The sequence below is a fragment of the Enterococcus sp. DIV0970a genome (assembly GCF_051711265.1).
Classification (GTDB): Bacteria; Bacillota; Bacilli; order Lactobacillales; family Enterococcaceae; genus Enterococcus_D; species Enterococcus_D casseliflavus.
This window is the reverse complement of the sequence record NZ_JBIOMF010000001.1, coordinates 2063015-2119736: the sequence shown is the minus strand read 5'-3', so window position 1 is coordinate 2119736 and position 56722 is coordinate 2063015. Positions and strand designations below refer to the sequence as shown.

The 56722-nt window shown below is 42.4% G+C and carries 60 protein-coding genes, 1 pseudogene, 1 riboswitch and 2 other annotated features (2 of these 64 cut by a window edge); of the genes and pseudogenes, 39 read left to right on the top strand and 22 right to left on the bottom strand.

The annotated features are described in order from the left end of the window. Window positions 1-494, top strand: the end of a protein-coding gene (recD2, locus tag IGK14_RS10175) for an SF1B family DNA helicase RecD2 (protein ID WP_010749437.1). Its footprint begins 2161 nt before the window's first position; 494 of the gene's 2655 nt are visible here — the last part of the coding sequence; its start codon lies beyond the left edge, outside the window; its stop codon occupies window positions 492-494. Between the two features lie 101 nt (window positions 495-595). Next, window positions 596-823 (top strand): cold-shock protein, encoded by a 228-nt coding sequence (locus IGK14_RS10170; RefSeq protein ID WP_438712172.1) that lies wholly within the window; start codon window positions 596-598, stop codon window positions 821-823. 103 nt (window positions 824-926) lie between these two features. Here the strand turns inward: IGK14_RS10170 and IGK14_RS10165 are convergent, their stop codons facing one another. Both IGK14_RS10165 and IGK14_RS10160 read right to left on the bottom strand, forming a co-directional pair. Continuing rightward, entirely contained in the window at window positions 927-1550 is a 624-nt protein-coding gene (locus IGK14_RS10165; protein WP_010749438.1) for a response regulator transcription factor, read from the bottom strand. Further along, window positions 1547-2656: a sensor histidine kinase gene (locus IGK14_RS10160; RefSeq protein WP_370447897.1), complete on the bottom strand. Its 1110-nt coding sequence runs from the start codon at window positions 2654-2656 to the stop codon at window positions 1547-1549. Before IGK14_RS10160 ends, IGK14_RS10165 begins: the two co-directional genes overlap by 4 nt. An 86-nt stretch (window positions 2657-2742) precedes the next feature. Here IGK14_RS10160 and IGK14_RS10155 point away from each other — a divergent pair, with 86 nt between their 5' ends. Genes IGK14_RS10155 through IGK14_RS10145 form a run of 3 tightly spaced genes read left to right on the top strand, consistent with a single transcriptional unit; the run spans window position 2743 to window position 5994 of the window. After that, window positions 2743-3675 (top strand): ABC transporter ATP-binding protein, encoded by a 933-nt coding sequence (locus IGK14_RS10155; RefSeq protein WP_010749439.1) that lies wholly within the window; start codon window positions 2743-2745, stop codon window positions 3673-3675. A gap of 14 nt (window positions 3676-3689) precedes the next feature. Beyond that, a complete protein-coding gene (locus tag IGK14_RS10150) occupies window positions 3690-4835 on the top strand; it encodes an ABC transporter permease (RefSeq protein WP_010749440.1) in 1146 nt (381 codons plus the stop codon). Further along, complete coding sequence (locus IGK14_RS10145; RefSeq protein ID WP_010749441.1) at window positions 4822-5994, top strand: ABC transporter permease; 1173 nt, start codon at window positions 4822-4824, stop codon at window positions 5992-5994. Before IGK14_RS10150 ends, IGK14_RS10145 begins: the two co-directional genes overlap by 14 nt. 53 nt (window positions 5995-6047) lie before the next feature. On the opposite strand, the gene IGK14_RS10140 is transcribed toward IGK14_RS10145, so the two are convergent. Continuing rightward, window positions 6048-7019, bottom strand: coding sequence for a diacylglycerol/lipid kinase family protein (locus IGK14_RS10140; protein ID WP_154694517.1), 972 nt, complete (start codon window positions 7017-7019; stop codon window positions 6048-6050). Window positions 7020-7663: 644 nt separating this feature from the next. Here IGK14_RS10140 and bsh point away from each other — a divergent pair. Continuing rightward, window positions 7664-8638 carry a choloylglycine hydrolase gene (gene bsh, locus IGK14_RS10135; protein ID WP_010749443.1) on the top strand — a complete coding sequence of 325 codons (975 nt, stop codon included), beginning with the start codon at window positions 7664-7666 and terminating at the stop codon, window positions 8636-8638. A 60-nt stretch (window positions 8639-8698) separates the two neighbouring features. Here the strand turns inward: bsh and IGK14_RS10130 are convergent, their stop codons facing one another. Continuing rightward, complete coding sequence (locus IGK14_RS10130; protein ID WP_010749444.1) at window positions 8699-9226, bottom strand: FUSC family protein; 528 nt, start codon at window positions 9224-9226, stop codon at window positions 8699-8701. Between the two features lie 118 nt (window positions 9227-9344). Here IGK14_RS10130 and IGK14_RS10125 point away from each other — a divergent pair, with 118 nt between their 5' ends. Further along, window positions 9345-9695 (top strand): sunset domain-containing protein, encoded by a 351-nt coding sequence (locus IGK14_RS10125; protein WP_371179805.1) that lies wholly within the window; start codon window positions 9345-9347, stop codon window positions 9693-9695. A gap of 174 nt (window positions 9696-9869) precedes the next feature. On the opposite strand, the gene IGK14_RS10120 is transcribed toward IGK14_RS10125, so the two are convergent. Continuing rightward, the gene (locus tag IGK14_RS10120) at window positions 9870-10322 is read right to left on the bottom strand and encodes a hypothetical protein (protein ID WP_010749446.1); all 453 of its coding nucleotides are present in this window, start codon (window positions 10320-10322) and stop codon (window positions 9870-9872) included. Between the two features lie 505 nt (window positions 10323-10827). On the opposite strand from IGK14_RS10120, the gene IGK14_RS10115 reads away from it, so the two are divergent. Then, window positions 10828-11337, top strand: a complete 510-nt coding sequence (locus tag IGK14_RS10115; RefSeq protein ID WP_438712168.1) for a QueT transporter family protein — start codon at window positions 10828-10830, stop codon at window positions 11335-11337. Window positions 11338-11421: 84 nt separating this feature from the next. Here the strand turns inward: IGK14_RS10115 and cbpA are convergent, their stop codons facing one another. Beyond that, window positions 11422-12060, bottom strand: coding sequence for a cyclic di-AMP binding protein CbpA (cbpA, locus tag IGK14_RS10110; protein WP_005229762.1), 639 nt, complete (start codon window positions 12058-12060; stop codon window positions 11422-11424). A 155-nt stretch (window positions 12061-12215) separates the two neighbouring features. On the opposite strand from cbpA, the gene rpmG reads away from it, so the two are divergent. The 5 genes from rpmG (at window position 12216) to IGK14_RS10085 (ending at window position 15001) form a co-directional block, all read left to right on the top strand. Further along, on the top strand, window positions 12216-12368 hold the full coding sequence (gene rpmG, locus IGK14_RS10105) for a 50S ribosomal protein L33 (protein WP_005229764.1): 153 nt from the start codon (window positions 12216-12218) through the stop codon (window positions 12366-12368). Window positions 12369-12380: 12 nt separating this feature from the next. Further along, entirely contained in the window at window positions 12381-12551 is a 171-nt protein-coding gene (secE, locus tag IGK14_RS10100; RefSeq protein WP_005229766.1) for a preprotein translocase subunit SecE, read from the top strand. A gap of 118 nt (window positions 12552-12669) precedes the next feature. Beyond that, window positions 12670-13212, top strand: coding sequence for a transcription termination/antitermination protein NusG (gene nusG, locus IGK14_RS10095; protein ID WP_005229769.1), 543 nt, complete (start codon window positions 12670-12672; stop codon window positions 13210-13212). Between the two features lie 128 nt (window positions 13213-13340). Further along, window positions 13341-14831, top strand: coding sequence for a DUF1576 domain-containing protein (locus tag IGK14_RS10090; RefSeq protein ID WP_010749447.1), 1491 nt, complete (start codon window positions 13341-13343; stop codon window positions 14829-14831). Beyond that, the gene (locus IGK14_RS10085) at window positions 14822-15001 is read left to right on the top strand and encodes a hypothetical protein (protein WP_153883781.1); all 180 of its coding nucleotides are present in this window, start codon (window positions 14822-14824) and stop codon (window positions 14999-15001) included. The genes IGK14_RS10090 and IGK14_RS10085 overlap by 10 nt, the downstream gene beginning before the upstream one ends. Here IGK14_RS10085 and sdaAA read toward each other — a convergent pair. Both sdaAA and sdaAB read right to left on the bottom strand, forming a co-directional pair. Continuing rightward, window positions 14984-15856, bottom strand: a complete 873-nt coding sequence (gene sdaAA, locus IGK14_RS10080) for an L-serine ammonia-lyase, iron-sulfur-dependent, subunit alpha (RefSeq protein WP_010749448.1) — start codon at window positions 15854-15856, stop codon at window positions 14984-14986. The genes IGK14_RS10085 and sdaAA overlap by 18 nt on opposite strands. A gap of 14 nt (window positions 15857-15870) precedes the next feature. Then, window positions 15871-16536 (bottom strand): L-serine ammonia-lyase, iron-sulfur-dependent subunit beta, encoded by a 666-nt coding sequence (sdaAB, locus tag IGK14_RS10075; protein ID WP_005229781.1) that lies wholly within the window; start codon window positions 16534-16536, stop codon window positions 15871-15873. Between the two features lie 319 nt (window positions 16537-16855). On the opposite strand from sdaAB, the gene rplK reads away from it, so the two are divergent. The 4 genes from rplK to rplL all read left to right on the top strand — a co-directional run bounded on the left by rplK (window position 16856) and on the right by rplL (window position 19257). Continuing rightward, window positions 16856-17278: a 50S ribosomal protein L11 gene (gene rplK, locus IGK14_RS10070; RefSeq protein WP_005229787.1), complete on the top strand. Its 423-nt coding sequence runs from the start codon at window positions 16856-16858 to the stop codon at window positions 17276-17278. A 100-nt stretch (window positions 17279-17378) separates the two neighbouring features. Further along, the gene (gene rplA / locus IGK14_RS10065; RefSeq protein WP_005229790.1) at window positions 17379-18068 is read left to right on the top strand and encodes a 50S ribosomal protein L1; all 690 of its coding nucleotides are present in this window, start codon (window positions 17379-17381) and stop codon (window positions 18066-18068) included. 63 nt (window positions 18069-18131) lie between these two features. Beyond that, window positions 18132-18258: a sequence feature (ribosomal protein L10 leader region), on the top strand. A 65-nt stretch (window positions 18259-18323) separates the two neighbouring features. After that, window positions 18324-18824, top strand: a complete 501-nt coding sequence (gene rplJ, locus IGK14_RS10060) for a 50S ribosomal protein L10 (RefSeq protein ID WP_005236672.1) — start codon at window positions 18324-18326, stop codon at window positions 18822-18824. Window positions 18825-18885: 61 nt separating this feature from the next. Continuing rightward, window positions 18886-19257 (top strand): 50S ribosomal protein L7/L12, encoded by a 372-nt coding sequence (gene rplL, locus IGK14_RS10055; RefSeq protein WP_003127081.1) that lies wholly within the window; start codon window positions 18886-18888, stop codon window positions 19255-19257. A gap of 163 nt (window positions 19258-19420) precedes the next feature. Here rplL and IGK14_RS10050 read toward each other — a convergent pair. The 3 genes and pseudogenes from IGK14_RS10050 to IGK14_RS10040 form a co-directional block, all read right to left on the bottom strand. Further along, window positions 19421-20715: pseudogene (locus IGK14_RS10050) on the bottom strand (ISL3-like element ISEfa11 family transposase). A gap of 181 nt (window positions 20716-20896) precedes the next feature. Further along, window positions 20897-21070, bottom strand: a complete 174-nt coding sequence (locus IGK14_RS10045; protein ID WP_438712163.1) for a hypothetical protein — start codon at window positions 21068-21070, stop codon at window positions 20897-20899. A gap of 148 nt (window positions 21071-21218) precedes the next feature. Next, a complete protein-coding gene (locus IGK14_RS10040; RefSeq protein ID WP_005229799.1) occupies window positions 21219-22238 on the bottom strand; it encodes a branched-chain amino acid aminotransferase in 1020 nt (339 codons plus the stop codon). A gap of 210 nt (window positions 22239-22448) precedes the next feature. Between IGK14_RS10040 and IGK14_RS10035 the strand changes: the two genes are divergently transcribed. Further along, window positions 22449-23417, top strand: a complete 969-nt coding sequence (locus IGK14_RS10035; RefSeq protein WP_010749511.1) for a pyridoxal-phosphate dependent enzyme — start codon at window positions 22449-22451, stop codon at window positions 23415-23417. Between the two features lie 198 nt (window positions 23418-23615). On the opposite strand, the gene IGK14_RS10030 is transcribed toward IGK14_RS10035, so the two are convergent. Genes IGK14_RS10030 through IGK14_RS10020 form a run of 3 tightly spaced genes read right to left on the bottom strand, consistent with a single transcriptional unit; the run spans window position 23616 to window position 26804 of the window. Continuing rightward, window positions 23616-24440: a TPM domain-containing protein gene (locus IGK14_RS10030; RefSeq protein ID WP_438712160.1), complete on the bottom strand. Its 825-nt coding sequence runs from the start codon at window positions 24438-24440 to the stop codon at window positions 23616-23618. Continuing rightward, window positions 24437-25558 (bottom strand): hypothetical protein, encoded by a 1122-nt coding sequence (locus IGK14_RS10025; protein WP_010749513.1) that lies wholly within the window; start codon window positions 25556-25558, stop codon window positions 24437-24439. Before IGK14_RS10025 ends, IGK14_RS10030 begins: the two co-directional genes overlap by 4 nt. 16 nt (window positions 25559-25574) lie before the next feature. Next, window positions 25575-26804 (bottom strand): SPFH domain-containing protein, encoded by a 1230-nt coding sequence (locus IGK14_RS10020; RefSeq protein WP_438712158.1) that lies wholly within the window; start codon window positions 26802-26804, stop codon window positions 25575-25577. Between the two features lie 283 nt (window positions 26805-27087). Between IGK14_RS10020 and dnaX the strand changes: the two genes are divergently transcribed. The 13 genes from dnaX (at window position 27088) to IGK14_RS09955 (ending at window position 37558) form a co-directional block, all read left to right on the top strand. Then, a complete protein-coding gene (gene dnaX / locus IGK14_RS10015) occupies window positions 27088-28809 on the top strand; it encodes a DNA polymerase III subunit gamma/tau (RefSeq protein WP_010749515.1) in 1722 nt (573 codons plus the stop codon). A 20-nt stretch (window positions 28810-28829) separates the two neighbouring features. Next, window positions 28830-29144, top strand: a complete 315-nt coding sequence (locus IGK14_RS10010; RefSeq protein WP_005229811.1) for a YbaB/EbfC family nucleoid-associated protein — start codon at window positions 28830-28832, stop codon at window positions 29142-29144. Between the two features lie 14 nt (window positions 29145-29158). After that, window positions 29159-29755, top strand: coding sequence for a recombination mediator RecR (gene recR, locus IGK14_RS10005; protein ID WP_005229813.1), 597 nt, complete (start codon window positions 29159-29161; stop codon window positions 29753-29755). Window positions 29756-29775: 20 nt separating this feature from the next. Further along, window positions 29776-30423, top strand: a complete 648-nt coding sequence (gene tmk, locus IGK14_RS10000) for a dTMP kinase (RefSeq protein WP_005229815.1) — start codon at window positions 29776-29778, stop codon at window positions 30421-30423. A 32-nt stretch (window positions 30424-30455) separates the two neighbouring features. Next, window positions 30456-30785 carry a cyclic-di-AMP receptor gene (locus IGK14_RS09995; RefSeq protein ID WP_005229817.1) on the top strand — a complete coding sequence of 110 codons (330 nt, stop codon included), beginning with the start codon at window positions 30456-30458 and terminating at the stop codon, window positions 30783-30785. 14 nt (window positions 30786-30799) lie between these two features. Beyond that, window positions 30800-31732 (top strand): DNA polymerase III subunit delta', encoded by a 933-nt coding sequence (holB, locus tag IGK14_RS09990; RefSeq protein WP_005231923.1) that lies wholly within the window; start codon window positions 30800-30802, stop codon window positions 31730-31732. Window positions 31733-31761: 29 nt separating this feature from the next. Beyond that, window positions 31762-32562, top strand: a complete 801-nt coding sequence (locus IGK14_RS09985) for a PSP1 domain-containing protein (RefSeq protein WP_005229821.1) — start codon at window positions 31762-31764, stop codon at window positions 32560-32562. 19 nt (window positions 32563-32581) lie between these two features. Further along, window positions 32582-32929 carry a DNA replication initiation control protein YabA gene (locus IGK14_RS09980; RefSeq protein ID WP_080646990.1) on the top strand — a complete coding sequence of 116 codons (348 nt, stop codon included), beginning with the start codon at window positions 32582-32584 and terminating at the stop codon, window positions 32927-32929. A gap of 70 nt (window positions 32930-32999) precedes the next feature. After that, complete coding sequence (gene rsmI, locus IGK14_RS09975) at window positions 33000-33860, top strand: 16S rRNA (cytidine(1402)-2'-O)-methyltransferase (RefSeq protein WP_154694515.1); 861 nt, start codon at window positions 33000-33002, stop codon at window positions 33858-33860. Window positions 33861-34031: 171 nt separating this feature from the next. Continuing rightward, window positions 34032-35249, top strand: a complete 1218-nt coding sequence (locus IGK14_RS09970) for an ammonium transporter (RefSeq protein ID WP_005229828.1) — start codon at window positions 34032-34034, stop codon at window positions 35247-35249. A gap of 16 nt (window positions 35250-35265) precedes the next feature. Further along, on the top strand, window positions 35266-35607 hold the full coding sequence (locus IGK14_RS09965) for a P-II family nitrogen regulator (RefSeq protein WP_005229830.1): 342 nt from the start codon (window positions 35266-35268) through the stop codon (window positions 35605-35607). Between the two features lie 150 nt (window positions 35608-35757). Continuing rightward, window positions 35758-36882 (top strand): DNA polymerase IV, encoded by a 1125-nt coding sequence (gene dinB, locus IGK14_RS09960; protein WP_010749518.1) that lies wholly within the window; start codon window positions 35758-35760, stop codon window positions 36880-36882. 19 nt (window positions 36883-36901) lie between these two features. After that, a complete protein-coding gene (locus tag IGK14_RS09955) occupies window positions 36902-37558 on the top strand; it encodes a DNA alkylation repair protein (protein WP_010749519.1) in 657 nt (218 codons plus the stop codon). Window positions 37559-37694: 136 nt separating this feature from the next. Here the strand turns inward: IGK14_RS09955 and nrdG are convergent, their stop codons facing one another. Then, window positions 37695-38291 carry an anaerobic ribonucleoside-triphosphate reductase activating protein gene (gene nrdG, locus IGK14_RS09950; RefSeq protein ID WP_005229836.1) on the bottom strand — a complete coding sequence of 199 codons (597 nt, stop codon included), beginning with the start codon at window positions 38289-38291 and terminating at the stop codon, window positions 37695-37697. An 83-nt stretch (window positions 38292-38374) separates the two neighbouring features. Further along, entirely contained in the window at window positions 38375-40570 is a 2196-nt protein-coding gene (gene nrdD / locus IGK14_RS09945) for an anaerobic ribonucleoside-triphosphate reductase (protein WP_010749520.1), read from the bottom strand. 287 nt (window positions 40571-40857) lie between these two features. On the opposite strand from nrdD, the gene IGK14_RS09940 reads away from it, so the two are divergent. The 6 genes from IGK14_RS09940 to IGK14_RS09915 all read left to right on the top strand — a co-directional run bounded on the left by IGK14_RS09940 (window position 40858) and on the right by IGK14_RS09915 (window position 47702). Further along, window positions 40858-41622, top strand: coding sequence for an ABC transporter ATP-binding protein (locus IGK14_RS09940; RefSeq protein WP_010749521.1), 765 nt, complete (start codon window positions 40858-40860; stop codon window positions 41620-41622). Further along, window positions 41612-43666: an FtsX-like permease family protein gene (locus IGK14_RS09935; RefSeq protein WP_438712150.1), complete on the top strand. Its 2055-nt coding sequence runs from the start codon at window positions 41612-41614 to the stop codon at window positions 43664-43666. Before IGK14_RS09940 ends, IGK14_RS09935 begins: the two co-directional genes overlap by 11 nt. A 188-nt stretch (window positions 43667-43854) precedes the next feature. Further along, window positions 43855-44937 (top strand): M42 family metallopeptidase, encoded by a 1083-nt coding sequence (locus IGK14_RS09930; RefSeq protein WP_010749523.1) that lies wholly within the window; start codon window positions 43855-43857, stop codon window positions 44935-44937. A 9-nt stretch (window positions 44938-44946) separates the two neighbouring features. After that, on the top strand, window positions 44947-45732 hold the full coding sequence (locus IGK14_RS09925; protein WP_228074108.1) for a DUF975 family protein: 786 nt from the start codon (window positions 44947-44949) through the stop codon (window positions 45730-45732). 206 nt (window positions 45733-45938) lie between these two features. After that, a complete protein-coding gene (locus IGK14_RS09920) occupies window positions 45939-46679 on the top strand; it encodes an MBL fold metallo-hydrolase (RefSeq protein ID WP_005229857.1) in 741 nt (246 codons plus the stop codon). An 18-nt stretch (window positions 46680-46697) separates the two neighbouring features. Continuing rightward, the gene (locus IGK14_RS09915; RefSeq protein WP_010749525.1) at window positions 46698-47702 is read left to right on the top strand and encodes a lipoate--protein ligase; all 1005 of its coding nucleotides are present in this window, start codon (window positions 46698-46700) and stop codon (window positions 47700-47702) included. Between the two features lie 45 nt (window positions 47703-47747). Here the strand turns inward: IGK14_RS09915 and proS are convergent, their stop codons facing one another. Together proS and IGK14_RS09905 are read right to left on the bottom strand one after the other, a co-directional pair. Beyond that, entirely contained in the window at window positions 47748-49181 is a 1434-nt protein-coding gene (proS, locus tag IGK14_RS09910) for a proline--tRNA ligase (protein WP_010749526.1), read from the bottom strand. A 41-nt stretch (window positions 49182-49222) separates the two neighbouring features. Continuing rightward, window positions 49223-49427 (bottom strand) — a binding site (T-box leader). A gap of 96 nt (window positions 49428-49523) precedes the next feature. Continuing rightward, window positions 49524-51236 (bottom strand): SNG1 family protein, encoded by a 1713-nt coding sequence (locus tag IGK14_RS09905; RefSeq protein ID WP_230209398.1) that lies wholly within the window; start codon window positions 51234-51236, stop codon window positions 49524-49526. Between the two features lie 308 nt (window positions 51237-51544). On the opposite strand from IGK14_RS09905, the gene IGK14_RS09900 reads away from it, so the two are divergent. Beyond that, a complete protein-coding gene (locus IGK14_RS09900; RefSeq protein WP_010749528.1) occupies window positions 51545-52063 on the top strand; it encodes a S24/S26 family peptidase in 519 nt (172 codons plus the stop codon). A 62-nt stretch (window positions 52064-52125) separates the two neighbouring features. Here IGK14_RS09900 and IGK14_RS09895 read toward each other — a convergent pair whose 3' ends face one another. Genes IGK14_RS09895 through IGK14_RS09880 form a run of 4 tightly spaced genes read right to left on the bottom strand, consistent with a single transcriptional unit; the run spans window position 52126 to window position 55360 of the window. Then, window positions 52126-52806: an energy-coupling factor transporter transmembrane component T gene (locus IGK14_RS09895; protein ID WP_051095383.1), complete on the bottom strand. Its 681-nt coding sequence runs from the start codon at window positions 52804-52806 to the stop codon at window positions 52126-52128. Beyond that, window positions 52733-54145, bottom strand: a complete 1413-nt coding sequence (locus IGK14_RS09890) for an ABC transporter ATP-binding protein (protein WP_010749529.1) — start codon at window positions 54143-54145, stop codon at window positions 52733-52735. The genes IGK14_RS09895 and IGK14_RS09890 overlap by 74 nt, the downstream gene beginning before the upstream one ends. Next, entirely contained in the window at window positions 54142-54744 is a 603-nt protein-coding gene (locus IGK14_RS09885; RefSeq protein WP_010749530.1) for an ECF transporter S component, read from the bottom strand. The genes IGK14_RS09890 and IGK14_RS09885 overlap by 4 nt, the downstream gene beginning before the upstream one ends. Further along, window positions 54737-55360 carry a YkoF family thiamine/hydroxymethylpyrimidine-binding protein gene (locus IGK14_RS09880; protein ID WP_010749531.1) on the bottom strand — a complete coding sequence of 208 codons (624 nt, stop codon included), beginning with the start codon at window positions 55358-55360 and terminating at the stop codon, window positions 54737-54739. Before IGK14_RS09880 ends, IGK14_RS09885 begins: the two co-directional genes overlap by 8 nt. A gap of 93 nt (window positions 55361-55453) precedes the next feature. Beyond that, window positions 55454-55553: riboswitch (TPP riboswitch) on the bottom strand. A 322-nt stretch (window positions 55554-55875) separates the two neighbouring features. On the opposite strand from IGK14_RS09880, the gene IGK14_RS09875 reads away from it, so the two are divergent. Next, window positions 55876-56722 carry the 5' portion of a zinc ABC transporter substrate-binding protein AdcA gene (locus IGK14_RS09875; protein WP_010749533.1) on the top strand. Its footprint extends 692 nt past the window's final position, so 847 of the gene's 1539 nt are visible here — the first part of the coding sequence; its start codon is at window positions 55876-55878; its stop codon lies beyond the right edge, outside the window.

Here is a 56722-nt window from a genome sequence, read left to right as displayed (position 1 = left end):
AAGCGTACCAAACTTGTGTCAACCACGAATCTGCGACTCGTTTAACGACGCTGAAAGAACGCATCAATGGCACAGAAAAAATGACGCCGTTGCAACGAGCAAAATTGGCCCAATTTGAAGAAGCGGATGATCCATTTTATGATGATTCCTCTGTTGACACGAAAGTAAAAACGTCTTCGACGAAGATAAAGGAGCAATCCAGCACTGAAGTTACTGCTAACAAGCAAGCGGTAGAAAAGACCTCAGATAGTGGGCTTGATTTGTTTGCTTTTGCCGAGACGGAGCCGTCAGCATCAAATCAGACAGAAACGGCAAAACCTCTGTCAGGGGATAAGGTTCTAAGTGAAGGGACCACGGGGGAAGAAGCACTCATCGAAGAAACACCAAACGATGGTGTATTGACTTTAACGATGGTCAAAAAGCATTTAGTGGATCCAATGATTGGCATGAAGGATTGTTCTCCATACGACTTTATGCCCACAAAAAATGGATGATTCAAAGATGAGAAAATACTAAAAAAGGGTCGTTAGTGAGCGCTTTCTTTTGGTTTTTTAGCTTCTTATGCTAAGCTAAAATCAAAAGGAGGCGTTACGTTATGGCGAAAGAAACCGAAGATAAATTAGCAAAATTAGCAAAAGAATCTGGCAACGACTTTAAAAAGTTAGATGAGATGGAAAAAGAATTCAAATTGGATGAAAGTCCTGAGTCAGAACGAGGCGATCGGGAAGAATCTGGCTTAGAAAAAACGTTAGATAAGGCACCGATTTTTCCGCCTAACACACCGAATAATCCAACGAATCTTGGCAGTCCTGGAAATCCATAGCTTGTCCACCAAAAAACTACGACAGTCGGATATTCGAATAGAAAACAAAAAGCCTGAAGAATGCAGCTTCGCATTCTTCAGGCTTTTTTGCAATCGATGAGGTTTACTTTAAATGCTGATAATAATAGATCGCTAATTGCGTGCGATCCCGCAACTCCAGCTTTTCTAGTAATTGACTGATGTAATTACGAATGGTTCCATCACTTAGATACAAGGCATCGGCGATTTCTTTATTATTTTTACCCGCTGCTACTTCTTTGATGATCGCAAGTTCACGTTCGCTAAAAGATGCTTGATTATCTATCGCTGGTTGGTTCTTCATCATTTGCGTGAAGGTCTCGACGATCTCATTCCCAAACACGACTTGCCCATTGTATGCGGCTTTGACAGAAGGGATGATCGCTTGCAGGTTCTGTTTGATCAAATATCCTTTGACACCGATAGAAAAGGCTTCACGAATGTATTCTTGATCTTTGAAGGTGGTCAAAAGCAAGAGGATCGCTTGCGGAAATTTAGCCAGTATTTCTTTGGCAGCAGCGATCCCAGTTTGTTCCGGCATACGGATGTCGGTCAACAAAACGTCAGGACGATGGGCTTCGTAAAGAGCAATGGCGTCTTTGGCACAATGACCGATACCCAACACCTGAATCTCTTCTGTGCTTTCAAGAATGGTTTGTAACGAGGTCGTCACAAACGGGTCATCATCAATAATGACTACAGTAATCATTGGTGTTCCTCCTTTGGTAAAATGATCGTCAACTGAAAGCGTTGGTTTTCTTGCAAAATATGAACTTGACCTTGCAGCTCCTGGACCCGTTGACGCATCGTTTTCAGACCGATTCCGCTGTTTGCAGTTTGGGGTGAATTGACGTCCTCGTTGGTGATTTGCAAACGGTAAAAGGCGGGCAGCGTTCGAAAATGCACGACAACGGTTTTGGCATGACTGTGTTTGATGCTGTTGGTCAAGGCTTCTTTGATGACCATTAAGAAACAGTTTTGCTGTGCTTCGCTCAATCCTTCAAACAAGTTTCCTTCAATCGTTACGGAAGAGGGAAAATCAGCAATCAGAAACTCTATGGCTTGCGGAAAAGAAATCGATGTTTCATGGAGATCATGAACGCTTTGCCGAATGCGATCCATCCCAGTGTGAACCGTTGCACTCAAATTTGCTAACGGCACATTTAATTTCGGCTCTTGATTGATCATTTCAAGCGCACCAATTTGTAAAATGGCACTCGAAAGTAGATGGCCGACATTGTCATGGATATCTCGCGCGATTCGATTTCGTTCTTCCGCGATTTGTAAGGCTAATTTTGTCTCTTGTGACAGGGCTAATGCTTTGTTTTGTTCCGATAACTGCTGCTGCTTTTCCCAATGGGTATCTTTTGAAGCAATATATTTTTTCTCAAGATCGATCATTCGCTGCTCTTTTTTTCGTAAATAAAAAGCGAAAAGCAGTAGCAGGATGATAAAGGCGAGCTCAGTGGGTGAATGGTTGCCAACCGTCGAAATCAACAAAAAACCTAATAGGAATAAACCATCATCTTGTCTTTCTTTTGGAGCGATCACCCGCATCATTGCGGGCAAAAAGAGGGCAAGCGCTGGCCAAAAGGCACATAGCAGCAACAGAATAACTTGAAAAAACCAGCTTGGTTTCTTAGGCAGCAAATAACTGACGCCAGTAAATAAAACAGCGATCAGCAGATAGATGACTTGCACAGCAACAAATCCTTGGTTTACCAATAAGAACAATGAGATAGCGAGGAAAAAGCCCGCTTCGGTGAGTGGTCGATAGTTCGTCATAGGAGACTCCTTCATTGTGACAAATGTCATGGTTGGTTTAGCCAATCGTCACTAGTTTCTTTCCTTGAACTTTATTATAGTCAGATTAACAAGAAATTTGGAAGGAGTTTTTCATCATGATTATCGAAATTGATAAATTAGTAAAACGCTATGGTGATTTTGTGGCATTGAACCATTTTGATCTGCAAGTTCAAGAAGGAGAAGTTTTAGGATTATTGGGACCAAACGGGAGCGGAAAATCCACCGCCATCAACTGTATGCTCTCTTTGTTAAATTATGACAAAGGGACCATTAAACTGTTTGGATCAATCATGACGCCGGAAAATTATGCCGTCAAGGCAATGATTGGCGTCGTTCCTCAAGATGTTGCCGTCTTTGAAGAACTTAGTGTGCAAGAAAATATCGATTACTTTTGCGGTTTATATGTTGCTGACAAACAGAAACGCCAAGCCTTGATCGAAGAAGTGATTCAATTAGTGGGATTGGAAAATTTTGTGACGTTTCACCCACGCGAGCTCAGCGGTGGGTTGAAGCGACGATTGAATATCGCCTGCGGGATCGCTCATAAGCCGCGCTTGATCTTTTTAGATGAACCCACGGTAGCGGTCGATCCTCAAAGTCGGAACAAAATTTTAGAAAGTATCAAAGAACTGAATCGTCAAGGAGCGACGATTGTTTATACGACCCATTACATGGAAGAGGTGGAGATTCTTTGTGACCAGATCGTGATTATGGATCAAGGACAGGTGATTGCTAAAGGAACCAAGGAATCTCTAAAAGATATGGTACGGACAGCGGATCGTTTGACCATCGATATCCCCTTACTGCCTGAGCCTGTATTGACAACGATTCAGCAAACCATTGCTTCTGATGGGATCGCCTATAAAAACGGTCAGCTTGAAGTAACAACGACGGAGCTGAATACAGTTTTATTACCGATTCTGATGCTCTTACAAGCAGAGCATATCACTTATGGAAAAATTGCAACCAAAGAAGCCACCTTGAATGATGTCTTTTTAGAGATCACGGGCAAGGAATTGAGAGACTAAAGGAGGGAATCACAATGTTTTGGCATTTTTATAAATACCGCACAAAAGTGTTGCTGCGAAATAAATCCATGCTGTTTTGGACGTTGGCGTTTCCTATCCTCTTAGGTCTAATGTTTATGGCTGCCTTCGGGGAGATCGATCAAGCGGGCAATCTAGAAACGATCACAACGGGGATCGTAAAGACTGGAGATCAAACAGCGCTTTCGGAAAATTTTTCCACCGTCCTTGAACAAGTAAAAATCAATGAAAAACCATTATTTGAACTCGAGGAATTACAAGAGGCAGAGGCAGCTGAGAAGCTGACTGCCGGTGATTTAGCTGGGTATTATCTGATTGATGATGAAACCATTTCTCTGCATGTGGGCCAAGCGGGCATGAGCCAGTCGTTGATGAAAAATGTAATGGATCAATTTTTACAACGCACAGCAATCATTGCTAGTAAAGCGGCAGAACTTGAGAGCCTTGATCTGGCACCAATTCTATCGACTTTTGAGCAGGAAGCGACTTTTCAAGAAGTGAATGCTGATCGTGACATGAGTTTCAAAAGTTTCTATTTCTTTACGTTGATCGGGATGGCGATCCTCTACGGGACGATGTGGGGTGTCCGCAATGTCCAGGATCAGCAAGCCAATCAATCCGCGAATGGTATTCGGCTTTCCTTGATACCAAGGAAACGGACATTGGTTTCAAGTGCGAATTTAGCGGCAAGTTTTACGATTGTGTTAGTCGAAATCTATCTTATCTTAGCCGTCTTTCGTTTTGTCTATCAAGTAGACTTCGGACAACGTTGGCAGTGGTTACTGCTGGTTGCCGCATTAGGATCATTGTGTGCGATTTTGCTAGGGACATTGATTGGGAATCTGACACCAAAAATGAATTTGGTACAAAAGGATGGTATTTTGGTCTCCGTGACGATGGCAATGAGCTTTTTTGCCGGGATGATGGGCTCGGAACAAATCAAGTATTGGCTTGATCTTCATGTGCCACTGTTGGGGCAAGTGAATCTCGTCAATTTGATCAGTGAAAGCCTTTATCAATTGTACTACTATACAGATTTGACTAGCTTTTATACCAATCTTCTATGGCTGACTGGCTTTATCGTCCTATTTGCCATCGGGAATGCTTGGATCGAAAGAGGGGTGCGCTATGACGCTTTATAAAACGATTTGGACTTTGCTTAAAGCAAATAAGTCGAACTTACTGATTGGGGTATTGATCACTGTTGTTGTCACATTCTTTTATGCACAAAGCATCGATGTCGAAAACACCTCTTTGCAAGAGGCAAAAATTGCTTTGATCAGTGAGGAGGAGTCGCCTGTCGTGGATGGTCTTCGAGCCTATTTAAAAGAAAAGCAAACCTTGGTCACTTTGGATGGCACCTCGCAAAAAGAAATTGATGATGCGCTTTATTTTAATCGTGTAAACATCGTCTTGCATGTGCCAGCAGATTTCACTTATCAAGTTGAGGCAGGCAAGATGCCGACGATCGAGATTCAAAGTCGACCCGATGCCTTTTCTAAAACAGTCGTCACTCAGCAAGTGAACACTTTTTTACAAACAGTCCTTTTGTTTCAGGAGGAAGGCAAAACCGTCGCAGCGGCGATAGAACAAGCGCAATCTGCACTAGCGGTCACAGGGGATGTGAAGCTGAGTGCAGAGTATGGGCAGCGAATGAAAAAACTGTTGACTGGCATGACCTTTAACTTATTGTCTTATGGGCTCTTTCTCTCGGTATTTAGCGGGTTTGGTGTGATCAACTTGGCATTCAATCGCAAAGAAATCAGCAAACGAAACCAGAGTGCACCACTTCCGAAGCGTGTATTGCAGCGGAAAATCCTTCTAAGTTTGATCAGCTACTCGCTACTCTTGACCTTCGGCTTTCTACTACTGATGGTGCTATTAGTGATTCGCACGTCTTGGGATACAGCAGCCTGGTACCACATTTTGAATACGTTCTTGTTTTTATTGCCAGTTATCAGCTTTTCAGCTTGTGTTACTTCCCTGGTGAAAAACTCAGAAGCGATCGGTGGGATCAGCAATATCTTCATAACAGGAAGTTGTTTTGTCGGTGGCGTCTTTGTATCCGCGAATTTCCTGCCAGATATCGTCAATAAAATTGCAGCGTTTACGCCAACCTATTGGTTTGTACAAAACAATACATTGATCAGTGAAACCCTCACTTATAATCAAGCGTTCACAGAATCCTTTTGGTTCAATGGCTTCGTACTAGTCGCTTTTGCTGCCGTGTTTTCAATGCTCCAATTTATTTTGGGAAGAGAAGGAAGCCGTCGTTGGCAATACCACTCGGCGAAAAATTAATGATCGAACGTATAGAAAAACGATACAAATCAGCAGCGATTTGTATCGTTTTTTTATGGGCACCAGAATAATTGTGAAGCCGTGGTAAAGGTAATATCAAAGGGGCGTTGCCCCATTTCCTCGCCATCTTCTTGTCCATGTTGAGGAACGGTGGAGATGATTCTCAGCTTCGAAGTGGAAAGATGGTGAAAGTAACGTGAATTCATGTGTTTCTTTTGCATCAGTAAGCCGATCAGCCAAAAAATCTTAAAAATCGACACACGTTCGACAAGAACGAAATCAAACTTTTTCTCTTTGACTGAAGCAGTTGGGGCAATCGCCACACCGCCGCCAAAGTAAGGATGATTGGTCGTGGTACATAAAAAAGCTTTTTTGTAACTGAACTGCTGCCCATTGCACTCAACTAAGATCGGGAAGCCTTTTTGGCGAAACAAAACCCGAATAATCGCAGCGATATAGGAAAAGGAGCCAAGATTAAACTTATTTAGATTGCTTTTTGCCACAGAGTGATTGGTGGTATAGACGATTGCCGCATCAAGACCAATTCCTACATTATTAAGAGCAATGCCATTTTCTTCTTGGATCTGCTCCTCATAACGGATAATGGTCAATTCTTGAGGCTTAGTAGTACCAGCAATTTTCCAAAATGCTTTTTCTGGTTCCCGCGGCAACTCGATACTCCGAGCAAAATCATTTCCTGAACCAGCAGGGATATAGGCAACGGGGATTTGTTGTTGTTCAAGTTGTAACTCTGATACTACTTGGTGCAACGTTCCATCACCGCCGATAACCACCAATAATGGATAAAGCATCTCGCCGTTTTCTAAATAGACCTCATCCCAAGGAATGAGGCGTTCTTTTAAGAGTTTTCGTGTGATCGTTCGTTCATCACCTGGAGACTTTGTTAAATAGACTTGATGGGGGAAACGATGTTTTTTTACAATTTTTTGCACACGTTCCACCGCTTTTTTTCCTCGTCCACTGCCTGAGGCAGGGTTCACGAGGAAGTGATAATAATAGTTCATTTTATGAATAGCTCCATATCGTTTTTTCGTTCAATGCGATTAATTATAGCATGTTTCGACAGAAGGAGGGGGGACGATGCCTGAAAAAAAGAGCAAAAAAATAGATTCGACGATTGTGCTTTCTAGGTTCTCAAAGGTTCTTATGTCCACTTTGATCCTCAGGTAACGATGCCCATCGCCGAATCCTATTCAATTAGTAAGGAGTAACTCAAATTCCCACATCCTTTGTCTTTTATTCTAAGTTGACAACAATTCTTTTCTTGCAGAACCTGCTTCGTCTGCTTTACTGGGAATCCTTGCTCCTTACACTTACAGTATAGCAGGTTTTCCTATTTCAGCAATCGCTTACAATGTTTGCTTCGTGCTTTTTAGAAAATTTTAAACTTTCTAAAGGAAAGGTAAAAATAATAGCAACTTCCTCTTTTCGCATCAAACTCGGAAGCTGTCGTCCAAGTGTTCCCGAAGTGAGCAAGCTGTGAGAAGGCAGGCATTTAAGCTGAAATTTTTTTTAAATTTTAGTTCATATTAAAATAATTATAAACTGTCTAATTATCTTTTTATTAATATTTCTTCCGTTTTACTTGTTAAAAAAATGCGATAGGAGTAAATTAAAGGTGTAAAAACTTATTTTAGGAGGAATTAGGATGTGTACTGCGCTAACGTATGTAACGAAGGATCATTATTTTGGCAGAAATTTTGATTACGATGTTTCTTATAAAGAAGTGGTGACCATTACTCCGAGAAATTACCAATTGAAATTTCGCAAAGTAAGTGAAATAGATCACCATTATGCGATGATCGGGATTGCTGCTGGAGTCGCTGAATACCCACTCTATTATGATGCGGTCAACGAAAAAGGCTTAGGTATCGCTGGTTTGAATTTTCCAGAAAATGCTGTATACAATGAGTTTCAAGAAGGGAAAGAAAACGTCACACCTTTTGAATTCATCCCATGGTTACTAGGACAATGCGCTACCGTGGAAGAGGCAAAAGCCCTGTTGGCAAAGGTTAATCTGGTAAAGATCAATTTTAGTGAAGAACTACCATTATCGCCATTGCATTGGATGATTGCTGATAAAAAGAGTGCCATCGTTGTTGAGAGTATGAGTGATGGTCTTCATATTCATGAAAATCCGGTAGGGGTCTTAACGAATAATCCGCCATTTGACTACCAGTTATTCAATTTGAATAACTACCGTGTGTTATCATCGAAAACACCAGAAACGCATTTTTCTGACAAGCTGGATTTTGATGAGTATAGTCGTGGAATGGGGGGCTTAGGTCTGCCAGGAGATCTTTCTTCGATGTCTCGTTTTGTCAAAGCGGCATTTACCCGAATGAATTCCGTTTCTGGAGAATCTGAATCCGAAAGCATTAGTCAGTTTTTCCATATTCTAGGTTCTGTCGAACAGCAAAAGGGACTATGTGATACTGGAAACGAAAACTATGAATACACGATTTATACTTCTTGCTGCAATACAGACAAAGGGATCTATTACTATCGTACGTATGAAAATAGTCAAATCGTTGCAGTCGATATGAATAAAGAAGATTTGGAAGGGGATGTACCGATCTCTTATCCATTAGTTGAAGACCAACAAGTATTTTTCAGTAACTGATCCATTTTTAAAACCCCATCTCAATGCCGTTTTGAGATGGGGTTCTTTTTCTGCTTTGTTTCAAACCGAATCGCTCTGACTCGGTGTTGCCTTCTTTTGTGCAGTGCGTTTATTTGGGAATGGGAAAAAGCGATTCACCAGTATGGCGATCGTCATGCCTATGAAGCTGTCAATAATACGATTAAAGGCATACAAGTATGATTCAGTTTGAGGAATCATAAACAAAATCGTCAATAGCGTGGCACAGGCGCCAACCGTTCCCTCAGAATAATCAAATTTGACCAATAAAGCGATCATCAACATGATCACAAAAGGGATCGCAATGATTTGTATAACGGACGAATATCCGAAAAAGTTAAATATCGCAATACAAAACACGGAAGCGATTGCGCCAAAGCTGTTGCCAGCAATCCGATGTTTCCCGTATTTGATGGTGTTTTCATGGTCTTCTCGTAGTGTGAAAACAGCTGTGATCGTCGATACAACATACGTTTCACGATTCAAAAGAAAACTAATCAAAATACACAGAAATACACTAATGCCGGTTTTTACATTTCTTAAACCAAAGGTCAATCCAAATAATTTCAATCATGCCATCCTCTCAAAACAAATTTCAACGAAATAGATTATACCATATCGCAAGCACTCATATTTTAGATTTTCAGAAAAATGAACAACGATTCTTTCATCGTGCGTTGAGAGGTAAATTCTACCAGTAGTCGAAAAGCTAGTTTTATCCTATGCACAGCAATTTGGCTGGATGAGTTGGGCAAAAAACGGGCAGTCCTCAGGAACTTCTGGCTTTGGCTTTCAATTGGAAGCAATTCAGATTAAGCTGGTAAAAAAAGGTGGGAAAGCACCTGGAACGACGAATAATGGCTTTCGAGATGGACTGAAAAAATATGTAGATAAACGGGGCAAAGGGTTGATCAAAGGGTCAAAACAAAAGATTTATCACCTACCGGGTAGTCAATACTATAAGAAAACGACCAGTCCGATTCGTATGTTCAAGACAGAGGTGGAAGCTTACAAAGCGGGCTTTCGACCAACTAAATAGAGAAGGACTCAGTCAATGTGTACACAATCGGGCACTTGAAACTGGTTCGATCACTATAAACAATTCCTTCCCCTCAGCGGGAAAGGAGTTTTTTATTCCATAGTATTTTTTGCTAGATATGAGGATTCACAAAGTAAGTTTACTGGCTGCCCGCTTTATAGGCTGATCCTTTTTTTAGCGAGGTTTCAGCACAAAGCTACCATCTTCATCGTTCATTCCTTCAATAAATGTAAAAATAATATTTTTACCATCTCTTTCAAGGAAGAAGTAGGACATCTCAGTTTCATATTCTGGATCTTGCATCACTAGCTGATTGTCTTCAAGGGTATAGTTGTAGGTATACTCGAATTCTTCCCAGATTACCCCATCAAAAGCTACTCCAAGCTCTTCCAGTTCATCATCTTCTTCTGATTGTAGCGAGCTATTATCGGTACCAATAGTAAGATTCGTTTCACTAAATGTGGCTGTCATCACTGCATACTCACCATCATCATCATCTATCTCAATAAGCCAGTCATTTTTTTGTAAGTCTTCTTTTGTGATATTTTCATTACCATTACCATTTCCACAACCAACAGCTATGACCATCAGAAGGAGAGTTATTAATTTTATCGCTATTTTTTTCATTATTACACCTTTTCATCCTTTTGTTTTTGTTTATTTGATTATATTGTAACATATTTATTGCGTACCTCGTTAAAGTAAAAAAATATGATTATCCATCACGTGATTTGCGACATCGATTACAAGTGCTTCTCTCCCTTCTTTTTTAAGTTTTGCTATTTGAAAGATCAGCATGATTAGCGGTACTTTTTTATTAGTAAGTGTAGGCTTTGCAAGAGTATTTCTCATTGAGTTTGCTTTCCAAAAGTATGCTTTTATTGGAAGCCAAAAAGAAAAGCTACCCCATGAGCCGTGACTAGCTTGTTTAAGTAGAATAAAGAAGCACTGAATGAATGGCAATCGGTGAGAAACTTGACTTAGAAAAAGCTTTTAAGGTGATTTAGAAAAGGATTTGGCTGGTTTAACATTGATATATGGCTATTAATGTGTATAATAAGTACTTGTGCGAAGTGCACCGCGGTTCATCAACCATCCCGCGTAATCAAAACTCGGAGAAAGTAGGGATCAAATGGAAAAATCAACAAATCTAACCAATCAACGTTTGAGTGTCGTCGCAGCCAATGGGATCATTATGGCACTTTATGTTGCTGTAACGGTTCTGGTCGCACCAGTCGCCTCAGGAGCGATTCAATTCAGAATATCTGAAGGGTTGAATCACTTAGTCGTTTTCAACAGAAAATTGATGTGGGGTGTCGTCGGTGGGGTCGTTGTGTATAACTTGTTCTTTGGAATGGGGATCTTGGATGTCGTATTCGGCGGTTTCGGAAGCTTTTTAGCCTTAGGAGCAACTGCCTTGGTACATAAGAAGATTCCAAATGTTTTCTTAAGACTCGCATTTAATACAATTGTTTTTTCATTAAGCATGTTCCTGATTGCGATTATGCTAAACATCACCTTAGCATTACCTTTCTGGCCAACCTTTGCAACAACGGCATTGAGTGAATTTATCGTGATGACGATCACTGCACCTGTGATGTATATCATCAATCGTGCCGTTCGTTTCGATAAGCGCGTTTAAAAAAAATCTTGTTTTTTGCTTTGATGGTTCTCAAAAAACAAGAAAAAAGATCATTCCTTTCTTTTTTAGGAATGATCTTTTATTTTATTCTGCTTTTAGGTCTTCGATCTCCACAACTTTGAAATTTTTTGCTTCCAGTTGAGAAACGATCTTGTCGCATAATTCTTTTGATGTGTTCGCTGGTAAAGTGATCATCGTACGACGGATAAATTCATCTTTACCGATATCCAATGTGATACAGCTGGCAATACTGCTGTATTTTGCGATTATTTTTGCGATGACTGCTAAGTCGCCTTGTTGACCAGTTGATGCGATCGTCAACACATAGCTTCCTTGCTCAACACTCCATGACTGTGACAACATGTTCAACAAAGAACTGTGTGTCAAGATGCCATAAAATTGATTGTTTTCATCTAATACAGCAATATAAGGCAATTCTTTGATCGTAAAGAAAACGTTAAAGAAAGAAGAATTGACATAAATAAATTTGGTCGCATTTTTTAGTAGATAAGTGACTGGCAAAGTCATGTCGCCGCCGTTTGCTTTGTGGCGATAAATGTGCATTTTATAAATATTTCCTCTGAAAATCTTGCCTGATTCATCTAGGATAGGCACACAACGATAACCAGATTCTTCCAAAATTGCCAGCGCTTCTTCTAAAGTAGCTGTTTCTTTTACCGTTGTTAAATCGCGTTTTTTGTAAACCATTGTTTTTAATAACATAATTTTCCCTCCCAAATACCCATTTAACACCATTATCATACCACAAAATTAGAAGAAACTATATTTTTACGACAGAAAATCAAAAATTGACACATTCTTAAATAAATGGTATTTTTAGTGTTGGAAAACTTTATAAAAAGGGGGAGGACACTAAGATGGCAACAAAAAAAGCTGCTTTGGCTTGTTCTGTCTGCGGATCCCGCAACTATTCAAAATCAGTCAGTGAAGGTAAAAAAGGCGAACGCCTTGAAATCAACAAATTTTGCAAGTATTGTAATCAATATACGTTGCATCGTGAAACGAAGTAAGGAGGGAATCAAATGAAATTTTTGAAAAATGTTGTTGAAGAAATGAAAAACGTTTCTTGGCCATCAAAAAAGCAATTACGTAAAGATACCTTTGTGGTGATTCAAACAACCATTATTTTTGCATTGATGTTCTTTGTGATGGACACACTGATTCAAACAGTCTTCAATTGGATCCTAAAGTAAGACTTCTTACTGATAGCGCTAGTCATTTATCGCAAATCATGCTATAATCGCTTTGAGGAAAAACTTCGGTGCAGCTGAGGTTTTTTTATTTTACAAAAAGATGGGGAGTCCGAAAAAAATGGAATCTTTTGAAAAAAATTGGTATGTACTGCATACGTATTCTGGTTATGAAAACAAAGTAAAAGCGAACCTAGAGTCACGTGCACAAAGCATGGGTATGGGTGATTATATTTTCCGTGTCGTCGTTCCCGAAGAAGTAGAAACAGAAGAAAAAAACGGCAAAACCAAAGAAATCGTTCATAAAACATTTCCTGGCTATGTATTAGTTGAAATGGTCATGACGGATGAATCTTGGTACGTTGTACGTAATACTCCTGGGGTAACAGGTTTCGTTGGTTCCCATGGTGCAGGAAGCAAGCCAGCGCCTTTATTACAAGAAGAAATCAATTCAATTTTACGTTCGATCGGTATGAGCACTCGGACAGTTGAACTGGAAGTAGAAATTGGCGAAACCGTCAAAATCATCGAAGGTGCGTTTTCTGGTCTAGAAGGACAAGTAGCAGAAATCGATGAAGAAAAACAAAAACTAAAAGTGAACATCGATATGTTCGGTCGTGAAACGAGTACAGAACTTGATTTTGAGCAAGTAGATAAGATTTAACTACTGGATTCACTAGCAAGAATGACTCTTTTACGGTAAAATAACAGTAATGAGAATAAAGTGGACCAATTCGTTGGCCCACTTTTTTTCTCAAAATCAGTAAGCGCTTTATAAGAGGAAGGGGTCCTATGTCAAAACTAGTCACTTTTTTTAGAGTAAAGTTTCACAATGATTTTCATCCCCATGGTAAAGGGATGATCTCTGTACATAATGGATATAGCTTGTTATTTCTTTTCAATTTGCTGCTATTTTTCTTTGCTATGTTGTTTTTTGATCCAATGGTGGCAATCGAAGAGCTCAAGTTGATTTTGTTTTCGGAAAGTCATTTAGTCACCGATTATATTGCCATGACCTCGGTAGGAACGGCTTTGTTAAATAGCAGTCTGATGACCTTTGTAGCGATCTCGATTTGCTATCACTATCGGGTACCGATCACGGGCGGGGCAGTCTCTGCGATCTTCATGGTGACTGGCTATGGCTTTTTTGGGAAAAATCTCCTGAATTTTATCCCAATATTTTTAGGCGTTCGACTGTATTCGTATTTTATGAACGAACCATTGAAAAAATTTCTGTTGATCGCCCTCTATGGGTCATCAGTTTCCCCAATCGTCAGCTATTTTGCTTTCAATGATTCCTTACCACCATACTTTAGTCTAGTGATGGGGTATGGCATTGGGCTCTTCACCGGTTTTTTGATGGTTCCTATGGCCTTATACTTTCAAGCGCTGTTTCAAAGCGTCAGTCTATACAGTGCGGGATTTACTTCAGGGATGCTATGTACACTGGTCGCTGCCATCTGCCGAATGTTTGGCTTGACGATCGAGCTAAGAACATTAGTATCTCAAGAGCAGCAACCTCGATTGATTTTTATGATGCTGGTTTTAGGAGGGGTATTCGTCGGCTATGGCTTGTTGATGGCGATCAAGAAAAAACGATTGAATATGCGAGCGATTTGGTCGCATAGTGGCAAAATCGAGCGAGATATTTTAAGGGATACTGGTGTTTATAATACGATGATCAATATGGGGTTAATGACATTCTTGTTAGTGGCTTACGTTGTCAGTATTGGAGCGGTTTTAAATGGACCAGTTATCGGTGCGATCTTTTGTGTCATCGGCTTTTCTGCTTGTGGCTCTCATGTGTTTAACTCGCTGCCTTTATTGGCAGGGGTGACGATCGCCAATCTATTGAGCGTATACACCATCAACGAGACGGTTACAGTCACGTCAGCGATTTTTGCGATGATGCTCTGTGCAGTAACAAATGCTTATGGCTGGAAAGGCGGCTTGGTGGTCGGTTTTGTCCACGCCTCAATGGTACTGAATATTGATTTCTTACATGGAGGTTTGAATCTGTATAACAATGGTTTTTCTGGCGGGCTCGTCGCCATGATGATCATTCCCTTATTGGATCTCAGCAAACAGCTCTGGCAAAAATCAGCCGATCAGGCACAAGCTACCCAGGAAGAAAAACCACAAATGGACTTGAAAGCACAAGAAAGCGAGCAGCCATTGGTCACGTTGGATCAAACAGAAGGGAAACCTAAATTTTCCGAGCCTGTGAAGGTATTAAAACCCGTTGCCCAAAAGAAACACTATGGAGTAGGCGAGTGGGAGTAGAAAAACCGCCAATGTCGTTTGTTACTTGTTTAACAAGTGTGGATTACTTGTCTTTTCGTCGCTGGAAATCATGGGAAAATGAAAACCAACCAAGAACAAGCAACGATTGGTTGTTCTTGGTTGGTTTTTATTCGTGTTCGTTTCTAAAAAAATCAACGATTGGCTTCTAAGATTTCTGCCTGCAAGCGTTGGGCAGTCGGTGTCATGGCTAGACCGCCTTCAGCCGTTTCCTTGAAAATGCTAGGCATTTGGCGACCGACTTGATACATCGCTAAGACCACTTCATCAGGTGGGATAACACTTTCGATTCCTGCCAGTGCCATGTCGGCAGAGATAAAAGCTTGGGAAGATCCCAGGGCATTGCGCTTCACGCATGGGACTTCGACTAAGCCCGCGACAGGGTCACAAATCAAGCCCATCATATTTTTGAGGGTGATCGCCACCGCTTGAGCCGCTTGGTGAGGGGTGCCACCTTTTGCACAAACCAAAGCTGCCGCTGCCATTGCGCTAGCAGAACCGATCTCCGCTTGACAACCGCCTTCGGCTCCAGAAATCGAGGCATTGTTGGCAATCACTAGACCAAAGGCTCCGGCTGTAAACAAAAAGTCGACTTGTTGCGCTCGAGTCAGTGCCAAACGTTCACGTACGGCCATCAAGACACCAGAAACAACACCCGCACTACCGGCGGTCGGTGTTGCACAGATCAAGCCCATTTTCGCATTGACTTCGTTGACTGCAATGGCATTTTGGACCGCTTGTAGAATGGTTTCTCCGCTTAAAAAATCACCGGCAGCAAGGTAGTCGTTCATGCGTGTCGCATCGCCGCCGGTCAATCCCGTCACCGATTTTACACCAGCGACACCTTCAGCGACTGATTGTTCCATAACAACTAAATTCTTTTCCATGATTGCAAGGATCTGTTCGCGACTACGGCCAGTATTTTCAGCTTCGATCGCAATCATCATCTCTGCAACGGAAGGATAATTTTTACTCTCTGTTACTAATTCTTCTATTGTATAGAACATGTGCCTTTTCTCCTTTAATCAAAATACGCAGCGCTGTAAACGTGTGGCAAAACTTTGATTTGTTGCGCCAGCTGATCATTGCGCTGATCGACTTCGATGATCATGATTGCTTTATCACCGACAGCTTCTCTTGTTACGGTCATCGTACCGATATTGATTTGAGCCTCTGATAGTAAATTGGTTACTTTTGCAATCATTCCTGGAACATCTTGATGAACGATCACATAAGTTGGCGTACCCAGCGTCAGAGAAATTTTGAAGCCGTTAAGCTCTGAGATTTGAATATTACCACCACCGATCGAGATACCAGTGACAGAAAGTTTGTGGCTACCTTTTGTCAAAATCATCTTGACCATATTTGGATGTTCCGCTTTTTCTTTTTTAGGAACGAATAGGACTTCGATCCCTTTCTCATAAGCGATTTTTAAAGAGTCTGCTAGGCGAGCATCATCTGGCTCCATGCCTAAAAGACCGCCTACTAACGCAATATCGGTTCCATGACCGCGATAGGTTTTGGCAAACGATTCATACAAAAGGATATCAACACTGTCTGGCTGTTCACCAAAAATACTGCGAACGATTTTTCCGATCCGAGCCGCACCGGCTGTATGAGAACTGCTGGGACCCACCATGATAGGACCGATTATATCAAATACACTGCGGTATTTTAATTGTTCCATTTTTTTCACCTCGATAGTAGTAAACGAATAGGGAAGAATTCCAGTAGTAGTGTAGCATAAAAAAATGAGAGAATGAAAAAAGCAGACCAAAAGCAAGGGATTTTTATTTATTTTTTTATCGAAGGAATGACGAAAAGTGCTGGTGAGTATTTTTTCAAAAAAAATCAGCTGAAAAACCTTGAATTATTCCTTAAAGATGCTATAATATTCCAGTGTGCTTTCGTCACACGTTTTTTGTGTGTGCACATGAATCACCAAAGTGGGAGGAGAAATTTGGATCTCCAATTAACCACATCACGGACTCAAGGAGGTATGTCTCGTGGCAAAAAAAGTAGAAAAAATCGTTAAATTGCAAATTCCTGCAGGTAAAGCAACACCAGCTCCGCCGGTAGGTCCTGCGCTAGGTCAAGCGGGTATCAACATCATGGGATTCACTAAAGAATTCAATGCTCGTACAGCTGATCAAGCAGGTTTGATCATTCCAGTAGTGATCTCTGTATACGAAGACCGTTCATTTACTTTCGTTACAAAAACACCACCAGCAGCAGTATTGTTGAAAAAAGCAGCAAACGTTGAAAAAGGTTCAGGCGAACCAAACAAAACAAAAGTTGCAAAAGTTTCACGCGATCAAGTAAAAGAAATCGCTGAATTGAAAATGGAAGACCTAAACGCAGCTGACGTTGAAGCAGCAATGCGCATGGTTGAAGGAACTGCACGAAGCATGGGGATCACTGTAGAATAATTACAGCCCTAAGGAAGTAGCTTCTCAGTCGGCTTCATATTGAAAAATATGGGACACGTGGGAGGTTCTACCGTTATAACCACATCAAGGAGGAAACAAAATGGCTAAAAAAAGCAAAAAAATGCAAGAAGCATTGAAAAAAGTTGATGCTACAAAAGCTTATTCAGTTGAAGAAGCAGTAGCTTTGGCAAAAGAAACAAATATTGCAAAATTCGACGCAACGGTTGAAGTTGCTTACAAATTAAACGTAGACCCTAAAAAAGCGGATCAACAAATCCGTGGCGCGGTTGTATTACCAAACGGTACTGGTAAAACACAAACAGTTTTAGTTTTTGCTAAAGGCGATAAAGCCAAAGAAGCAGAAGCAGCTGGTGCTGATTTCGTTGGTGACGACGATATGGTTCAAAAAATCCAAGGTGGCTGGTTCGATTTTGACGTTGTTGTTGCAACGCCTGACATGATGGCTACTGTTGGTAAATTAGGTCGTGTATTAGGCCCTAAAGGTTTGATGCCTAACCCTAAAACTGGTACAGTAACAATGGACGTAACAAAAGCAGTTAACGAAGTAAAAGCTGGTAAAGTAACTTACCGTGTTGACAAAGCTGGAAACATCCACGTACCAATCGGAAAAGTTTCATTTGAAGATGACAAATTGATCGAAAACTTCAAAACAATCCATGAAACATTGTTGAAAGCTAAACCTTCAGCAGCAAAAGGTCAATACATGAAAAATATCTCAGTTACAACAACATTTGGTCCTGGGATCCATGTAGAACAAGCTTCTTTCTAATTTAATACAAAAATTCAAAACTTTTATTGACTTGACTACCTTATCTATGGTAAGGTAGTCAAGGTTAAAAGTTTAACTGTACCGAAGACAGTAGGTGGCATTTGCCTTAATTTCCTACCGAGGACGTTTATTGAGAATCTTCAATAGTCCCTCTATGTCTACGGTGGCATAGAGTTTTTTTATTGTCCTTTTTAGGACAAAGGAACCGTTTGTTTCGAAGAAACTCTTCCATCAAAATCAGGAGGTGAAATATAAATGAGTGAAGCAGCTATCGCTAAAAAATCCGCGATCGTTGATGAAGTGAGTGCAAAATTCTCTGCAGCCGCATCTGTAGTCGTTGTTGACTACCGTGGACTAACTGTTGATGAAGTAACTCGCTTACGTAAACAATTGCGTGATGCAAACGTTGAGATGAAAGTTATCAAAAACTCAATTCTTTCTCGTGCTGCTGAAAAAGCTGGTCTAGAAGGTTTAGGTGAAGTATTCACTGGTCCTACTGCCGTAGCATTCAGTAACGAAGACGTTGTTGCACCTGCAAAAATCATTAACGATTTCGCAAAAGACGCAAAAGCTTTAGAAATCAAAGGCGGTATCATCGAAGGCAAAGTTTCTTCATTGGAAGAAATTACTGCATTGGCGAAATTGCCAAACCGCGAAGGACTTCTTTCTATGTTGCTATCTGTGCTACAAGCACCTATCCGCAACGTGGCTTACGCTGTCAAAGCAGTGGCAGAAAAAGAAGAAGATGCAGCATAATTGCCGCATGATTTTTCAGTATTAAAAAACTAAACTACTTACTTAAATGGAGGAAAACAAAATGGCATTGAACATTGAAAACATTGTCGAAGAGCTAAAAGGCGCGACAATCTTAGAATTAAACGATTTAATTAAAGCTATCGAAGAAGAATTTGGCGTATCTGCTGCAGCTCCTGTAGCTGTAGCTGGTGGAGCTGGCGATGCTGGTGCTGCTGAAGAACAAACTGAATTCACTGTAGAATTGACTGCAGCTGGCGATCAAAAAGTTAAAGTTATCAAAGCAGTTCGTGAAGCAACTGGCTTAGGCTTGAAAGAAGCGAAAGCAGTCGTTGACGGAGCTCCGTCAGCAGTTAAAGAAGGCATCTCTAAAGACGAAGCTGAAGCATTGAAAGCAGCTTTAGAAGAAGTTGGCGCTTCAGTAACGGTTAAATAATTTTTCTTAGTGTCAAATCCTTTTGTATGAAGGGATTTGGCGCTTTTTTTTGTAAATGAAATTCCTGCAAAAGGAATAAGGGCTCTTTGTCAATAAGGACTGATGAGTTGTGTAAAATCAAATCTGGGTCAGAATGAACCACATTCTGGCTCAGATTTTTTTGTTATCTTACATTGATTAATTGATTGATCAAAAAGATTCTAATTCTCATGTTCTCGAATGATTTAAATCCGTAGGATACTCGTTTCATTGTCTTTATGTGGGTATTCTTCGCTTCTATTTTTCCATTGGAATAAGGATAGATCATTGCGTTGGTGATGCCTTCTTCATAGGTCAGAAGGTTTTGAAGCTTTTCTCGAAAGCCGTCATCTAACGTTTCGGGAAGTTCTGCCAATAAGGAGAAAAATAAGTCAGGGTCTTTGTCTCGAAAGGCTTCAACTAATTCATGAAAAAAGGGATACGCCTCCTTTAGGGGCGCAGAAAACTCAAGCAATCGATCAATCATCATTGCTTCAGTAAGAAATGGGTATTTTGGCGCTCGGAAACTTTTCCATGTTTTGTATTCATAATGGTTGATGTTTGCACGATTTTTTAGCAAAAAGCGCCAGTTCTTTTTCAGTTTTTCTGCTTGGCTTTTCTGTCCTGCTTTACGAAGTTCATTCATTTCACGGATACGCAACTCATTGAACGCTTGATTCATGTGTTTGACAATATGAAACCGATCAATCACTACTTTCGCATTTGGCAGAACACGTTTGGTGAGCTGGAAGTAGGCGGCGTTCATGTCTGTCACCAAGAATTCTACTTCTTCCGGATTGGTACAACCTGAGAAATAGCTTGTTAATCGGGGTAATTTACGCGTAGGCAAAACATCTATTAATTTTCCTGTTTCGCCATCTGCGCAAATAAAGCTCATTTTATCTTCTATGGAAGCATGCGAACGAAATTCATCAACCATCAATACTCTTGGGAGAATCTTCTTAGATTGTTTTGCCAAATAGCTTTTAAACTCTTTCAATGTACGAATAACGGTGGTCAAAGATACCTGACAGCTTTTCGCAATAAAAGATAAAGATACTTTTTCAGTCAGTAAAGAAGCAATTTTATATCTCACATGATTTGCGATTGAATGTCTGGGTTGGACAAAATAACTTTGAGCCGTCCAATGGGTTCGGCAGTTTTTACAGGTATAGCGCTGCTTTTTTAGGCGCATAACCAAAGGCATATGATTGCATTGTTCAAAACGGACAATCGTTTCCTTCTTCCCATTTTTCACTATAATTGCTTTCCCGTTTCCATCTACCACAGTAGAACCACAACTTCTACAAGCTCGAGGAGTAGGCGAGAGAACAGCATCGACGACCAACGTCTTTTTCTTCTGAAGGGTCTCGTAAGAGACCTCTGTAATCATCAAATCTTTCTCTATTATTCTCAGCATTTTTTGATAGAATCATTCATATAGCATATCGTCCTCTCAGTTTGTTTATTTTGTGGTGATTTAATCATACTAGAGAACGATATGTTTTTTAATATCTAAAATGAAAATGGGGCTGAAGAATCAATTCTGATTCATCAGTCCCATAAATTATAGAGCCGGAATAAGCAGCGATCCCCGTTTCTTACTAGCGAGGATCACTGCTTATTTTTTTCGTAATTGTTGGAATAGGAACACAAAAATAAAAAAGAAAAATGCTTCCCACAATGTTGTGGTCCAGCTAAAGCTGCGGTTGATACCAAAAACAAGATTACCGATATTGGAAACCACCAAATACAATGCTGTTGCAAGCAAAGAATAGCCGAGTCGTTTACCCATCATTACGCCTCCCTTTGCTATGATTGTAACAATTCGAAAGAGTTGTGGCAATCAATTCTCTCCTGATGGAAAGGAATTGGTTGGCGGAAAGAGAATAAAACGAACGATCACAGTGGACCGTTCGTTTTATGATGGTCTATGGGTGTGGCTATTTCAATGGGACATCAAAGATCCAACCTGTTGGGGCCGCAATATCTCCAAATTGAATGCCGGTCAATTGATCATACAATGCTTTGGTTTGTGGACCAACTTCCGTTTCACTATAGAACACATGAAAATCCTCACCGTTTTGGATCCCGCCGATTGGGGAGATAACAGCAGCTGTTCCGCAGGCACCCGCTTCGACAAACCGATCCAGCTCATTGAGATAAACATCGCCTTCAACAGGGGTCAATCCTAATGAGTGTTGCGCTAGATGCAGCAATGAATATTTTGTGATACTTGGCAAAATAGAAGGAGATTTTGGTGTCACAAATTCATTGTCAGCCGTGATTCCGAAAAAGTTAGCAGAACCGACTTCTTCGATTTTGGTATGCGTTTCTGGATCCAGATAGATGCAGTCGGAAAATTTCCGCTGATGGGCTTCGTATCCAGGCAACAAACTCGCAGCATAATTTCCACCAACTTTGGCTGCGCCAGTACCATTTGGTGCCGCGCGATCATAATCAGAAACAATGAAATTGGTCGGTGTCAATCCGCCCTTAAAGTAAGGACCGACAGGCATACAAAAAACCGTAAAAATATACTCTGGTGCTGGACTGACACCGATGTTTTCTCCGACCCCAATCAATAGAGGACGAATATACAAGGTGGCGCCGCTGCCATAAGGTGGAACATATTCCTGATTTGCTTTTACTACTTGTTTTACCGCATCTAAGAAAAAGTCCTCAGGAACCTCTGGCATGCGCAGGCGATAGGCACTGCGATTCATCCGTTTGCTATTTTCGTCTGGACGGAACAAATTGATGCCGCCATCTTTTCTTCGGTAGGCTTTTAGTCCTTCAAAACATTGCTGTCCATAATGAAGAGCGGTTGATCCTTCGTGGATATGCAGATAATTATCCTCGGTAAGTTCGCCTTCATTCCAAGAACCGTCTTTCCATGTTGCCAAAAAACGCCATGGCGTCTTGATATAAGAAAACCCTAAATTTGACCAATCGATTGTCATTCGTTCACACCCTTTTTTAATTTTTCTAAGTATAGCACTTCAGAAAAGAAATGTCATTATTTTCTGAAAATTCTTCTGTAAGAATAGTTGGTGACATTGACGTGTAAAGGATAGGGAAGTGCTCTTTGCTTGTACGAGTTCACCAGTTTGTTTTTCTACAAGTTCTGTGCTTCAATGAGAGTATAAAAAAACAAAAAAGGGGGAACGTTTGTGATTGAGGAAGTGTTGACGGACAGTCTGGGGATCGCTGCTGCGTATCGACGATTGAAACCAATCATGATCCATACACCACTTGCACCAAGTAATATTTTAGGTAAAGAAAAAGAGGGCACGATATTTTTGAAATTAGAAAATCTACAGCGTACCGGCTCCTTTAAAGCGCGGGGGGCGTATAACAAGCTCGCTTCATTGACTGATGCAGAAAAACTTCGCGGTGTCATCGCCTGTTCTGCAGGAAATCATGCGCAAGGTGTTGCTCTCGCAGGATCGTTACTGGGGATCAATGTCCGAATCTTTATGCCATTAACGGCTGCTAAAACAAAAATAGAGGCGACAAGAAGCTATGGCGCACAAGTCGTTTTAGCAGGAGAGACGTTTGATGAAACCAAACAACTGACAGTAGACGCCATGAAAGACAGTGGCGAAGTTTTTGTCTCTCCCTTTGATGATCGTGCAGTAATGGAGGGGCAAGGAACGATTGCGATCGAACTGTTGGAGGATCTTCCAGATGTTGATAATGTCATTATTCCCATCGGCGGTGGTGGGTTGATCGCTGGGATGGCTTTAGCCTTAAAAGAACTTCGTCCAGAAGTCAAAATCATCGGCGTTCAATCCTATGGCGTTTATGGTATGATCGCATCGATCTGGCAGCAAAAGCTGGTAGCCAATCGTCGCAGTAGAACGATCGCCGATGGCTGTGATGTTGCTTTAGCAGGGGAGCTGACCTATGATGTTTTAAAGACCCGTATCGATGAAACGGTCTTAGTTGAAGAATCCGACATCGAACAAGCGATCCATTACTTGGCTTTGAAGGAAAAAGTCATTGCAGAAGGTGCTGGTGCATTAAGTACAGCGGCGATTTTAAGCGGACAGATCGATCATTTACTTCGAGGAAAGAAAACTGTGGCATTAGTCTCCGGCGGCAATATTGATTTCTCTGTGTTTAAGGAAATGATTTGAATAAAAAGTATACTCAAGTAAAATCGATGAGGTGCATTTGAAATTATCAAAAGGATCTCTATATCTTTAACAGCGATAGGGTCAAAATCATTGTGACGATAGCTAAAGGATCTTGTCGATTCATGGTATGAATAGCAGCAAAAAAAGAGTTCCCGTTTGAAGGAACTCTTTTTTACATTCAAAACAACTATTTAACGATTAGAAACTGCGTCCGCCGCCGCCGAAAGTACCGCCACCAGAAGAGTGGGTCGTACTGCCGCCGCCACCGCCAGAAAAACCGCCACCACCGCCGCCTCCGCCATTATTCGAAGGACGGGGGATGCGTCTGGTTGTGACAAAGGAGTTGACTAAGCGATCTTCTTTTTGGGTCAGATCAATACTTGATTTTTCTAGATAGTTAAATTTGTAGCCGCCCATTTTTAATTGGTAACGGGATTTAACAATGATGAAAAAGGCGATACTGATCACTGCTGCGATTGCTAAGCAAATAGCAATTTCTAGTGGCGTCATCACTTTGTAATAAGTAATTTTTCCAGTATCACGATCGATACGATAGTGATCGGCAGGAACACCTGCTTCCACAAAACCAGCCGCTTTTTGCAGATAGACCAATGCCGCTTGGTAATAATTTCCCTCTGCCATCTGGTCAAATACCGCATCAAGTAGCTTGTCTAGACGTGAGTCAGTGAGGTAATCGATCATATTTCCAGAAGTCGAAACGTGAAATTTACGTTGCGACATATCGATCACCAAAGCGGATCCATTGTTGTCGTTGCCGATCCGTCTTGAAAGATATCGATTAGTATACAACTCGATATCTCCCGTGTTGCTGTTCGTTGTTTGAATAAACACTTCGCCTTTGATTTTCGCATTCAGCGCTTCTGCTTCTTCATTCAACTTCTGGATTTCTTGTTCGGTAAAAAGTCCAGCGTGGTCTGCGACTGTCTCTTCGGCTGCGAAGGCGGGCAGGGTGGTGAAGAAAAAGCCAACCAGCAGAAGCAACAAATAAGATAGTTTTATCATAAGAAATACGCTCCAATCAATGCGAGGATGGTCGTTGCCGCGAAAATTGCACCACTGACGATTCCCAAGCGTTTGTAACTGATTGGTAAAACACCGCTGACTTTTCCTGTTTGCCCATTCATCGCATAATAAAAGGCACTCTTGTTTTCATCATCGGCTCGATAGGTCACTAGCCATACAGGAAGCAAAACGTAATTGTTTTCTTCTTTTGTTAGATTGATAGATCGATTGTTGCGTTTAAAACTAGTATAGCCATTGACGGTACCTGCTAGCAGGTTTTCAGCATACCCCGATAATTCGTTTTTGACTTCGTCGGAAAGATCAATGTATTCAATGTCTCTTTTTTCTGCTTGGAAGCCGGCTAAATACTGACTGCGAAAATTAACAGCTTTTTCAAGGGGAAACGGCTGAACGCCAGTTACCATTTTTTGTTGGACGTTTTTTGACAGCGCATGCTTGAGCAATTCATTCACCTTGATTTTTCCTCGTCGCAAGACATCGTATTGTTTGTGTTCAGTATATTCAATATCACCAACGCGCCAAATACGCAAGGAGGTACCCATTCCTGAGAGGGAGCCGTTCATCTCGGCATCGATGACCCAATAAGGGAAGTATACGCCAGTCAATTTCTCTACTTGTGCTTGGTCGAAGAAATCCCGTGGGACGAATTTTTTCTTTTGCGCCCATTCTAAAAACTTTTGCGTTGCTTCTTCTTTTTCAATCGCAAAGGGAAGGACTTTGTTTGGCAAAAATTCTCCCGAAAGCCGTCCAGATAAAACGACCGGGTTATGGCAAAAGTAGCAATAGGTTGCAGCTGTAGTCGCATCCGTCACGATTTCAGCACCGCAGCTGGGGCAGGTGAAAAGGTCCATCTGTCCCGCTTGTGCATTGGCTTGTTGCTGCACTTCTTCTTCAAGGCTCGGCTCCGTCACTGAGGTAGCCGTGGCATCTACAGAAGAATCAGCGGCCATTTGCGCTTCTTTTTGCTTTTCTTCAAAGGCAGTGACTTCGTCTTCAGTAAAAATACTCAGACAAAATGGACAATGAAATTTTTGATCGCCAGGATCAAAGGTTAAAGCGCCCCCGCAATTGGGGCACTTATGTGTGATAACATCCATCAGCAATCCTCCTCAATTAGTCTACTGGGACACCTTTGAAAGGTTTGCCGCAATTCGGACAGAATTTTGGAATGCCGTTGGCTAAATCGATCACTTCACCACAATCGCTGCATTTCATTTTCAGACTTGGTCCATCGCTCGTTGGTTTAGGCGTGCCGCAATTGCTGCAGAATTTACCAGTATTAGATGTGCCGCATTGTGGGCAGTCCCAATGATCTGCGTTGCTTTGTGCAGGTGCTTGTTGCTGCTGCATCTGCTGTTGGTTGTTTTGTGACGCTTGGTTCAAATAACCGCCACCAGCGTTCATCCCCATGCCCATGCCAACAAACCCAGTCGTAGCGCCAGCGGCATTGCTACCGGCAGATTCCATACCACGAGCAACCGAACCTTGAACATAGCCTTCACGAATCGAAGGGTCGCCTAACATTGCCCCTTGGTTCCGCATGTTGATCAATTTTACGGAATCATCCGTATAAGAGATGCTTGCGACGGCAACCGAAACGATTTCCATTCCTCGGAGTTCTCGCCAGCTGTCATCAAGAACTGTTCCCATATATTTGCTTAATTCCATGCTCTTAGATGGAACGTAAGAAATTCGTTCGCCATCAGCGGACATTTTGTTGATCGCTGTTTGTAGGGCGGTCAAAAATTCAGCTAAGTACTGCTCGTTGATGTCGTTGATATCGACTTGACTTTTGTTTTTTGGGATCGCATTCGTATAGAACAAAATTGGATCGGTAACTCGTAAGGAATAGTTTCCGTGCGCCCGCAAGAAAAGTTCTGCGTTGTAAAAGTTGTCAAAATAATTCAAAGGCGAGGAAGTACCGAAGCGAATCCCTTTGATTTCTTGTAGATTGATATAAAAAACTTGTTGTTTTTGCGGTGTAACGCCACCAAACTTAAAGCGGTCAAACGTTTCAGAAATCGCATCTTTCAATGAACCGTTTAACATTGAAGGCGCTAATTCGTTTTTCACTGTATAGTAGCCTTCTTCGGCGGTATAATCGATGATTCGCCCGCCATCAACCAATAACATCATCATATTCGGATAGACATGGATCACTGAGCCATCAGTGATGACATCTTCCGTGCCTTTTCTGTTGGAACCGCGTTTGTCATTACGCCGCACTTTGACACCTTTTGTCATTACTGTCGAATCGCTCATATTGTCAGGCTCGATCACCTCTAGCCATTGATCTGCTAATCCGCCGCCAATTGCGCTTGTTGCCGCTTTGATAATACCCATTTTCAGTCCTCCTTTAAATTGTTTTCATCACAATAGATGAACATAGATTCATTATACCATAGGAGGTGAGATTTACGTTATCAGTCTAAAGTTGGAGAGGAGTTTTTCGCAAAATCCATCAATAAACGGTTCTTTAGAAGGTGGATTTGAATAAAAGAGATAAATTGGAGATTGCGGATTAAATTTCCATTTCTTTTGAGATTCCCCCACGCAAACGGTGGTTTTTTTTGCTGATATTACGTATAATAGAAGGTAGCGAATTTTGAAATGAGTGTGGAAAACTATGGCTTATCAAGCATTATATCGTGTTTGGCGTTCTCAGCGTTTTGATGATGTTGTCGGACAAAAAGCAATTACCCAAACCTTAAAAAATGCAATCGATCAAAACCAGATCTCGCATGCCTATTTATTTACGGGTCCTCGAGGAACCGGGAAAACAAGTGCAGCGAAAATTTTTGCCAAAGCCATCAATTGTCCGAACCAGGTCAACGGTGAGCCTTGCAATGAGTGCGACGTGTGTCGCTCAATCACAGCAGGGACGCAAGAAGACGTGATCGAAATCGATGCGGCAAGCAACAACGGTGTAGAAGAAATTCGCTTTATTCGTGATCGTGCGAACTATGCACCGACCCAAGCTGAATACAAAGTTTATATCATTGATGAAGTGCACATGCTGTCAACAGGCGCATTCAACGCTTTACTAAAAACATTGGAAGAACCGCGGAAAAATGTTGTCTTTATTTTGGCAACAACAGAGCCCCATAAGATTCCAGCAACGATCATTTCCCGAACCCAACGCTTTGATTTCAAACGGATCAATACGCAAGATATCGTGGGTCATTTAGAAACGGTCCTTACTACTAGTGAGATCAATTACGAAGCAGAAGCTTTACAGATCATTGCGCGAGCCGCAGAAGGCGGTATGCGGGATGCCTTGAGTATCACCGACCAGGCGATCGCTTTTAGTGATGGAACCGTAACGACCCAAGATGCTCTTGAAGTGACGGGCAGCTTGTCCTATGAAATGATGGACCGTCTGATGCAAGCTTGCGGGGAAAAAGAAGTTGCCGATGCGTTAGCGACCTTGCGGGAGTTATTAGCCTCTGGTAAAGAAGCCCGACGTTTATTGGAAAACTTGTTGGTTTATTGTCGAGACTTGCTGATGTATCAACAAGCGCCGCAGCTGCTATCTGAAAAGTCGCTGCAGTTGACTGAAGCGTTTCAAACGCTGGCAAAAAATACCCCGCCAGCAAAAATCTATCACTGGATCACGGTCTTAAACGATACGCAAAATGAAGTACGATTTACGAACAATCCTACGATTTATTTGGAAGTGGCTGTGGTCAAATTAGCCAATGATCCAGAAAGTGCTGCTGTTGCTAGCAATTCAGCTGATAATAGTCAAGAAGTGGCGCAGTTACGTCAAGCATTGCAAAAACTTCAGGCAGAGGTGCAACGACTGCAGGATAATCGACCGGCAGGTGCCGTTGCGGAAACCACTGCGCCAGTGAAGAAAGCCAAGACGACCACTACGTTCCGTTTACCAAAGGAACGCGTGTTCCAAGTACTGAAAAGTGCAACGAAGAAAGACTTGGCAAACGTTCGCAATGTTTGGGACGATCTTTTGATGTCTCTTTCCGTGACGCAAAGAGCGATGCTGCATTCCAGTGAAGCAAAAGCTGCCAGCGAATCTGGCGTCGTGATCGCTTTTGACTATGAGATCTTATGCCAGCGAGCAAGTAACGACCAAGAGTTTCAATTGATGATCCATAATCAATTGTCTCGCATGATCAAAGACTACGCCCCACAGGCTGTCTTTATCACAAAAGAAAGTTGGCCGGCACTACGGCAAGAGTTTTTGGCCGGCGGTCAAGCAGCGGCAGATTCGGAAATTGAAGTAGACCAAGAAGAGACCGAAGCCGCTCCTGTCGAACCAGAAAATGACGACTTAGTGACAAAAGCGCAAGAGTTATTTGGTGAATTAACCAGCATTGAAGAAAATTAATGAAAATGGAGTGATTGATAATGATGCGAGGCATGGGAAATATGCAAGGCATGATGAAACAAATGCAAAAAATGCAAAAAGAAATGATGAAAGAACAAGAAGCGCTGAACAGCAAACAATTTATCGGCGAATCGACAAATGGCTATGTCAAAGCGACCTTTACTGGCGATAAGACGTTACAAGACATTACTATCAATGAAGCGATCGTTGATGCTGACGATGTGGAAATGCTGCAAGATATGATCATTTTAGCTGTCAATGACGGATTGAAGAAAATTGAAAAAGAATCGGAACAAACGATGGGCAAATACACAAGAAACATTCCGGGTCTATAAAAGGAGAAATGACGGTGCAATATCCTGAACCGATCGCCCGATTGATCGACAGTTACATGAAACTGCCGGGAATCGGACAAAAAACCGCGACACGTTTGGCATTTTATACAATCGATATGAAAGAAGAAGTCGTCAATGAGTTTGCCAAATCGTTGCTTAGTGTCAAACGAGATTTGCACTTTTGCAGTATTTGCGGAAATATAACTGAAGAAGATCCTTGTGAGATCTGCAGTGATCCAACAAGAGACAAAGAAACGATTTTAGTGGTTGAAGAGCCTAAAGATGTCATGGCACTAGAAAAAGTCCGAGAGTATCATGGACTTTATCATGTGCTGCATGGCGTGCTATCCCCGATGGAAGGGACGGGTCCAGAAGATATCAACATTGCATCGCTGATACAGCGGCTGCATGATGATCAGGTCAAAGAAGTGATTATTGCGACCAATGCGACCACGGAAGGTGAAGCAACGGCGATGTATATGTCACGTTTGATCAAGCCTGCTGGTATTAAAGTCACGCGTTTGGCTCATGGCTTATCTGTGGGCAGCGATATTGAATACGCGGATGAAGTGACCTTGCTAAAAGCAGTAGAAGGTCGCCGAGAATTATAAAGATATTGGAGGCAATTAGGGTGAATGGATTGTTTATAACCATCGAAGGACCGGATGGTGCTGGAAAAACCAGTGTGATCGAAGAGTTGTATCCTCGGTTACAGCTTGAAGCAACAAGAAAAATCGTGAAAACAAGAGAACCTGGCGGAGTTAAAATCGCTGAAAAGATTCGTAAAATTATTTTAGATCCGCGAAATGAAGAAATGGATGAGCGGACGGAAGCCTTACTTTATGCAGCGGCCCGCCGCCAACACTTGATTGAGGTTGTCCTGCCGGCATTGAATGCTGGACACATCGTGATCTGTGACCGCTTTGTTGACAGTTCGCTTGCCTATCAAGGAGCTGGACGCCGCATCGGGATTCCTGAGATCGCACGGATCAACGAGTTTGCGACGGAAGGAACGACGCCTGATTTTACCTTGTATCTAGATGTTGACTCTGATACTGGCTTGCGTCGCATCCAAGAAAACCGCGCACATCAATATGACCGCTTAGATTCGGAAGGATTGGAGTTTCACCAACGGGTTCGTCATGCGTATCTCAAGCTGGCGGAAGAAAATCCTGTACGCATTCATAAGATTGATGCTAGAATGGGGTTACAAGAAGTTGTTGAATCCAGCTATTCAGCAATCGTTGAATCGTATCCTGCTTACTTCAAGTCAATCTAGAGTAGGTTGGATAACACAAAGGAGATGGTCCCATGAAATTAATTATGGCAATCGTACAAGACAAAGACAGTAATCGTTTGGCAAATGAGTTTATTGATGCCAATATCCGTGCTACAAAATTGTCCTCAACGGGTGGGTTTTTAAAGGCTGGCAACAGTACGTTTATCATTGGTATTGAAGACGATCGGGTACAAGATGCATTAGAATTGATCAAAAAAACCTGTCAATCAAGAAAACAATATGTCTCGACACCGATGTCTTTAGACATTTCCTTAGACGGTCAAGTTCCTTATCCAGTCGAAGTCGAAGTCGGCGGAGCAACTGTGTTCGTGCTACCGGTTGACGGATTCCATCAATATTAAAAAAGGAGCTTTTCATGGAGGAGTTATTTCTACAAGAATATCAGCCTCTTGTTTTTGCCCAACTAAAAAAAAGTATCAAGCATGGGCGCATTGCTCATGCTTATCTTTTTGAAGGGGACAAGGGGACTGGCAAGCACGAATTAAGTCTGTGGCTCGCAAAACGCCTTTTTTGTACCAATGTGCAAGAAGAAGCCCCGTGCGGCACATGCAGCAATTGTCTGCGGATCGCCCAAGGAGAGCATCCTGACGTTATCCAAATCGAGCCGGATGGGCAGATGATCAAAGTCGACCAGATTCGGCAGCTGCAAGAGGAGTTCTCAAAGAGCGGCTTTGAAAGTCGTCTGAAAATCTTTATTTTGTCTCAAGCAGACAAAATGAACAACAGCGCTGCCAACAGCCTATTAAAGTTTTTGGAAGAACCGGTGGGAAACTTTTTGGCGATTTTAGAAACCGAGAGTTTAGGACGTATTTTGCCGACGATTCAGTCTCGCTGTCAGATCATTCATTTTTCGCCGCTGTCAAAAGAAAAACTACAGGAGAAGCTGCAAGAAGAAGGACTTTCCAAAGAGACGAGTCGACTTCTGAGCCACTTGACTAATAGTTATCATAAAGCAGTTGAAATCTCGCAGGATGAATGGTTTAATGAAACTAAGGATGCTGTTAAGCGTTGGGTGAATTACCTTTTGAAGAAAGACCCGCAAGCATTTATTTTTGTTCAGAAAAAGTTATTGGGTCTAGCAAAAGAAAAAAATCAGCAATCAGAAATCTTTTTGCTCTTGTTATTTTACTTTCAAGAGGAACGAGATCGATTGTTGGCACAAGGTTTATGGGGAAAAGAGATCAATCGTGCCATTGAAGCCGCATTGCAAGCACAAAAAAAATTGCAAGCCAATGTGTCTTTCCAAGGAGTGGCAGAACAATTTTCCGTGAAAATCATCTATGGATAAAACGCAGCAGCCGGAAAAGGAGACCAGAGATGATCGAAGTTGTCGGAGTGCGTTATCATGACGTAGGCCAGATTTATTTTTACACACCAAAAAAACAGACCTATACCATAAATGAACAAGTCATCGTGGAATCACAAGATGCCAAATGTCTTGCCACGGTGGTTACCAAAAGCAGAAAAATGAATGAGAGCGATTTGCCTCAAGCAGTCAAACCGATCCTGCGACGAGCGACGAAAAAAGATTTGGAGCAAGCTGCCGCCAATCAAAAAGCAGCAGACGAAGCGTTGAAAATCGGGAAAGAAAAAATCCGAGCACACCAGCTACCAATGAAGCTGATTCGGGTGGCATATACCTTTGAGCGCACAAAATTGATTTTTTCGTTCACTGCAGAAAGCCGCGTTGATTTTCGTGAGTTGGTCAAAGACTTGGCAAGTGAATTTCATACACGGATCGAACTGCGCCAAATTGGTGTCAGGGATGAAGCAAAGGCGCTAGGCGGAGTTGGACCCTGCGGTCGCAAACTATGCTGTGCAACATTTTTAGGCGATTTTATCCCAGTGTCCATCAAGATGGCTAAAGATCAAGGGCTCTCCTTAAATCCTGCAAAAATTTCAGGGTTATGTGGTCGTTTGATGTGTTGTCTTAAGTACGAAAGTGAAGAGTATGAGCGTGCAAAAAAAGAATTGCCGGATCGCGGCAAGGAAGTTGAAACGCCAGATGGCAAAGGACGTGTGGTTGGGCTGGATCTGTTAAGCCGAGTGATCAAAGTCCGTTTGCATGATCGGCAAACACCAATCGAGTATGATTATGAAGAACTAGTGACAAAATAAGTAGGTGACCATAATGAGCATGGACAAACGATCAATATATGACGGATTGAATCAGTTAGAAGCGGAGTTGCAAAATTCCTTGAATAATCTAGCGGAAATGAAGCAGTCTTTGCAAGAAATCGTCGAAAAAAATACGACATTAGAATTGGAAAATCAACGCTTACGTGAACACATTCGTGAGTTGAACCAAGTGGCAGATGCACCTGCTGAATCGGTCAAACAAGAGCTTTCTAAATCACGGATGAATTTAGAAAAGATTTACGAAGAAGGATTTCATGTTTGTTATGACTTATACGGTTCTCGCAGAGAACATGACGAACCTTGTGCGTTTTGTCTAGAAGTGATCTATCGTGAAAGCGGCAAATAGCTGACAGACGAAGCGGTTCGTTAGAAAAAAGATCAGTTTCTGCTGGTCTTTTTTTCGAAAGGAGCAGTACATGCAAAAGCAGCAAAGTTATAAACAAGACACTGGAAAACTGTATCTTGTTCCAACGCCGATCGGTAACTTGGAAGATATGACGTTCCGATGTGTCAAAATTTTAAAAGAAACGGACCTGATCGCAAGTGAAGATACTCGAAATACCCAGAAATTGTTGAATCATTTTGAGATTGCGACACCGCAAAAAAGCTTACATGAACACAATTATAAAGAACGGGTGCCACAGCTGATAGAACAGCTGCAAATGGGCAAGACTATTGCCCAATGCAGTGATGCTGGTATGCCCTCCATTAGTGATCCAGGTCATGAATTAGTCAAGGCGTGCTTGGTCGAAGGAATCGCAGTGATTGCGCTCCCAGGACCTACGGCTGGTTTGACCGCGCTGATCGCTTCTGGCTTATCACCGCAGCCGAATCTTTTTTATGGCTTTTTACCTCGTAAGAAAAAAGAACAAAAGCAAGCGTTAAGTGAATTGGCAAGCCAAAAAGCTACGATGATTTTTTATGAGTCACCGTATCGAATCGCAGCGACGATCGAAACGATGAAAGAGGTATTGGGAGAACGTCAAGCAGTTATCTGCCGTGAATTGACGAAAATCCACGAAGAATACTTGCGAGGGACCTTTTCAGAATTGATTGAATACCTCGACCAACAATCAATCAAAGGGGAATGCTGTCTATTAGTGGAAGGCGCTTCTGAAATCCCTGAAGTCGTTTATGAAGGAAGCTATGCTGAACAGGTGGCAGCCTTGATGGAAGAGGCAGACTTGTCTTCGAAAGAAGCCATCAAAGAAGTGGCTAAACGCAATCAAGTGAAGAAACAGCTTGTTTATCAAGCTTACCATCAATTAGAAACGTAATCATACCGAGAATTCTCTCGGTATTTTTTTGTCTTTTTTCGAACTTGTGTTAAGTTATCTGACATCGATAGTTAGCTATTTTCAGAAAATTCACGGTTTTCTCAGAAAAATCTAGATTATTTGAAAATATGATGTTAGGATAGCTAACATAAAGAAAAGGAGGCGTCAAAAATGAACACAGGGAATATTGCATTTATTTTAATTTGTAGCGGCATGGTTTTTCTTATGACTCCAGCATTGGCATTTTTTTACGGAGGATTGGAACGTCGCAAAAACATCCTCAATACCATGATGATGGTGATTTGTACGATGGGCTTGGCGTCTGTGCTATGGGTCGCTTTAGGGTATACCTTATCTTTTAGCGGCACAGGCTCATTTATTGGGAATTTAGATAAAGTCTTTTTCAATCATGTCTCGATGACAGAAGGAGAAGGGATTCCTGAAGGGTTATTTGCGGCCTTTCAAATGATGTTTGCCTTGATCACAACGGCGATCATTACTGGATCTGTCGTGGGCAGAATGCGTTTCTCAGCTATTTTCCTATTTATCGGCTTCTGGCTAGTTCTCGTGTATTTTCCAATGGCACATATGGTATGGGGCGGCGGTTTCTTAGATGCGATCGGCTCGATCGATTTTGCAGGAGGCAATGTCGTTCATATCAGTTCGGGTATCAGTGGGTTAGTCTTAGCGATCGTTGTCGGTAAGCGGCGAGAATTTCATCAAACCGAATATCGTCCTCATAATATTCCCTTTGTTGTACTAGGTGCTGGCCTTTTATGGTTTGGCTGGTTTGGCTTTAATGCTGGCTCTGCGTTAGCAGCTGATGGTCTAGCGATCCACGCCCTAATGACCACGAATACGGCAGCAGCCAGTGCGATGCTTTCTTGGATGCTGATCGAAAAAATCGTGTTGGGCAAACCGACGATCGTTGGTGCGTGTACTGGAGCCGTCGTGGGCTTAGTTGCCATCACACCAGGTGCGGGATTTGTCTCGCTTTGGTCTTCCTTTATCATTGGCGCTTTAGTCAGTCCGTTTTGCTACTTCTTTATTTCTGTCATCAAACATCGTCTAGGCTTAGATGATGCGCTGGATGCCTTTGGCTGCCATGGCGTAGGTGGGATTTTCGGTGGTTTGATGACAGGGATCTTTGCGGATCCAGCAGTGGGCGGACGGTCAGGATTGCTCTATGGCGGCGTTGATCTTTTTCTCGCACAAGCCGAAAGTATCGTATTTACGATTCTATTTGCAGGTATCTTATCCTTTGTCATTATCACTTTGATCAAATGGGTAATGCCGATTCGCGTATCGCAACAAGAAGAAGCAGTGGGGATGGATCGGATCGAACATGACGAAACGGCCTATCCTACCTTTATGGGGTTAGATTCTTAAGAGTGGAGGAGCAGTCATGAAAAAAGTTGAAGCGATTATTCGCCAAGAAAAATTAGAAGAACTAAAGGCCGCTTTGGACCAGTCTGATTTGATCAGCGGCATGACAGTCAGTCAAGTGCTGGGCTGCGGCAATCAAAAAGGCCTCAAAGAGTTTATTCGTGGCCAAGAAGTGATCACAACTCTTTTACCAAAAGTAAATGTCCGTTTTGTTTTAGCAGATGAAAAAGTCGATGCGGTGATTGAGCTGATTGTATCGATCTGTCGGACAGATGAAGTCGGTGACGGCAAAATATTCGTCTACCCGTTGGAAGAAGCGATTCGGATTCGCACTAATGAACGAGGGGAAGCTGCCTTATAGTAGAACTTCTTGGACCATGAAGAGGGCCGCAAAAGCAGTGAATGTAGAAGGAAGGACCAATGAAGATTGGTCCTTTTTGCGTGCTTCCCTCGATTCCTTGCTTGATAGGGAACTTCTGTTCGGTTATAATAAGAAGTGAGGTGAACAACGATGTCGGAACTACAATTTCCCTTAAAAAATGATACGAGCCGCAAAATTATTCATATTGATATGGATGCTTTTTTTGCTTCGGTGGAAGAACGGGATGATCCAGAGCTTGCCAAGCATCCCCTCGTCATTGCCCGTCACCCAAGTGATACTGGCGGACGAGGAGTGGTCACGACCGCCAATTATCTGGCACGACAATATGGCATCCACTCGGCAATGAGTGCGCAAAAAGCCTATGAGCTTTGTCCGCAAGCGATTTTTAAACCGGGAAATCATCAAAAGTATCGTGAAGTGTCCCAGCAAGTCAGAGAAATTTTTCATCGTTACACCGACATCATCGAACCAGTTTCTATTGATGAAGCGTATCTAGATGTCACAGTCAACAAGATCAATTGTCCTTCAGCAATTAAGATCGCTCGTTTGATTCAACGAGACATCTGGCAAGAGACTCATCTGACCTGTTCGGCAGGAGTCAGTTACAACAAATTCTTGGCAAAACTGTCTTCGGATTATCATAAACCACGAGGATTGACGGTGGTGATGCCAGATGAGGCAGTGGCCTTTTTGCAACAATTACCCATTGATAAATTTCACGGGATCGGGAAGAAAACTGTTCCGCGGATGCATGAGTTAGGTATTTTTACAGGAGCTGATCTGTATGGCTGGAGTGAGATGACGCTGATTCGTGAATTTGGCAAAATGGGGTATTCCTTGTATCGGAAAGTTAGAGGGATCCATGATTCCCCAGTTAGTGTGACGAGAGAACGGAAATCAGTTGGAAAAGAGCATACATACGGCAATCCATTAACCAGTGAAGAACAAGTATTGAGCCAGTTACGGGCTATCGCAGAAGAAGTCGAAAGATCACTGAAGCGCACACAAAAACATGGCAAGACGGTCGTGTTGAAAGTTCGTTACAGTGATTACTCTACGATCACCAAGCGAGTGACCTTGCCAACCTATGTTCATAAAAAAGAACAGCTATTTTCCGAAGCAAGTCTGATTTGGGAAGAAATTTTAGGTTTGGAAAAAGGCATCCGTCTTTTGGGGATCACCGTCACAAATCTTGATCCACTGACCTATGAAAATATCGTACTTCCCTTATGGCAACTATCTGACGAGCAGTAGGCAGAAGAGGAGGAGCAAAATGACACTCTATCAAGTATATGACACGATGGTGGGGTTGGCTGATCAGGAGCGAAGTGAAAAAATGGCCGCCTACATGCGGCATCAGTTTGATTTTTTAGGCATTCCTACGCCGTTGCGCCGCCAGCAGGAGAAAGCGACCTTCAAAGCAGCAAAACAAACGAAAACGGTTGATTGGGATTTTATCGATCATTGTTGGCAAAGCAGCTATCGGGAACACCAATACCTTGCGATTGATTATTTAGTGGTGATGGAGCCGTTTCTAGCGGTCATCGATCTGGCAAAAATTGAACAGCTAGTCATAACAAAAGCTTGGTGGGATAGCGTGGATGCCCTAAGTGAGGTTGTCAGAAAACTAGTTCGCCGACTGCCAGCGTTAAAAGCTGAAATGCTTCGCTGGAGTCTTGAGGAAAATCTTTGGCTGCGGCGAGTGGCAATACTCCATCAACTGCTGCAAAAAGAACAGATGGATCGACCACTGCTTGAAGAGGTCCTCGTCAATAATTTGGGGAGTTCTGAATTCTTTATCAACAAAGCCATTGGTTGGAGCTTACGAGATTATGCCAAGACGAATCCTCAGTGGGTCCACGACTTTCTTCTTCGCTATCAAACAAGTCTGGCGCCTTTGACGATTCGTGAAGCAAGTAAGTACCTGTAAAAAGCTTGGTCACTGAGTTGATATAACATAAAAAACACCGTGCATCATCTTTGAAGGAAGAGGAGGTGACCGCCAAAAGTTCGATTTTTTGGTCTAACTTTTGGGGTTACCTCAAGATGCACGGTGTTTTTAGTTTTTAAATTTGTTTTTTGATTTGTTCGTAGCTTGCTTCAGCATCTTTGCACTTTGCCCAGATAACCGCTTTTCCTTGTTCCCGAGATGCAGCAAGATCAATGATTCGTTGATTGCTGCTGCCGCGAAACTGCAAGTTTAAATTTCGTTTGCTCAGTTCAAAACGACCGTCGACTAAAATATCGATTTTGGATAAAAGTTCCAATTTATCGGGTGTTTCCAAAAGCAATTCTTCATAGGTGTAGCCTGACCAGCTCCAAATATCTTTGCTGTGCCCAAATTCAGCACGAACCCGATCAACGACTTTCAGACAGACTGTTGTGTTCAAGAAAGGTTCGCCGCCCAGGAGGGTCAGCCCTTGGACATAATCATGCCGCAGATCTTCGATGATTCGATCCTCTAGTTCTTGCGTAAAAGGTGTACCATAGCGAAAGTTTTGGACCGCTTTGTTGAAACAGCCTTCACAAGCAAAGAGACAGCCGCTCACGTATAAACTATTTCGAATGCCTTCACCATCAACAAAGTTGAAGGCTTTGTAATCAGCAATATAATTTTGGCTATATTCTTTGGCTTGCCATTCTTTAGGTTTCGGATTTCTCATAAGAAAACTTCTTTCTATCATGAATTACAGGGATTGGTCTTCAAGAAAAGGAGTGTAGAAGAATTCTAGCACTCCTTTTTCGTTTATTCTTGCAAATGTTTGACCCGGGCAGAAATTTCTTTGTGCCGTCCATTGACCATTGGACGAGCTTGAGGATTTCCAAGATACCCACAGGTTCTTTTGACGACGTCACAACTTTTTGGGTCATGATTGCCGCATTGCGGGCATTCGAAGCCCCGTTCGGTTGGATTGAAATCTCCTTCATACCCACACTCATAACAGTGATCGATAGGGGTATTTGTTCCAAGATAGGCGACCCGATCATAAGCGTAATCCCAAACCGCTTCTAACGCTTTTGGATTTTGCTGCAAGACTGGGTATTCACAGTAATGAATAAACCCGCCAGAACAGTATTTTGGATATTCTTTTTCAAAATCAAGTTTTTCAAATGGTGTCGGATTTTTCCGCACATCATAGTGGAAGCTGTTGGTGTAGTATTCTTTGTCGGTAATGTTTTCAACTTCACCGAATTTTTCGGTATCCAAGCGGCAGAAACGATCAGTCAGGCTTTCACTAGGCGTCGAGTATACGCTGAAATGATAGCCATATTCATCGCCCCAAGCATCTGCATGAGCTTTCAATTCTTTCACGATCGCTAGGGTAAAGGCTTTTGCTTCTGGATCTTGTTCCCATGTTCCACCATAAAAAGCCGAAGCTGCTTCATACAAACCGATATATCCAAGAGAAACAGTAGCACGTTTGTTTTTGAATAGTTCATTCACATTGTCTTTACGATCCAAACGTTCACCGAAAGCCCCATACATATAAAGGATCGGCGCATTCGCAGGGCTGGCTTCTTTACAGCGCTCCACCCGATAGACAAGAGCATCCTTGACGATTTGCAGACGATCTTCCAGCAGCGTCCAGAATTTTTCTTGATCACCATTTGCTTCTAAGGCGATCCGAGGAATATTCAATGTTACGACGCCTAGATTCATCCGACCGACATTGACTTCTTCGCCACGTTCGTTTTTCCAGCCTTGCAAGAAAGAACGACAGCCCATCGGCACTTTAAAGCTGCCGGTCAATTCAACCAATTTATCATAATTCAAAATATCAGGATACATCCGTTTGGTGGCACACTCTAAAGCCAGTTCTTTAATATCATAGTTCGGATCGGTAGGGGCCAAGTTGACGCCACGGCGAATACTAAAGATCAATTTTGGAAAAATAGCGGTACGCTTTTCACTACCTAACCCGTTGATGCGAATTTGGAGAATCGCTCGTTGGATCTCCCGTTCGAACCAGTTGGTTCCTAAACCAAAGCCAAGGGAAGTAAACGGCGTTTGTCCGTTCGAGGTGAATAACGTATTGATTTCGTATTCTAGACTTTGCATTGCATCGTAGATATCTTTGCGCGTTTTGCTCTTCGCATAAGCTTCCCGACGTTCAGGTGACTCGATCCATTCTTCGGCATCTTTTAGATGCTTTTGATAATTCAACTCAGCAAAAGGAGCCAATAATTCATCTGTTCGATCAGCAGAACAGCCGCCATATTGACTCGATGCTACATTTGCAATGATTTGTGAGATTTGTGCGGTGGCCGTTTGGATCGATTTTGGCGATTCCACTTCGGCGTTCCCAATTTTAAACCCATTATTCAGCATGCCTTTAAAATCGATCAAGCAACAGTTGGTCATTGGGGTGTAAGGATGATAATCCAAGTCATGGTAATGAATGTCGCCTTTTTGGTGAGCATTTGCCACGTGAGGAGGGAGCATTTTCAAACCGATCGATTTTCCTACGATCCCAGCGGTCAAATCACGTTGTGTATTGAACACATTGCTGTCTTTATTGGCATTTTCATTGACGACCGATTGATCTTTATTCATCAATTTGTTGATCGTAAAGTTGATGTCTGTGGCTTTGCTGCGCTCGAAGTCACGATGGGTCCGATAGTTGATATATTCTTCAGCCAAGGCATACTCGTTTTTTGCTAACAAGATATGCTCGACGATATTTTGGATCTCATAGATTTTTACATTCGTACGAAAACGTTCCGCGATCTCGTGATCGACACTGTCAACGATCTCGGTGATTTTTTCGTGGTCGATGGGAGAAAGCTCGCCGTTGACTTTTCTTAGGGCTTTCACTAACGCATCATAAATTTTTTGATCATCAAAATCGACAAGCCGTCCATCACGTTTAACGATTTTTAACTGACGCAAAGCGGACTGTCTTTCCAACCCTTGCTCAGGATTTCTCTTAATGTTCATCATTTCTACCACTCCTTATCTTCCATAATATAATAAAACAAATTGTAGAAATGAGCAACTATATATAGTGGTGAATAAGGGTTGTTAAATTGGATATACACAATATATAGTGTATATTCATTGGGGTGTTTTCTGAGAAAACTGATAAGATTAAGGATTTTGTTGTTCCATGTTTCACATAATGAATAAAAAACTTTTTTAAATTTATTTTTTCTCTGTTTTGAAGCAGAAGTATTCAATGAAAAAGTATGCTACCATAAGGAGAGAATTTTATTAAAGGAGGGTTCTATGTGAAAAATATGATTGATGTCAAGCATCTGACCAAAAGTTACGGCACTCGTTTCAATCAAACCAAAGTATTAGATAACCTTTCTTTTGCAGTGGATCAAGGAGAATTTGTCGGGGTCATGGGGCCCAGCGGCGCTGGGAAAACGACCTTGATGAATCTGTTGTCTTCAATCATGCGACCTAGCTTAGGCTCGATCTATATCGATGGCAAAGACATTACCCGAATGTCGGAAAAAGCCCTCAGCGATTTTCGTCGTCAGCAGATCGGTTTTATCTTTCAAGACTTTAATCTTTTAGAGACGTTGACTGCCAGAGACAATATCTTGCTTCCCCTTGCCATTGATCGTTTGCCCGTGAGTGAAACCCAAGAGCGCATTGAACAAACGGCCAATTTGTTAGGAATCGAGCACTTGTTAGATCGCTACCCAGAAGAATTGTCTGTAGGGCAAAAACAGCGGGTCGCTGCAGCTCGGGCAATCATCAGTCGTCCGGCGGTCCTTTTTGCTGATGAACCCACGGGAGCCCTTGATTCAAAAGCGGCAACAGAATTGTTACGGTATCTAGCGCAAATCAATCAACAAGAAAAAACGACGATCTTGATGGTCACCCACGATCCTTTTACCGCCAGCTACTGCAATCGGATTCTGTTCATTCGCGATGGTGTCTTCTTTGCGGAAGTCGTCAAAAAAGGCAGCCGTCAGGAATTTTTCGAAAAAATCATCGATATGCAGGCTACGATTGGAGGCGGTCCGCGCCATGTTGTTTAAAATCGGCTGGCGGAGTTTTTTGCGGCAGTTTCGCAATTATATGGTGTATTTTATTTGTATGATGACCGCCGTGATGATTTTCTATTCCTTTAACGCCTTGATGAATGATCGTCTGCTGAATCAACGGGTCCAGCAAGATATCCGAATCGAAGGGGTTTTAGGATTCGGCAGCAGTGTGGTTGCCTTTGTCGTCTTGTTTTTTATGCTGAGTGCCAATCATTTTTTTCTTAGTCAGCGGCAAAAAGAAATCAGTGTTTACCAGCTTTTTGGGCTGCGGCAAGGTCGTCTGGCTTGGCTGTTGCTGCGGGAAACGTTTCTACTGAATTTTTTCTCTTTAGTGACCGGCATCTTTATGGGGATTATTTTTTCGAAATTTTTTTCTATGATTTTGATTCGAGCGATGGGCTTGAATTTAACGAGTCATTTCTTTAATTCACCCCAATCGATTTTTTCAACGGTTTTTGTCTTTATCGCGGCGATGATTATTTTGAGTATTCAAGTGATCCTTTTTGTTTGGCGTACCCCAATGAGCGAGCTGATCAAGAGTGAATACCGCTTACCGATCAAGAAAATGAAAATGACCCCGTTTCGTTCATTAATGGGGGTTCTAGGTCTGATTCTACTAGGGGTAGGCTACTATTTGTCTTTGACCTTGCGGGAAACGTGGACCAACTATATCAAGTATACACAAGATTTTTCAGCAATTTTATGGATTCCTTTATTGATTCTGTTTTGCTGTGTGACAGCAACCTATCTCTTTTTTGATTGTTCCTTGCCAGCATTGTTATATTTATTGAGTAAGCCGAAAAAACGTCTTATCAAAGGGGCGAAACTGATTGCTTACAATAACGTGCGGGCTTACTTGCAAAGAACGTGGAAAAGCTATGCGCTTTTGACGATCATCACAGCGATCGCAATCTCCCTGATCGGGGGAACGATGGGGGTCATCTCATTAAACTATCAAGCAACGAACCGCATTTACCCAACGTCCTTTCAAGTGTCAGAAGAGCAGGCAGATACCTTGCGGGACCTTTTAGAAAAAGCCGATACACCGATTATTGTCGAACAATCGATTCCCTATAAAATGACCAATATGACGGTTCAAACCCGTTACCTTGGAGAGTTGCAAGACGAAAATATTGAAAATATCATGGTGAATCTGGTCGCTTTTTCTGATTATCAGCGTCTGCGAAAACTGGTTCCCGATGCCCCGGAGATTCAACTGAGTACCGATAAACAAGCGGTGCTTTTTGACAGTCAATCCGATGTGACTCGTTCGTTTATCACCTATCGCGATGAGGTCAAAATCGGCAGTCAACATACGTTCAAACTCATTCAAGCAGAACAGGATTATTTTGGGGATTCTGCCTTGCGCTATTCCTTGCCGAATGTCCTTGTCATCCAAGATGATGCGTACCAGCAAGTTGAGGGCTTCACCTATAGCGTTGCTTATTTACAAACAGATAAGGTGCAAACGGAGAGCTTGACTCAGCTGCTAGATGAAGAGCTGCCGATCGAGTGGACGCATCCTTTGACCTATGAGTTTAGCGAGGACCAAAAAAGCGTGCGTTTTTATCCAGAGACTGCCCGAGATTCCACCAGTGAGAATAACCAGATGACCGCATATCGACTGACCTTAGCGAATCGTTTTACAACGATGCGCGGCGTGCGGCGGCAAGCAGGAATCGTTTTGTTTGTGTCATTATTTGTAGGTGTGATCGTTTTGATCACGACATCCAGCAGTTTGATCGTTCGGCAATTTTCAAATACCGAGCGGGAGAAACACAATTACCGATTATTGACCAAACTAGGTTACACCCGAAAAGAAGTACGCAAACTCGTTTACTGGCAAAACATCTGGATTTTTATGCCAGGTACGCTACTGGCGATCTTGCATGCCGTCTTTGCCATCAATACCTTCACCCAAATCATCGACAGTCCTGGGTATTGGGTCGCTCATTTGTTTGCGGCAGTTGCAGCAGTCGTCTATCTATTTGCCTATTTGATTACCGTCAAGCTGTGTCTGCGAATAATTGAAACTTGATTGAATTCTTGATAAAACGATCCTTAGAATTGAAGCGAACCTTACAAGTTAGACCAAAAAATCTAATCTTGAGGATCACTACAAAACGAGGATCGTTTTTTCATTTAACCAATCTTTTTGTATTTCCCACTGGCACCAGATTAAGAGAATGGTATAATCATAATCAATGAGACAAAGGAGGAAGCAAGATGGAGAAAAAAGAAGAACAGCTTTTAATAGACCTAACGACTGCACGTGGGGTTCCTGGGAATGAGGAGGAAGTGCGTGAAGTCTTTAAAGAATATGCCAAAGACTTTGCTGAAGATATCTTTTTTGATGGTTTAGGAAGTGTCATTGCCAAACATGTTGGTGATGGCGGTGGACCGAAAATTTTTATTTCGGGACATATGGATGAAGTCGGCTTTATGGTAACTAAAATCACAGAAAAAGGCTTTATTGAATTCCAGACCCTTGGTGGTTGGTGGGGGCAAGTGATGCTGGCACAGCAAGTCGAGATCAAAACCAATGAAGGCAAATTGATCCACGGTGTCGTCGGATCAAAACCACCCCATGTCTTGAGTCCAGAGACTCGAAATAAACCGTATGATATCAAAGATATGTTCATTGATATCGGCGCTTCAAGTGAAGAAGAAGCCAAAGGCTGGGGGATCCGTCCAGGAGATATGATCACCCCTTATATCCAATACAAACGGATGAACGACAGCAAATTTTTATTAGCCAAAGCTTGGGACAATCGAATTGGTACGGCAGTATCACTGCGGGTATTAGAAACCTTGGCAGCAGAAGGTCATCCCAACTGCTTGTTTGCTGGCAGTGACGTGATGGAAGAAGTTGGCCTAAGAGGGGCGCGAACAAGCACTCACTTAGTGAATCCCGATATCGCTATCGCACTAGATACTGGTACCGCTGGGGACACACCTGGAATGACACCAAAAGAAGCGGATTCTGTGTTAGGCAAAGGCCCACAAGTCCTGATTTTCGATGCTTCCATGATTCCTCACAAGAAATTATTGAATTTTGTGATCGATGTCGCAGAAGAGATGGAAATTCCTTTCCAATATACCGTGATCACTGGTGGAGGAACCGATGCTGGTCAAATGCATTTGACTCGTGATGGGGTCCCTTCGATCGCTATTACCGTGCCAGTTCGTTACCTGCATTCTCATACTTCTGTCATTCATGAGGATGACTACTTCAATACAGTCAAGCTTGTAACGGAAGTGGTTCGCCGCTTAGACGATAAGACCGTTAAAGCATTGCGCAGTTATTAAGGTGAGTCTATGAGATCAAATACAATGATTCGAGAGACCGCCAAAAACTCCTTGCGCGGATTCTGGGGAACGTTCGTCTTAAGTATTTTAGCGACGGTTGCGGTACAAGCGGTGGTCAGCTCGCTTTTTAGTAGTATTGGGACTTCTTTTGGTGCAAACAATGCAGGGAGCTGGATCGATCTGATCTTGGACAATTTTGTCTTCTTTGCGTTTTCGGTAGCGTTGAGTATCATGGCACTCTATCTGGTTCGTGGCAGAGGAATCAACGTGGGGGATATTTTTCTCGTCTTTGATAAGCGTCTGTATGTACCGTTTTTGCTACTAAATTTAGTGAGCGCGCTTTTAAATTATCTTTTGAGTTTTGCGATTTTCTTGCCGCAGTTTGTCTTATCAGGGCTCAATCAATATTTGGACTTGGTATTCAATTTTAATCGGGGAATCTCTATTGATGTGGCGATGTTTAATGGCTCCCTGGCTTTTGTACTCGGGACTTTTCTCGCCATCATTTTGTTCTTCTTTTTGTCACAAGTCGTTACTGGTGTGATCCAATTAGCGATCTATCTGCGCTATGATCAACCGGAATTAGGGGTTCTTCAGTCAATTAAAGTGGCCTTTGCTCTCTTGCGTCCACATCTGGGTCAATACATTTGGCTACAGTTATCATTGATTGGTTGGTTTATTCTCGGCTTTTTGGCACTGATGATCGGGATGCTATGGGCAAACGCCTACGCTTATGCAGTTAATGCAGTATTTTATGAGGAATTGATCAATGAACAACGAGCGATGATCAGATAAACAAAAAAGACGATGGCCCATTGGTCTGGCTCCCTGCAGATAGAGTAAAAAACTCATTCATAGGGTTCTACCAATAGACGTCGTTTTTTTCTCGTTTTCTCGATCTTTTTTTGCAAAAAAATGGTCGGATTTTAGTCAAATCAGCTGAGATGTGATAGCATAAAAGAAGTAGAAAACCAGCTTGAGCCAAAGAGGAGGAAACACAAGTGAAAATAACTGTCTTAGGTTGTTTAGGTGCCTATCCGTATAATGGTGAAGGGACTACTGGCTATTTAATTGAGTCGGAAGGCTTTCATTTGCTGCTTGATGCGGGAAGCACCACCTTGGTCCAACTAGAAAAAATCCTTGATCCCTTAGACTTAGATGCAGTGATTTTGACGCATTACCATCACGATCATATTGCGGATCTAGGCGTATTGCAATACTATTGGCAATTGTATCCAGGAAACGAAGAACGCCAGGTTTTGCCGATCTACGGACATGGGGAGGACACTGTTCATTTTGAAAGCCTGACGATGCCTGGAGTGACTCAAGGAATTGATTACCTCCAAACGGAGTCATTGGAATTGGGCCCGTTTACCATTACCTTTATGAAAACGATCCATCCAGTCACTTGCTATGCCATGCGATTTGTTGAGAAAAGCACAGGCAAGGTTTTTGTTTTTACAGGCGATTCTGGCTACTTAGAATCTTTTGTTCCATTTGCACAAGGAGCTGACCTGTTTTTGGCAGATACCTATCTTTTTGCAGGCAATGAGCGGCACAAGGCTCATTTTACGTCAAAAGAAGCAGGGGAGATCGCCCATGCGGCGCAGGTAAAAAAATTAATGTTGACGCATTTGCCGCAACACGGTGATTTAGAACAGTTACGAGAAGAGGCTGCACTAGCTGCCAATGGGATCCCCGTTGAATTGGCGGCTGTTCAAAAAATAATTGAAATCATCTAATTAGGAGGAACGAATAGTATGCTTTTTGTACCGAACGAACTGAATGACCCACGCATCAATTTAGCCATCGAGATTTTTCTTCTTCAAGAAATGAAAGTGGATGAACCCATCTTACTTTTTTACATTAATGAACCATCGATTATCATTGGACGCAATCAAAATACGATCGAAGAGATCAATAAGGAATATGTGGATGAACATGGGATCCATGTCGTTCGTCGTTTCAGCGGCGGCGGTGCAGTCTATCATGATTTCGGAAACTTGAATTTCAGCTTTATTATGCCTGACGATGGGAATTCTTTCAGAGATTTTGAAAAACTGACCAAACCAATCGTCCAAGCTTTACATGAGATGGGGGTTGAAGGGGCGCAACTAAAAGGCCGCAATGACCTTGTGATCAATGACATGAAGTTTTCTGGGAATGCGATGTACGCAACAAATGGTCGGATGTTTGCTCACGGCACGATCATGTTTGACAGTGACATCAATGAAGTAGTCAACGCCTTGAAAGTCCGTAAAGACAAAATCGAATCAAAAGGCATCAAATCGATCCGTTCAAGAGTGACCAACATCAAACCATTCTTGCCCAAAGAGAAGCAAGACATGACGACTGAAGAGTTCCGTCAAGAAATCTTATTGAAGATTTTTGGTGTCGATTCCGTGGAAGACGTCAAAACCTATGAACTAACAGAAGAGGATTGGGTCAAGATCAATGAGATTTCCGATAAGTATTATCGTAACTGGGATTGGAATTACGGCAAATCACCAGCCTTTGATATAGAACGCCGTCATCGATTCCCGATCGGCTCCATCGAAGTTCGTTTAAATGTGGCGGAAGGAAAAATCACGAATGCCAAAATCTTTGGCGACTTTTTCGGCCTAGGGGACATTGCAGATGTAGAACAAGCCCTGATCGGTACTCGTTATGCCAAAGAAGATTTGGCACAAGTCATTGCCAACATTGATGTCAAAAAATATTTTGGCAACATCACGCCTGAAGATTTTCTTTCATTGATTTATTAATCAAAAAACGAAGCAGCCTTTTCCATCTGGCTGCTTCGTTTTTTATTAGTATGCGCGGGCGATCCAAACGGTGTGTTTGGCAGGTTTCCCGCTGACGATATCGACCGTTTTTTCCATTGGCGCTTCAAACGGAATGTTCCGAGTGGTAAAGCCAGTTTCTTCTTTGATTTTGGCTTCGGTTTCTTCCGAGCCGTCCCAACCGATCAAAACAAAACCAGTCACTTTGTCTTCTTGTTTGCACGTTTCGATATGGGCTTTTAGTTCATCCAATGTATCGATGTTGGTGTACTCATTATCTTTGTTACGTTCCTTCGCAGCTGCTAATAAACGTGGAGTCATTGCTTGTAATTCTTGGTCAACAAACGCTTCTAATTCCTCAAGAGCGACTGTTTGCTTGTCAGCCAAGTCGCGGACTTTGACCATGACTTTGCCAGCTTCTAAATCTCTTGGGCCACATTCGATTCGCAAGCAAGCGCCTTTTAGTTCCCATTCATTGAATTTATAGCCAGGTGAGTTATCAGAATCATCCAAACGAACACGAATGCCCTTGGCTTTAAAGTTGGCATACAGTTCTTCTAATTTTTCTAAGATGGCTGGATTCTTTTTCCAAGGACCGACTGGTAACAACACAACTTGGGTTGGTGCAATGGTTGGTGGGAAAACTAAACCATTTTCATCGCCATGGGTCATGATCAAGGCACCTAACAAGCGGGTAGAGACACCCCAAGAGGTTGTGTGGGCATAGGTATGCTTGTTTTCTTTCGTTAAATACGTAATATCAAATGCTTCAGCAAATTTTGTACCCATGTAGTGGCTGGTTCCTGCTTGGACTGCTTTGCCGTCTTTCATCATCGCTTCGATCGAATAAGTATCTACTGCCCCTGCAAAGCGCTCAGATGGGGTTTTTTGTCCGCGATAAACAGGGATCGCTAGGAATTCTTCGCAAAGGCGGGCATATTCATCTAAGACTTTCATGGTGCGTTGACGAGCATCTTCTTCATTTTCATGAGCGGTATGGCCTTCTTGCCATAAAAACTCTGAGGTACGCAAGAAAGGCAATGTTTTCTTTTCCCAACGAAAGACGTTTGCCCATTGATTGATTTCATAAGGCAGGTCACGGTAGGAGTTGATCCAATCAGAAAAGGCAGAGCCGATCATGGTTTCTGAGGTTGGACGCAAGGCCAAAGGTTCTTCCAGTTTTTCGTTGCCGACTTCTGTGACCCAAGGTAATTCAGGGGCAAAGCCTTCGATATGATCCGCTTCCTTCATAAAGAAATTTTGCGGAATCAGCATTGGGAAGTATGCATTGCGAATGCCTTCTTTTTTCAAGAAACGATTGAACTCCTCTTGAATATGCTCCCAAAGTTCGAAGCCGTCAGGACGGAAAATAATGGAACCTTTCACTGGGGAGTAAGCCATCAATTCGGCTTTTTGGATCGTTTGGATATACCATTCTGTAAAATCATTTTTTTGTGTCATTGTTTTTCCTCCTTAAAAAAATAAAAAAGCATCTCGTCCTAAAAAAGGACGAAATGCTTGGATTTCGCGGTACCACCTTTGTTGATTATCGATCGGGATAATCCAACTCGTAAAGGATAAGGCCTTTCCACCGACCGTTTTGCGGTCATTGCCATTGGGTAGGTTCATTTTATCAGCGGGTGTCGATTTTTCAGCTGCCATCGACTCTCTAAGACCATCATAAAACTACTATTCCAATGCTTGTTGCTGTTCTTTATCATGCTAAAGCGAAAAAGCGAAAAAAGCAAGAGTTTTTTCGCTTTTTCTTAAAATAGACCGTTTAACGTATCGGAGAAAAGGCAGTCAGTCAAAAGACAGCAGATCCGCCTTAGCGGTAAGTGTCAAACGCAAAAAATGAAAACCATCTGAATCCTCGATACGCAGACTTCCTTGATAGACAAGACAAATTTGTTCCAGCATTTGCACATCGGTATGGATTGCCTGTCGTTTTGCTTCATCAGTTTGCAGTTTTTCTGCCTCATCCTCTGTTAAAAGCGGCATTTGACAGTCGATATGCAGCTGTTCTTTTGTGTCAGTCACTTTCAACGAAAGCCTGCGATTTTGAGGATCTGTGACCGAACAGGTGTAGCGGATGGCGTACTCTAAGCAATGGGCGATCAAGGACAGACGATCATTTTCTTCCAATCGTTCCAGTGGTTCCGTGAGGTCATCACAGGTAAGCGTGATTCTTTTTTGAGCGGCGGTGTGTTGATAATCAGCAAGCAGCATCGTCGTGATCGATTCTTTTTCAACCGCAGGGATCGTTAGCTGCTGCTTGATTTCTTCTTCAATCTCGCAAAGACCTTCATACGCAGCCGCTAGTTGTTCGTCTTCTAACATGTCTTTAATGGTATGGGTTCTCTTTTTGATGGTTTGTAAAACTTGCTGCCATTGTGCCGTTTGATCTGGACCGATCGCCTGCTGATTTTCATACAATCGCACTTTGATGTCTGCTGTGTCGATCTGCTTATTTTTGCCTTCACTGGCAAAAAAGAGTTTGAGGAACCCATAACAAGTAAAAATAAGTATCAGTAAGAAAAAGATGATCGAGCGCCAATTGATGTCAGATTGCGGGAGGACTAAAATATCCTGGATATACAAGAACCCATGACCGATTGCCGCGACAACGATCCAAGGTGCACAAAGGACATAAAATTGATTCTTTTTTAACGCCTCATAAATCGCCGCAAACGAAGTCACAAAGGTGCTGGTGATGTTTAACAAAAACAGATAGTTCATGACGACTGGCAAACTTTGTTTTTGAAAAAGTGCCAAAAACATGGCAAAGATCCCGAAGGAGTAGTGAACAAACAACCATTTCTGATAATACTTACGTACGAAGTGCATGTTTGTGTAGTAAAACCCAATCAAAAACATGGGCGTAATAATCGAAAGAAAATTTAACATAAATGAATTCACGATGGGAGAAAAAAGCAGTCCACCCAGCAGATCCCCGAAGCCTGCTTCTAAACCTGCACTTAAGGCAAAGCCACTGAATAAAATGGAAGATACTTTCAGCTTTCTTTGGTTGATAAAAGAAACGAAGAGATAAAATAAATTAAGGATACAAATAAATCCGGTAAATAGGAGGATATAGATATTCAAAATTGATAGACTAAAAACATAACCGATCAATGCATTGGCAGGACCGAAAAAGACTTCGGCTGGAAAGCCAGAATAGGTGTCGAAAGGACTAGTCACGTAGATCTTCAACGTCTTTCCAACGTAATCCTCTGGCAATGTGATAAAAGATAAGGTTTTGCCAGGATGGTTGAAGGTCAATGAATGTTCGGCAGCTTCATTGGTATAAATTTCTTGATCATCCAAATAGACGGTCATGTGTTGATGATCGCCAATCAGCAGCATCGTTGGATATTTGTATTCATTGGTCATTTTTCGCTGCATGACAAATCGCTCATTGGCTTTTACGCTAGGTGAATATTTCACATAACGGCTAATAAAAGTAGAATCAGGATTGTCTTCCGCATAAAAAATCCAATCTTCCTTCTTCTCCACGGTATGGTTATCAGAAGTAGGAGATAGGAAGAGTATAAGAAAAAAAACGATGCTTCCTAGCAAAAATAGAACGAGTAGGATAAAGGGAATCCAACGTTTAAAAAAGAACTTGTTATTTAAAAAAAAGCATACTTTTTCTCCTATGTTTTTTAATCGCCTTTAGCATAATATAAATAGTAAAATAAAGTCAAATAATAATCAGAAAAAATACGCATAAAAATTCAATGAATCGTTTTTAAATATTTGAAAAAAATTTAAATATGTTATAGAATCGAAAAAGAAACTGAGCCTTAGAAGGAGAAAAGAAAATGAAACTTTTGCCAAAACAAAGTATCATGCTCTCACTTTTTGTATTGTTGTTTATGCTGATTTCTGTTTTAGCGGTCGTGATTCCTCATGCGTTTGGTTTCACAATGGCCATCGTTAACAGCGATGCAATGGAACCTACATATTCCGAAGGGACATTACTTTTTGTTAAGAAGGCTTCAGAAGACAATTTGGTCGTTGGTAATGAAGTGACCTATTATGTCGATCACGGCAGACAGATGCGCACACGGCGAATCGTTGCAGTGGGAGAAAACCAATCGGTGCTTTATGCGATCGGTGATAACCAAAGCCAGATGGAACCAAAAGAAATCCAAAAAAGCCAATTGATTGGGCAACCCATTTTTTATATCCCTAAAGTAGGGGCTTGGCTCAATCAAACGACGATCCAGCTTTTTAAAAACATGTATTTCCTTTTCGCAATGTATATTTTAGTGACCACCTTGTTTGTAACGCTCTATCAAATCAAATCTGGATCCATAAAAAAATCAATCATCTCTTAGCCATAAGAAGGAAAAAGCCAAAGAAACGGCAGTGTTTCTTTGGCTTTTTCTCTTTTTCCCCTTTATAAGAGCAGTGTTCCAGCGAGGCCGATTATCAGACAAAAAGATAGAAAGAGCATATCGGCGAAAGTGATGCGAAATGACTTGGCGTAGGTTCGCTTTGCCTCGCTGTCAAATCCTCTTGAAAGCATCGCAGTCGCCAAGAGCTCAGACCAACGAATCGATTTGACCAGTAAAGGGATCAGCATCTTGAATGAAAATAGATTGACGGGGATTCCTCTAGAACGCATGCTATTACGGATATTCTGATACTCGGCTGGAATGATGGGCGCAATTTGAAACGCAGCGAGCAGACCATAGGCAAAAACGGCGGGGAGTCGCAGCTGTTGCTGCAGCGAATAGATCAGCTCATTGATCGTGGTCGATACACTGAAAGAACTACCCAACATACCAAAGCAATAGATACGGCTTGCCATGTCAAGTCCATAGCGCATAGCTGCTGCTGAGGAGGAGCCACCTTGGTTGTCCTGGTAGTAAAGGAGTCCGGTGAAAAAGACCCCCACAGCTGCCAAGGTCAATGCAGAAACAAGCAAAAGGCTTTTTTTCAAAGAGCGTTCGTTTACAGAAACAGCAAAGAACAGGACACAGAGTAGCAGATTCAATCTGAAATTATTTTGAAAAGAAACCAGTAAGGCGAGTCCTAAAATGGCGAATAACTTGACTGTCGGGTTGAGGGTGCGCATCTATGTCCTCCTTTTCATAATGATTAAAATCAATGATTTGTGAACAAAATGCTTCCAATAATAAGACATCGTGACTAACGATTAAAACCAAGGTGCCGCTTGCGGCTTTTTCGGTTAACAACTGCATGACCTGCCAAGCTTGCTTGACATCTTGGCCATAGGTCGGTTCATCCACCAACAGTAATTTGACTGGTCGCTGCAATAAAGCTGCTACTGCCAAGCGTCTTTGCTGGCCTTGGCTGAGTAGAAAAGGGGACTGAGTGCTCTTGTTTTGTAGTCGCAATTTTTCCAGCAGTTTGTCACTCTCGGTCGCTGCACGTCCTTGGCTAAGCTCCTGTGCCACTGTAGCAGCCAAAAACTGGTCCTGCGGATTTTGCATGATCCAGCTGATGGACCGTAAAGGGGAGGGATGCTTCTTGATTGGATCCCCGCACAGGCGAATGGTTCCTGAGTACGCCTGCTGCTGCAAGATCGCTTTTAAAAACGAAGATTTGCCGCTGCCGCTACGTCCGGTAAGACCAATCATTGTCCCACTATCAAAGGTAAGATTCGGAAAAACAATCGCTTGGTTACGGATCGGCAGGCGAAAATCTTGAAAAGATAGCCGCTCTTTTGCAGAAAGTTTCTTAATCTCAACAGGCGCTAGTGACCTGCGCAGCTCCTGATCGAGTGTGCGCATCTTTTCTTGATCGACGGATCTGAATCCTTCTTCAATCAGCAGCCACTCAGCTACCCAGTCAGCAGTTTCTTTGATTTGATGGTCGATCAGTAAGATGCCAATGGCATGTTGCTTTTGGAGCTGTCGCAGTTTTCGAATGATTTTTTGACTTGTGTCAGCGTCCAAATTGGCAAATGGTTCATCCAAAAGCAAGTAGCGACTCTTTAAAATCAGACAACAAGCCAATGCTACTAACTGTTTCTCACCGCCAGACAAGGTCGTAAAGGGCTGATCGGCAAGATGGCTGATCTCGCAAAACGTCAAGGCTTCCGCTACTTTTTTTGGCATGTCGGCTTGGGGAATACATTGATTTTCAAGACAAAACAGTAGTTCTTCTCGAGGCGTGGCCATACAAAATTGCATATCTGGATTTTGAAACAGTAAGCTGATCGACGTGCTTCTTTCTCGAATGGAAAGCTGGTTTAGCGTTTGGTCATCGATCGTATAGGTTCCTTCTTCAAACCCTTTCTCGTTAAGCCCCGCTAAGAGGTAGAAAAGAGTGCTTTTTCCTGTTCCTGAAGCACCATAGATTCCTTTTGTTTCTCCGGGGGCTAAAGACAGTGTCAGATCAAGCCGTTTTTGATCCACGAAAAAGCAGCCATTTTTCACGAGCAGGCTCATGCCGCTTCTCGTTTGGCGCTAATGGTTTGGTCTTCAGCAATCGGGTAACTGTTGAGAACGCCCATGCGTGTCAGATGGTCACAGACGATCTTGACCAAAAAGGCGGAAAAGAATAAAGAAGAAAGCAAGCGAATAATAAAAATCACCACCAACAACTGCCATTGCAAGTCAACGAAATTTGACCGAATGATCCCCCAAAGAAAACTCGTGATCGTGGCGCCAATGGCACCAGTGATCAAAGGGAACCAGCCATAGCGACGGTAGCCACCTAATGCAAAGCCAGCTTCTGTTCCAATCCCTTGTACAAACCCGCTGATAAAAATAATCGGTCCATAAAAATTCCCCATAAACACTTCTAAAAGTGCGGCGATCATCTCAGTGATCGTCGCTGCGCCCGGTTTTCGCAGCACATAGCCAGCAAAAGCCGCTGCCATGAACCATACCCCGAAAATAAACTCATTCGCTAAAACAGACAAACCAAAGGGTGTTAAAAGCGTACCTAACAACAGCCCAAAATGAACAGCGCCCAAATAGATCACGCCAAAAATCAACGAAGCGATCCCCACCATAATGACATCTTTTAAGACCCATTTAGTCATGCGACACCGCCTTCTTTTTGGAAGGACTGTTGACTGAGACCGTTGCTTCTAACACATAATGGGGAAGATGGTCATGGGCATACGCTAATGCCGCTTCAAAATACCCAAAGAGTTGGTTGGCCGTTCCCGTCAGCATCGTGACATAATGGGCGGAGCGTGGAGCCAAACCATAGGTTTCTGCCAGTTGGACGATGGTGGCGATCTCTTCCATATAATTGTTTTCCCCAAATACATAAAACGAGTATTTACAATCCACGTCAAACGTACCATTCATAAGATTGCTTGCTTTATTGGGTTGTGCCTGTTCTCCATTCAAAAACGCGTCACCTGCAGAATCGCCAGGACAGCCCTTAGAAAAAGTAAACTCACCCACGAGGTGTGTCTTGGATTCGTAAGCGTTGATAAATAGCCCAGCTGCCGCATCGACAACACTTGGGGCTTCCCCTCGGAAAAGGGTGCTGAACAGATCGGTTTGCTGCCAAACAGCTGTTGTATCCGTCCGCTCAATGCTCGTTACGATTTGTTGCGCAAAGTGGTCTTTCATGGGGTACAAACTTACTCGGCACCCAGTGATATCGATCCCGCCTGCGGCACAGGCGATTGGTTCATTTGTCATTTTCTCTTCTCCTCTCGATGGTTTTTCTGTCTACAAAAAAAGCGTTCCTCCTTTTTCTATCCACACGTAGACAGAAAAAATGGGAACGCGAAAAATCATGCGCTGCCACTTCCCTACGTTGGTACTAACCAAATCAGGTTCTAAGGGACCAGACTTACGTCTATCTCAGCATAAAGCGCCCCTAGTGGATAATCTTCTATTCAATTACCCCTCGAGTGTAGCACAGGACCCAGCAAAGGACAATAAAAAGAGATGTTCGACGATTGAAAAAAAATTAGCAGAGCAAGTCTTTCAAGGAAGTTTCTTCACTGATATCTGTGGTGGTACATATGAAGGTTTTTACATATAAAAAAACAAGTGGAAAAGCGGTTGACAGGTTGCAAATAGTTGTGTAAAGTATAAAACCGATGGTAAAACGTAAACGTTACGTTTTGTTTTTCTAAATCGTAATTGATTTATCAGTATTTTACCAAGGAAAAGAAAAAGAGGAAAAATAAAAGGAGTGTAGTTAGAAAATGAAGAAGTTTTTTAAAATAACGATGTTATCAGCAGTAGCCCTCGCATTGGCTGCCTGTGGTCAAGGTGGTTCTGACGCTACGGAGCAGTCAGGAAACGCCTCTTCTGAGAATGAACAAATTCAGGTCATGGCCACGTTTTATCCGATGTATGATTTTACACGCCAAGTCGTAGGGGAGGAAGGGCAGGTCGAATTATTGATGCCCGCAGGCACTGATTCCCACGACTACGAACCTTCTGCAAAGGACATGGCAAAGATTCAAGATGCGGATGTCTTTGTCTACAACAATGAAAACATGGAAATGTGGGTTCCTTCGATTGAAGCTACGTTAAATGATGGAGATGTGACAGTGGTCAAAGCCACAGAAGGAATGGTCTTACTTCCAGGAGACGAGGATCATGATCATGACCACGATCATGGCGATGATGGTCATTCCCATGAATTGGATCCCCATGTTTGGTTAGCACCAAGCTTAGCCATGAAACAAGTAGAGGCGATCCGTGACCAACTAAGTGAGGCTTATCCAGCGAAAGCGACAGCCTTTGCTGAAAATGCTGCGAATTATTTAGCGAAGTTACAAGAGCTTCATGCGTCTTATGAAGAAGCGTTTAGCAATCCAGCGCAAAATCACTTCGTGACCCAGCACGCAGCTTTTGGTTATTTGGCATTGGAATACGGGTTGACCCAAGTACCAATCTCTGGTCTTTCACCAAGCGAGGAACCTTCCGCTTCACGAATCGCAGAACTAAAAGAGTTCGTTCAAGAAACAGGTATCCAAACGATTTACTTTGAAGAAAATGCCAAAGACAGTATTGCACGAACGTTAGCTTCAGAAGCAGGTGTCG

What these genes read in the sequence shown, in the direction of transcription:
- IGK14_RS10170 (WP_438712172.1), top strand. Translation starts at nt 596, where the DNA reads ATGGCGAAAGAAACCGAAGATAAATTAGCAAAATTAGCAAAAGAATCT.
- IGK14_RS10165 (WP_010749438.1), bottom strand. Translation starts at nt 1,550, where the DNA reads ATGATTACTGTAGTCATTATTGATGATGACCCGTTTGTGACGACCTCG.
- IGK14_RS10160 (WP_370447897.1), bottom strand. Translation starts at nt 2,656, where the DNA reads ATGACATTTGTCACAATGAAGGAGTCTCCTATGACGAACTATCGACCA.
- IGK14_RS10155 (WP_010749439.1), top strand. Translation starts at nt 2,743, where the DNA reads ATGATTATCGAAATTGATAAATTAGTAAAACGCTATGGTGATTTTGTG.
- IGK14_RS10150 (WP_010749440.1), top strand. Translation starts at nt 3,690, where the DNA reads ATGTTTTGGCATTTTTATAAATACCGCACAAAAGTGTTGCTGCGAAAT.
- IGK14_RS10145 (WP_010749441.1), top strand. Translation starts at nt 4,822, where the DNA reads ATGACGCTTTATAAAACGATTTGGACTTTGCTTAAAGCAAATAAGTCG.
- IGK14_RS10140 (WP_154694517.1), bottom strand. Translation starts at nt 7,019, where the DNA reads ATGAACTATTATTATCACTTCCTCGTGAACCCTGCCTCAGGCAGTGGA.
- bsh (WP_010749443.1), top strand. Translation starts at nt 7,664, where the DNA reads ATGTGTACTGCGCTAACGTATGTAACGAAGGATCATTATTTTGGCAGA.
- IGK14_RS10120 (WP_010749446.1), bottom strand. Translation starts at nt 10,322, where the DNA reads ATGAAAAAAATAGCGATAAAATTAATAACTCTCCTTCTGATGGTCATA.
- IGK14_RS10115 (WP_438712168.1), top strand. Translation starts at nt 10,828, where the DNA reads ATGGAAAAATCAACAAATCTAACCAATCAACGTTTGAGTGTCGTCGCA.
- cbpA (WP_005229762.1), bottom strand. Translation starts at nt 12,060, where the DNA reads ATGTTATTAAAAACAATGGTTTACAAAAAACGCGATTTAACAACGGTA.
- rpmG (WP_005229764.1), top strand. Translation starts at nt 12,216, where the DNA reads ATGGCAACAAAAAAAGCTGCTTTGGCTTGTTCTGTCTGCGGATCCCGC.
- secE (WP_005229766.1), top strand. Translation starts at nt 12,381, where the DNA reads ATGAAATTTTTGAAAAATGTTGTTGAAGAAATGAAAAACGTTTCTTGG.
- nusG (WP_005229769.1), top strand. Translation starts at nt 12,670, where the DNA reads ATGGAATCTTTTGAAAAAAATTGGTATGTACTGCATACGTATTCTGGT.
- IGK14_RS10090 (WP_010749447.1), top strand. Translation starts at nt 13,341, where the DNA reads ATGTCAAAACTAGTCACTTTTTTTAGAGTAAAGTTTCACAATGATTTT.
- sdaAA (WP_010749448.1), bottom strand. Translation starts at nt 15,856, where the DNA reads ATGTTCTATACAATAGAAGAATTAGTAACAGAGAGTAAAAATTATCCT.
- sdaAB (WP_005229781.1), bottom strand. Translation starts at nt 16,536, where the DNA reads ATGGAACAATTAAAATACCGCAGTGTATTTGATATAATCGGTCCTATC.
- rplA (WP_005229790.1), top strand. Translation starts at nt 17,379, where the DNA reads ATGGCTAAAAAAAGCAAAAAAATGCAAGAAGCATTGAAAAAAGTTGAT.
- rplJ (WP_005236672.1), top strand. Translation starts at nt 18,324, where the DNA reads ATGAGTGAAGCAGCTATCGCTAAAAAATCCGCGATCGTTGATGAAGTG.
- rplL (WP_003127081.1), top strand. Translation starts at nt 18,886, where the DNA reads ATGGCATTGAACATTGAAAACATTGTCGAAGAGCTAAAAGGCGCGACA.
- IGK14_RS10045 (WP_438712163.1), bottom strand. Translation starts at nt 21,070, where the DNA reads ATGGGTAAACGACTCGGCTATTCTTTGCTTGCAACAGCATTGTATTTG.
- IGK14_RS10040 (WP_005229799.1), bottom strand. Translation starts at nt 22,238, where the DNA reads ATGACAATCGATTGGTCAAATTTAGGGTTTTCTTATATCAAGACGCCA.
- IGK14_RS10030 (WP_438712160.1), bottom strand. Translation starts at nt 24,440, where the DNA reads ATGATAAAACTATCTTATTTGTTGCTTCTGCTGGTTGGCTTTTTCTTC.
- IGK14_RS10025 (WP_010749513.1), bottom strand. Translation starts at nt 25,558, where the DNA reads ATGGATGTTATCACACATAAGTGCCCCAATTGCGGGGGCGCTTTAACC.
- IGK14_RS10020 (WP_438712158.1), bottom strand. Translation starts at nt 26,804, where the DNA reads ATGGGTATTATCAAAGCGGCAACAAGCGCAATTGGCGGCGGATTAGCA.
- dnaX (WP_010749515.1), top strand. Translation starts at nt 27,088, where the DNA reads ATGGCTTATCAAGCATTATATCGTGTTTGGCGTTCTCAGCGTTTTGAT.
- IGK14_RS10010 (WP_005229811.1), top strand. Translation starts at nt 28,830, where the DNA reads ATGATGCGAGGCATGGGAAATATGCAAGGCATGATGAAACAAATGCAA.
- IGK14_RS09995 (WP_005229817.1), top strand. Translation starts at nt 30,456, where the DNA reads ATGAAATTAATTATGGCAATCGTACAAGACAAAGACAGTAATCGTTTG.
- holB (WP_005231923.1), top strand. Translation starts at nt 30,800, where the DNA reads ATGGAGGAGTTATTTCTACAAGAATATCAGCCTCTTGTTTTTGCCCAA.
- IGK14_RS09985 (WP_005229821.1), top strand. Translation starts at nt 31,762, where the DNA reads ATGATCGAAGTTGTCGGAGTGCGTTATCATGACGTAGGCCAGATTTAT.
- IGK14_RS09980 (WP_080646990.1), top strand. Translation starts at nt 32,582, where the DNA reads ATGGACAAACGATCAATATATGACGGATTGAATCAGTTAGAAGCGGAG.
- rsmI (WP_154694515.1), top strand. Translation starts at nt 33,000, where the DNA reads ATGCAAAAGCAGCAAAGTTATAAACAAGACACTGGAAAACTGTATCTT.
- IGK14_RS09970 (WP_005229828.1), top strand. Translation starts at nt 34,032, where the DNA reads ATGAACACAGGGAATATTGCATTTATTTTAATTTGTAGCGGCATGGTT.
- IGK14_RS09965 (WP_005229830.1), top strand. Translation starts at nt 35,266, where the DNA reads ATGAAAAAAGTTGAAGCGATTATTCGCCAAGAAAAATTAGAAGAACTA.
- dinB (WP_010749518.1), top strand. Translation starts at nt 35,758, where the DNA reads ATGTCGGAACTACAATTTCCCTTAAAAAATGATACGAGCCGCAAAATT.
- IGK14_RS09955 (WP_010749519.1), top strand. Translation starts at nt 36,902, where the DNA reads ATGACACTCTATCAAGTATATGACACGATGGTGGGGTTGGCTGATCAG.
- nrdG (WP_005229836.1), bottom strand. Translation starts at nt 38,291, where the DNA reads ATGAGAAATCCGAAACCTAAAGAATGGCAAGCCAAAGAATATAGCCAA.
- nrdD (WP_010749520.1), bottom strand. Translation starts at nt 40,570, where the DNA reads ATGATGAACATTAAGAGAAATCCTGAGCAAGGGTTGGAAAGACAGTCC.
- IGK14_RS09935 (WP_438712150.1), top strand. Translation starts at nt 41,612, where the DNA reads ATGTTGTTTAAAATCGGCTGGCGGAGTTTTTTGCGGCAGTTTCGCAAT.
- IGK14_RS09930 (WP_010749523.1), top strand. Translation starts at nt 43,855, where the DNA reads ATGGAGAAAAAAGAAGAACAGCTTTTAATAGACCTAACGACTGCACGT.
- IGK14_RS09925 (WP_228074108.1), top strand. Translation starts at nt 44,947, where the DNA reads ATGAGATCAAATACAATGATTCGAGAGACCGCCAAAAACTCCTTGCGC.
- IGK14_RS09915 (WP_010749525.1), top strand. Translation starts at nt 46,698, where the DNA reads ATGCTTTTTGTACCGAACGAACTGAATGACCCACGCATCAATTTAGCC.
- proS (WP_010749526.1), bottom strand. Translation starts at nt 49,181, where the DNA reads ATGACACAAAAAAATGATTTTACAGAATGGTATATCCAAACGATCCAA.
- IGK14_RS09900 (WP_010749528.1), top strand. Translation starts at nt 51,545, where the DNA reads ATGAAACTTTTGCCAAAACAAAGTATCATGCTCTCACTTTTTGTATTG.
- IGK14_RS09895 (WP_051095383.1), bottom strand. Translation starts at nt 52,806, where the DNA reads ATGCGCACCCTCAACCCGACAGTCAAGTTATTCGCCATTTTAGGACTC.
- IGK14_RS09890 (WP_010749529.1), bottom strand. Translation starts at nt 54,145, where the DNA reads ATGAGCCTGCTCGTGAAAAATGGCTGCTTTTTCGTGGATCAAAAACGG.
- IGK14_RS09885 (WP_010749530.1), bottom strand. Translation starts at nt 54,744, where the DNA reads ATGACTAAATGGGTCTTAAAAGATGTCATTATGGTGGGGATCGCTTCG.
- IGK14_RS09880 (WP_010749531.1), bottom strand. Translation starts at nt 55,360, where the DNA reads ATGACAAATGAACCAATCGCCTGTGCCGCAGGCGGGATCGATATCACT.